Here is a 57,671-nt window from a genome sequence, read left to right as displayed (position 1 = left end):
TTTACGCTGATCTTTTCAAAAAACTTAAAGAATTATATCCTGATTTAAAATTACACGCCTTAGGCCCACCAGAAATTGCACACGTTGCAAAACTAGAAGGATTAAGCCATACAGAGGTTTTAAAAGCATTAAAAGAAGCTGGAATGGATTCTTTACCCGGTGCTGGCGCAGAAATTTTAAATGATCGTGTTCGTCGTTTAATTTCCAAAGGTAAATGTGGCGGGCAAGAATGGCTTGATGTTATGAGAGCTGCCCACCAATTAGATATTACCACATCAGCAACGATGATGTTTGGCCACGTAGAAACCATTGAAGAGCGTTTTGAGCACTTAGTTTGGATTAGGCAAGTACAAAGTGAAAAGCCAGCTGATGCAAACGGATTTTTAGCCTTTATTCCATGGCCTTTTCAGGATGACGGCACTTTATTAAAAAGATTAAGAGGTATAAGCAATAACGTTACGGCCGATGAATATATCCGTATGATTGCTTTAAGCCGTATCATGTTGCCAAACGTAAAAAATATCCAAGCCAGTTGGTTAACGGTTGGAAAAGCAACTGCACAATTATGTTTACACGCAGGTGCCAACGATTTTGGTTCAATTATGATTGAAGAAAATGTAGTTTCTGCCGCAGGTGCACCTCACCGTTTTACAGCTAACGGTATTCAACAATCTATTAAGCAAGCTGGTTTTGAGCCCCAATTACGCGGACAAAAATATAATTATAGAGATTTGCCTGAGCATTTAGAAGAACAGGTAATTACATACTAAAAAAACAAAAAGGGTTCTATTTTAACAGAACCCTTTTTTATTACCTACTTCACTTCACAAAATTTTCTATTTAAAATCTCCGTTTTAAAAAATATAGAAGTTTAATAAACCCAAAATGATAACGATACTTTTGAAGGGCGATTATAAAATGTACAAACGAAAATAGTTTATAAAAAAAGGGAAACAGAACCTAAATTCTGCCTCCCTACCTTAAACAAACATTACTAAATCAATCGTAATTAACTACAATTACTATGTTAATTTCTTGCCAGCAACAATAAATAAGTTTGCGATCTTTTTAACATCAGAACCAGTCAAAAATTCATCGAAAGATTCTGCCGCTTGCGATTGCGTAACCGAAGTGCCGTTAATACCTGTAATTTGGATATTGGCTTGTACTGTATTTTGCTCTCCTGCATAAACCCCATCTGCTGCAGTTACGCCAGTATCATTTCCATTAGCGGTGTAAGCAATCCAAGGTTTTAATCCACTTGCGCCCGTAACGTTAGCAGCTACCATTTGGCGTAAGTGTGAAGCATGACGAGCCTCTACCGAATGAATTTGCAAAGCTGTAGTTAAAACAGGCATACCTTTTAAAATTGGTGCTTGTCCTTTATAAGCTCTAACCCCAGTATCTTCAAAAGCAGTTGCAACCTTTAAAAAAGTTTGGTAATTGGTATCAACATCAGCAAATGTACCACCCGCTTTAAAATCGAAATCTGCATACACATAAGCATCAGCTCCGGTAATATTTAAAGCACCCTTTAACAAATCAACGTGTGCACGCTCATGGTCGCGAATGGTTGTAATAGCCGTTCTTGGTGCACCAGCTGGAATATAAGTGGCATTGGCAAGCGTTAAAGCGTGGTTATAATAGTTCCACTCTAAATATTCTAAAGCCAAGGCGAAATTTAATACATCATTTACGCTACTAGGATTTGTTTGTCCGTATGCTTTTTGAAACATTGAGCCTAAAGCCAATGGTAAAGCAGCAAGCGTTATTTTTTTTCCCATGTTATAAAAATCCTTCATTGCGGATCTTCTTGGGCTTAATCTTTCGTAGATTTCACCATCTACTTTTTCAATTTCTTCAATTATATTTAAGATATTCATGTTTTCTGATTTTAGGAGGGTTATAAATTAATTAGGTTAATTTTGGTTTTCACATACTTACCAGCAATATTTAATACTTTATCAGGTGACAAAGCGCCGTCCAATCCTCCTGCCGGGTTAGATCCCAAAGCTGAAAGATCATTTAAATCAGCAAAACTACCGTTAGAAATTAAATCGCGGATATAGGCGGCATGACGAGCCTCCACCGAAACAATTTTACCCGCTAAAACCAAATATGCATCCGTTTTAATACGAACACCTGCCCCATTGTAAGCTGCAACACCCAAATCTTCAAAAGCTTTGGCAGCACCTAAAACACTTGTTCTATCAGAAAAAGTAATACTCGAAAAATCTACTTCTAAACTTCCAATTGCATTAGGTCCTAAAGCATTTTTAAATAATTCTCTGTGTGCAATCTCATGGAATTGAATATCCTGGAAGTAAGCTTTTTCTGCTGCACTAAATGTTGAAGGTGGGTTTGATGCTACCTGAATGTAAAATGCAGCCTCTAATTGCTCCAATGCATAAGCGTAATTTAAAACACCAACATCATCTTTAAAATCTAATGTGGCTCCCGTACCAGGTGCAATAGTAGTCATCCTATCTTTACGGCAACCAGCGGCAACTAATGCAATACCTGCAGCGCCAGCACCTGCAAACTGAAGAAATGATCTACGACCAAGTCTAGCTTTAAATAAACTTTCGTCTTGAAGTTCATTCTGTGTTTCTAGTTCATTGTTTTTCATAAGTCTTAATTGTTTTTAGCGGTTATGAATTTATAATGAGCAAACACTTTGTATTTCTGTAACTTGCTGCACGATAGTTTCATATACCATATGTTTAGAGTTTTTGATTTCGTTTGGTGATATATACGTGACATTTCTGCCGTCAGTTTTCTATAATTACATTTTTTTTTATAAATCGATTTTAATACATTCACAAACCTTGAATTATGACCGTATTAAAAGCCATTATTGTTGATGATGAGGAGTTTGCCCGATCATCACTTTTTTTCTTACTTCAACAAAATTGCCCTGATGTAGAAATTACTGGCATTGCTCGCTCTGTAGCCGAAGCAAAAGAAATTTTGGCGCATCATCCTATTAACTTAATTTTTTTGGATATTGCAATGCCAGGGGGTAATGGATTTGAATTGATTCCTGATGCGCAAAAACATAATGCTGCCGTTATTTTTACAACCGCATACGATCAATATGCGCTTAAAGCAATAAAAGCCAATGCATTGGATTACCTTTTAAAACCTATTGATATTGATGAGCTTAAGATTGCCGTTGATAAGGTTGCTCAACACTTAAAATTGTATCAGAATAACGATACAGACGAAAGAATTAGTAATCTTGCTTCCAGTTTAAATAGCAAATCAGAAATAAGAAAACTGACTTTACCTCACGGTCAAGGCTTTAAAATGATTGATATTGATGATATTATTTATATTGAAGCCGATAGTAATTATTCTGTTTTTCATTTAAATAATCACGATAAAATCGCGGTTTCAAAAGTGTTACGAGAGTTTGAAGAGTTACTTCCCTCCGATCAATTTGTGCGAATCCATAAATCAAGCATTATAAACTTAAATCACCTAAAAGAATATAATTCTAAAAATGGCTTGCAGGCTTTTTTAAAAAATGGTGATAGTATAAATGTTTCCCGAAGAAGGGCGAGCGATTTCTTTGAAAAAATTAAGCTCTTTACAAAATCCAATAACGATCATTAATCCAATAAAAATGGCTAGTATTTTACCGTTAAATATTAAAGTTAATACGGGATTCAAAATTGCCATACTCTTTTGCTGGATATTAATTTCTATTGTTTTTTATTCTTCAAAAACCTTTGCCCAAACCACTTACTTACCACATTATACTTCTAAAAATGGTTTAGCAAGCAACAATTGCTACTATATTTTACAAGATAAAAAAGGCTTTATATGGATTGCTACCGACGGTGGATTGAGCCGCTTTGACGGTACCAATTTTCAAAATTTTACTATTGAAGATGGCCTGCCTGATACTCAGATTCTTCAAATTAGGGAAGACAGAGAAGGTAGACTTTGGTTTTTAGCTTTAAATGGCCAATTGAGTTACTTTCAGGATGGTAAATTTTATAATAGAGATAACAATAAACTACTAAAAGAACTTAGCTTTAATACAGTTGTTGTTTCCTTTTTAGAAGATAAACTCGGTCGGATATGGCTGGGTACAAACTCCAATTTAATTGCCCTTTGGGACGGTAAATCCATAAAAAAATTTGTTTCACCCCATGCCAACAATCAGTTTACCAATACATTTATACACGAAGATGAAAAGGGAAATATTTTTTCCTACAGTGATTTAAATGTTCAAAAATTTGATGGCAAAAACTTTAATCTGATTAACTCCAGCGTTCAGCCACTTTCCTATATGAGTGCCTGCAATATGCCTGGGCAAACATTGGTTTATTTAGATCAGGGCGGTGTAAAGGAGCTTAAAAACGGAAATGTGCAATCCTTAATTAATGTACCCCAAAACTTGATTAAGAATGTATCCGGCTACTTTTACTACGATAGAATTGCTAAAGAGGTTTGGTTGGCCAATGCCAACGGCGTACTCGCAATGAACCAAAGTGGGAAAACAATTCAGTATTTACAGGATATTTCGGTTAACCAAGCTATAAAGGATAGCAACCAAAATATGTGGTTTGCTACTAATCAGGGCATTTATATGTTGCCTAATGCAAACGCTCGCTTATCTATTATTGATGCAGAATCTGGCCTCAGTAGCAACGTAATTAAAAGTATTACCAAAGATGCTAAAAATAGACTTTGGCTAGGTACCGATGATGCCGTTGTAGATGTTTTAAATATTAGCAATTATAACGTTCAGGAAATTGGATTAACTGATTTCAAAAAGTATCGGGTGGTTAAACAGATCACATACGATCCTAAAAATCAATCTATTTATTTCGCTTCTGATTACGGCATGGGTGTTTTTAAGAACATTTACAATACCTATGATGATGTAAGTTATTTAAAGGAAGTAAACAACTCCATGTTTGTGGTTAAACACTTTAGTTTAAGCGAAAAAGATAATCATTTGGCATTGGCACTATCTTCTGGTGTAGTATTTTTATCTGATAGAATTAAGAAACTTGAATTTAACTCCTTAAAATATAAAGAGAAGGAAGATTTTTTTAAAGATCGCTCCTATCACGCATTTTATGATAGAGAAGGTAATTTATGGTTTTCAAATATTAGCGGATTATCCCAGTTTTCTAACGGAAAGTTAATTAAACATTATGAAAAGAATCTACTGTTAACCAAGCGAATAAATGACATACAGCAGCTGGAGGATGGTAGCCTTATTTTGGCGACAGATGGTTACGGATTAATTTTTTATAAAAACAATAAAATAACACGTTTAATTACCCAAAATGATGGTTTAACTAGTAATGTATGTAAAAAGGTTTTCGTAAAAAACAACGAAATTTGGGTACTTACCAGCAAAGGAGTTAATAAAATAGCAAATTATCCAAACGAACCTACAGTACTTAATTTCGATTATGGAAAGGATTTATTAAGCGATGATATCAACAGTTTATATATTGATGATAGCACGGCTTACTTTGGTACAAACCGAGGTTTAATCTTGTTTAAATACAACAATAGCAGCATTAGCCGCAATTTGCCAAAGGTTTATGTAACTTCTATTATTAAAGATAAAGAGCGATTACCGCTGAATAAAACCAATTTCACTTTTGAAACCGGAAACAATACGATTCTTTTTACTTTCAGCGCCGTTGATTTTACAACGAGTGACATTACTTATCGCTACAGACTTAATGAAAATTCAAATTGGGTGGAGACTAGAATCAGGCGGCTTGATTTTTCTTCATTACAACCCGGCGATTACGTTTTTGAAGTAAGTGCAAAAAGCCAGAACAGCAACTGGGGTCCATCAGCAAAAATCGCCTTCAGCATTAAAAAACACTTTTGGCAAAGCCTTTGGTTTTTATCCCTTTTAATTCTCCTGGTGGGCTATATTTTTTACAAAATTGCCGTTTACATTACACGTAAGCAAAAAGATAAGGAACAAGAGCAATTGCGGTTAAAAAACAAAATTTTAATGCTCGAGCAGCAAGCATTACAAGCCATGATGAATCCGCATTTTGTATTTAATGTGATGAATTCCATTCAGCATTATATCAATACACAGAATACCGCGTCGGCTAACAAGGTTTTAACTGGATTTGCCCGCTTAATTAGAAAGAACCTGGAGATTTGTACAAAAAGCTATATTTCGTTAGAGGAAGAGCTAGAATACTTAAATTTATACCTAAAGTTGGAGAAAAATCGTTTTGGTGATAAATTGCAATACGCTTTTATTATTGATCCAGAAATTGAACTGGAAGAAACTTTTGTTCCCTCCATGCTTTTACAACCATATGTAGAAAATGCAATATGGCATGGTATTATGCCAAAGGAAACCGGAGGTAAAATTCATATTAAAATGCAGCTTGAAAACGAAACACATTTAAATATTGAAATTATTGATGATGGAATTGGAATAGATAACTCCTTAAAAAGTAAAAAAGAATCTCACATTAGTAAAGGAATGCAGCTAACTCAAGAAAGATTAAACCTTTTAGGTCAGATTGGAGCAAAACCTATACACTTAACTGTTAAGCAAAATGCAGTAAATGGTACAACCGTATTCATTTCTATACCGTTAAAATAGATTTTTTACCGTTTACTCAATTATTAATACCACTCACTAAATAGAAGCTTAAAGATTGAAGCTTTAGCCTTAAACTTGTCTTAGAAATAAACGATAGTGTTTATCAAAACGTTCTTATAGAATTGATATAGATATTTAACAACCTAACCTAAAACTATATCTTAATTCAGGTTTCATTTGTGTGTTGAAAGCGGTCTTGTTTTTAAAAAGCGAGACCGCTTTTTTTATGCCCAAAAATTATATTTTTGTATATGCCCCAAACCAACCTCATCAGGCACATCGAAGCCCTTATTTTTTCATCCGTACAAAGTATTAGTGTACAAGAAATTGCCGCTGCCCTTAGCGCCGTATTCGAACAATCTTTTGATGAAAAAATAATTGAAGAAAATTTACAAGTCATCAAAGATCGTTATGCACAGGATGATTATGCTATGGAACTTATCCATCTTAATAACGGTTATCAGTTTTTAACGAAAAAAATCTACCACGAAACAGTAAACCAACTTCAACTCCACCGTTCAAAGAAAAAATTAAGTCAGGCTGCAATGGAAACATTAGCCATAATTGCTTACCGCCAACCCATTACAAAACTAGAAATTGAACAAATAAGAGGTGTAAATTCTGACTACTCCGTTCAAAGATTATTGGAAAAAGAGTTGATTAGCATTAATGGCAAGGCCGAAACTCCTGGTCGCCCGATATTATACAGCACCAGTACTTTATTTATGGATTATTTTGGATTAAACAATTTAACTCAACTACCACAGCTAAAAGATATCTCAAAAGAGGAAAATACAGTTGGAGAAACAATTGAATAAAATATTTTAATTTGTTTGCATACAGATTGTTATTAAAAAAAGTTTTTTTGTATTTTTAAACTATAAAAGCAATTTTTATTTTTGTGTAATGAAAACCCCAAAGAAATCCCCGGCAAAACCAACTACCAAAAAACAGGTAGATGATCAAGATGAATTAGAAGATGATGATGAGGTTCAAACAACGAAAAAGAAACCTCAGGACGATGATGAAGACGATTTTGATCTTCCATTGGACGATCTTGATAACTTCGACAATTTTGATGACGACGACGACGATTATTAATATTTAAAAATATATATTTGAAAAGCATCCGCCAAAAGGCAGGATGCTTTTTATTTTTTAAATCTGCCCATGCAAATTATATCTGTAACTTCCCCTTCTTTAAAAAAAGACTTTCTAAATACTGCCAAAATACTTTATAAAAACGATAAGAACTGGATTTGTCCTTTGGATTCTGAAATTGAAAACGTTTTTAACCCAGATAAAAATCCGTTTTTTAAATACGGCAAATGTACCAGATGGGTTTTAAAGGACGATTCAGGAAACTTAATTGGGCGAATTGCTGCATTTATTAACGAGAAAAAGGCTTTTAACTATGAGCAGCCAACTGGTGGTATTGGTTTTTTTGAATGTATAAATGATTTAAAGGCTTCTACCCTACTTTTTGATACAGCAAAAGCTTGGTTAATAGAAAACGGAATGAAAGCTATGGATGGCCCAATTAACTTTGGAGAGAATGATAGCTTTTGGGGTTTGCTGGTAGAAGGTTTTACACCGCCATCTTTCGGAATGAACTATAATTTTCCTTATTACCGAAATCTATTCGAAAATTATGGCTTTAAAACAGAATATGAACAGCTTACCAATCACATTAATCTAACGATTCCTTTTCCGGAGCGTTTTACAAAAATTGCCAATTGGGTAAGAAAAAAACCAGGTTATACTTTTGAATATTTTAACAAGAAAAATGCTGACAAGTATATTTCCGATCTAATGGAAATATATAATGATGGCTGGCAAGATTTTGAAAATTTCGTTCCTATAAAAAAGGAAACATTGCAAGAAAGCTTTAAAAGCATGGAGCCTATTATGGATGAACATTTAATTCAATTTGCCTATTTTAATGGCGAACCAGCTTCATTTGTGGTCCTTATTCCTGATGCCAATCAAATGATTAAAGGTTTTAATGGTAAGCTCGGTCTTGTAGAAAAGTTAAAATTTGCTTACAGACGCTGGGTTGGCGTAACCAGAATGCGGGCAATTGTTATGGGTACTAAACCAAAATTTCAGAAACATGGTTTAGAATCTGTTTTGTTTATCCAATTAGGAGAATATGTACTGCCTAAAAATCAATATAAAGAGCTTGAATTAAGCTGGGTTGGTGATTTTAATGAGCAAATGATTGCCATCCATAAAGCAACTGGTGCAACATTTGGCAAAAAACATTTAACCATGAGAAAGGTTTTTTAAACCCATTTCGAATAGAAAATCATGACTTATATTTAGGATAACGAAAAATTTAAATCCCTAATTTATCATAGAGATCAATAACCTTTTTTCTGAGTTTATTGATCTCTTCTTCTTTTGCAAGAAGTGCCGCTTTTAAAGCACTAATTTCTTCTGAAAATGAATCTGATTCTTCCTGTTTACCAGAAAGCAATTCTCCAACGGAAACCTTAAATGTTTTAGAAATTTGAAGTAATCTGGAAACATTTAAATCGGTTTGACCGGTTTCGATTTTACAAAAACCTGGTGTAGAAATATTAAGCTGTTTTGCAGCATCAGCCTGGCTTAATCCAAGTGCAATTCTGCTTTGCTTAATATTTTCTCCAATGCTATTCATTTTAAAACTTCAGATTATCTTTTTAATTCTGCAGCTAATTCTGGCAAATCAAAGCCGGCATAATTACCAGAGCTCATCATCAATAAATTAGCATTTTTATAATTTATAGCTAATAAATAAGCCTTAAGTTTTGATGCATCATTAAAGAATTTCAAATTTGGATTTGAGAATGCTTTTTGCACGTCATCTTCGGTAAAAGGCTCCATTCTTTTCTGCTCAAAGCTTTTCAAATCTATAAATACGATCGCCTCATCAGCCATATCCATGCTTCCGGCATACTCTTGTAAAAAATCTTTATTTAAACTACTAAAAGTATGCAACTCAATACAGGCAATCAACTTACGATCTGTAAATTGTGATTTTACAGCTTCTATTGTGGCTTTAAGCTTTGATGGAGAATGTGCGAAATCTTTGTAAACATTAGTAAATTCATCCGCAGAAATTACCTCTAAACGTTTAGCTGCGCCAGTAAATGAAGAAATGGCTTCATTAAATTCAACTCCAGAAATATTAAGCTGAGCACAAACTAATTTAGCCGCATTTAAATTCATAAGATTATGATCGCCAAAAATTTTCAATGAAGTATGGTCTGGAAGTAAATAGGTTATTCCATTTTTAATTTCATGCTCTGGAATGGCGTAACCAATTTTTTCAACTTGCGCTTCTGATTTCGTTACAATTTCATTTAAATCAGCGTCTGCTTGGCAATAAATTAATTTCCCATTTGGCTCAATTGTATTAATAAATTGATCAAACTGACTGGTATAATCTGCATAAGTTGGAAAAACATTGATATGATCCCAGGCAATGCCACTAATTACAGCAACATTAGCTTTATATAAATGAAATTTCGGTCTTCTATCTATCGGCGAAGCTAAATATTCATCGCCCTCAATAATCATTACTGGTGCTTCGTTTGTTACTTTAACCATGGTTTCGAAACCCGCAAGCTGGGCACCTACTAAATAATCAAAATCTCGGCTATAAAAATTCAATACATGTAAAATCATGCTGGTAATAGTCGTTTTACCATGACTACCGCCTATTACTACGCGAAGTTTATCTTTACTTTGCTCATAAATATATTCAGGATAAGAATAAATTTTTAAGCCCAGTTCTTGTGCTTTTAATAACTCAGGATTATCAATTCGGGCATGCATACCCAAAATAATAACATCAATATCTGTTGTAATTCTGCTTTCGTTCCAGCCAAGCTCAGCAGGAAGAATACCGTATTTATCCAATCTGGATTTTGCTGGTTCAAAAATTACATCGTCAGAACCTGTAACCTGAAATCCTTTTTTATGTAAGGCAATAGCTAAATTGTGCATCGCACTACCGGCAATTGCAATAAAATGTACACTCATATAAATTAATTATTGAATGAGAGAAGGTTTGAAGGAGAGAATGGATGTAGCTTCAAAACTCAATCATTCAGTCATTCAAAATTCAATCATTATTTCTTCTCAAACTGAGCGGCTATCCAATCTCCATTTTGTTTATGATCGATGTATTCAATATTAAATTTAGCACATTCATCTTTAATCATTTGTAAATCTGGTTCAAGATAAAATCCGCTAAAGAAAATTTTCCCTTCAGATTTTAGAACTTCTGCATAACGATGAATCTGATCTAAAAGGATATTGCGGTTAATATTTGCAAAAATAACATCGAAAAGTTCATTCGGAATCACCTCTTTACTTCCGCAAAGCGCTGTTAAATTATCAATATGATTTAGTGCTGCATTTTCTAAAGTACTATCATAGCAAACTTCATCATAATCAATAGCAACCAAACTTTTAGCACCTAATTTAGCTGCAAGAATAGCTAGTATCGCCGTTCCGCAGCCCATATCAAGGATAACTCTATTTTTAATATCAGCAGAAAGAATGTACTGCATCATCATGGTTGTGGTTTGATGATGACCTGTACCGAAGGACATTTTAGGATCAATTACAATCTCGTAAGGATACGATGTTTGTGGTTCATGAAAAGTTGCCCTTACATAACACACATCATCAATAATTAATGGACTAAAGTTTTTTTCCCATTCGGCATTCCAGTTTTCATCGGCTACGTTTTCTAATTTATATTCTGTCTTAAAATCTTCCGCATAACCGGATAAAACATCTTTTAACGCAGCTTCTTCAAAATTATCCTTAATTACAAAGGCCGTAAAGCCATTATCGCTGTCTTCGAAAGTATCAAAACCTAAATCAGCAAGATCTGCAATAAGCAAATCTTGCTGATATTCTTCAATATTATCGAAAGTAAATATTGCTTTAATATATTGCATTAGCTGTTAAAAGCTTTAATAATGTCTGTAAAATCACGTGATTTTAATGATGCACCACCAATTAAACCACCATCAATATCTTTTTGCGCAAATAAGCTTGCAGCATTTCCAGGATTACAGCTTCCGCCGTATAAAATAGTGGTATCATCTGCAATATTGAAACCATAGTTGGCTTCAATTTCCGAACGGATAAAAGCGTGAATATCTTGTGCTTGCTCTGGTGAAGCTGTTAAACCAGTTCCAATTGCCCAAACAGGCTCGTAAGCAATTACAATTTTAGAAAAATCTGCATCACTTAAGCTAAAAACACCTTCAACAAGTTGTTTTTTAAGCACTTCGTAGTAACTACCGTTGTTACGTTCATCTAAAGTTTCGCCAATACAAAAAATTGGCGTTAAACCGTGTGCCAAAGCTATTTTCGTTTTCTCTGCAAGCAATTCATTACTTTCTGCAAAATATTGTCTACGCTCTGAGTGACCTAAAATTACATATTCAGCACCAACTGATTTTACCATTTTAGCAGAAATTTCGCCAGTGTAAGCACCACTTTCCTTATCATGAATATTTTGTGCACCAATTTTAACATCGTTACCACCCAATTTCACTAAACTGTTTAAATGTATAAATGGTGAGCAAATAATAGCCAATTGATCGCCTTTGCGTTCATCTTTAACCATATTTACAATTTCACTGAATAACGAAATACCTTCGTTATAATCTAAATTCATTTTCCAGTTACCGGCTACTATTTTTTTTCTCATGATTATGATTTATGGTTACTTATTTAATCTTTAATTACTATTTAAACTAAAAATGACGGTATATTGCTGTCATTTCAAATACTTTATTTAAAATATCTCTTTCTATTTTGTCGAATTGCAAATTACGCCTTTCATAAACTTTCTCTGCCGTTTCGAACATTTTATCGAGGCTATATACATCAAATCCATGCGCCCCGCCCCAGGCAAAATCAGGAATAAAGTTACGAGGAAATCCTGCACCAAAAACATTAGCACTTACTCCGGCAACAGTTCCAGTATTAAACATGGTATTAATGCCACATTTAGCATGATCCGCCATAATTAACCCACAAAATTGTAATCCTGTTTTACGGAAACTTTGTTCCTCGTAATCCCACAGCTTAACTTCTGCATAGTTATTTTTAAGGTTAGAATTATTACTATCAGCGCCAATATTACACCATTGACCTAATACGGCATTACCTAAATAACCTTCATGTCCTTTTGAGGAATATCCCCAGATTACAGCATTATTAATTTCGCCACCCACGCGACTAAAAGGACCGATAGTTGTATTTGGATAGATTTTCCCTCCCATTTTCACAGAAGAACCTTCGCAAAGTGCAAACGAACCTCTAATAATGCTTCCCTCCCAAACCTGACTATTTTTACCTAAATAAATTGGTCCTTGCTTACTATTAAAAATGGAGCATTCTGCTTCAACACCTTCCTCAACAAAAATATCGTCACCCAAAAAGGTATTAGTTTCGCTCAATTTAGCTGAAATACGCCCTTTAGTAAGCAAAGCGAAGTCTTTTTTCAACTCTTCACCATTAAAACTAAAAATATTATCAGGATAAACGATACGAACAAATTTAGATTTATATTCTATCTGTTTTAGGGATTTTGCAAGGTTTAAACTATGCTCCGTTGAAGAATCTGTTTTATATGCCAAAACCAAATCTTTCTGCACTAAAGCTTCTCCACTTTTCAATCCAGTTATAGCTTCCAGTAAGCCTTCATCAGGACAAACAGAACCATTAATAAAAAAATCAGGTGAGGTTGCCGATGGATATTTTGTGGTAAGATAATCTTGGGTAACAAAGCCAAAACTGGCAGTTAAATATTTGCTCCACTTCTCGGCTATGGTTAAAATACCGATTCGTAAATCGGCTACCGGTCTGGTAAAAGTAAGTGGACGTAATGATTCCCAACTGGAATCATCAAACAGATTGATTGTCATAAGCCACAAAAATAAAAAAAGTCCCGATGCTTTTGGCAAAGGGACTTCAAAAAATGCTTTTTGTAGCTAAAATTATTTCTTAGCGTAACGGTTTTTGAATTTATCGATACGTCCTGCAGTATCAACCAATTTCATTTTACCAGTATAAAAAGGGTGAGACATGTGAGAGATCTCTAATTTATAAAGAGGATACTCGTTACCATCTTCCCATTTGATAGTTTCTTTAGTTTCTACACAAGATTTTGTTAAAAAAGCATATTCGTTAGACATATCTTTGAAAACAACTGGTCTGTAGCTTGTTGGGTGCAAATCTTTTTTCATTTGAAATATTATTTTAGTTATTTATGTGAAAGCATCAAGAACATTCTTGCAATTTGCTGGCAACAATGCTTATGACATTTCCTATTAATCTTTCTACCTCTATTTTAGAGGATGCAAATGTATTGAAATATTTTATAAAAATCAAGTATCAACAACTTTTAATAAAAAATATTTACTACACGGGCGCATCGGGCATAGATTATGTTATGGAAAAACGATCCGTTAGGCATCTTTATTAAAACACAAAGAAAATGAAATCATTATTAAATTTAAAATCAATGTACAAATTAGGCTTTTTGATAGTTGGATTTTTAACCATATCAATTGCTGCAAAAGCAGATACCATCCGGTTAACAATAAAAGAGGATTTAGCCAACTGTACCGGCGTTGCTCCACAAACGTGTTATCAAGTAAAGTATAAAAACAGTAAAGACTGGGAGTTTTTTTATAGTCAGATTACAGGCTTTGATTACAAACCAGGCTTTAGATATATTATTGATGTAATTAGAACAAAAAGAAAAAATGTTCCTGCTGATGCTTCTGCGTACACATATAAATTAAAAAGGGTAGTTAGCAAAACGCAAATTTTCATCAAACAGCCTGATATCTGGACTTTTGTAACTAAACATAATTGGAAACTAATTCAAATGAATGGCGTTACGCAAAACAACTCTACAGCATACTTAACCTTTAAAAACGATAAAAATTCAATGAGTGGATCTGGTGGTTGCAATCGAATTTTTGGTGCTTTTGAACTAAACGGAAATCAAATTTCTTTTAAAAACATAGCCAGTACTATGATGGCTTGCCCAGATAACGAGAAAAATAAACTTGAAGGGGAATTTGTAAAACTATTAACGAACAATAACTTTAAATTCGATGTTGCCGATCAAACACTAAACTTTTATAAAGACAATAAGTTAGTATTGATGTTTGGAATGGCTCCATTGGACAAATAAACAATAAAAACCAGCGTAAACTGAGAAACTGCTTACGCTGGTTTACTATATTTTTTCCAAGTTTCTATTTTAGCCAACTGGCGATTAATATACGCGTTAGCAATCACCTCGGCAGAGCTTAAACCTTCGGTATTCTCCAATAGCTCCTTCAATTTGTACTGATCCACATCTGCTTTATATAAAATTTGAATCAGTTTAGGGAAATCATTATCAATCAAATAGGCAAAAGCATCAACCATTGCTTGCTGCAATTGATTTTCTGACAAATTTTGTTCTAAATCAAAGTCTTTACTTATAATTTTGATTAAAGATTGAATATTACTCATTTTTATTAAAATACTTTTATTAGCTCTTATTAGATTATGTCCATTTTATTTCCTGGCAAAGTTCAATTAACACACCGTTTGTATTTTTAGGATGAACGAAACAAACCATTTTATTATCTGCGCCTTTTTTGGGTACTTCGTTGAGCAAAACAAATCCATTAGCTTTTAAACGTTCCATTTCTGCTAAAATATCATCAACGGCAAAGGCAATATGATGAATGCCCTCTCCTTTTTTCTCCAGAAACTTGGCAATAGCACTCTCCTCAGAAGTAGCCTGAAGCAATTCTACTTTGTTTTCACCAGTTTTAAAAAAAGCTGTATTTACATATTCTGATGCCACCATTTCGGTTTTATAGCAAGAAGTATTTAACAATTGTTCGTAAATAGAAACCGCCTTATCAAGGTCTTTTACGGCTATTCCAATATGTTCTATCTTGTTCATCGTTTTAAAAGGTTTGTTGAATGTAAAAATGCAGGTTTTAACTATAACCTCATAGCTATTATTTATAATTGTTAGAAAACTTTTTTTGTATCTTTGTACTACAAATAATAGTAACTGAAATGAAACAGCCGATATATTTAGATAATAATGCTACTACTCCACTTGATCCAAGGGTGCTGGAAGCAATGCTACCTTACTTTACCGAGAAATTTGGAAACGCCGCAAGCCGTAATCACGCTTTTGGCTGGGTGGCAGAAGAGGGAGTGGATTATGCTCGTGAGCAGGTAGCCAAATTAATCGGCTGTACTGAAAAAGAAATTATTTTCACATCTGGTGCTACAGAAGCAGATAACCTTGCAATTAAAGGTGTTTTTGAAATGTATAAAGAAAAAGGTAACCACATTATTACTGCGGTTACTGAGCACAAAGCTGTTTTAGATACTTGTAAGCACCTTGAAAAAAACGGCGCAAGAGTAACCTATTTAGGCGTTAAAGAAGATGGTTTAATAGATTTAGCTGAATTAGAAGCTGCCATGACTCCAGAAACTATTTTGGTTTCTATCATGTATGGCAATAACGAAATTGGTGTAATCCAACCGATTAAAGAAATTTCAGACATTGCACACAAACATGGTGCTTTGTTTATGACTGATGCTACGCAGGCAGTAGGAAAAATTCCTGTTAACGTAAATACTGACGGTATTGATTTAATGGCTTTCTCAGCACACAAAATGTACGGTCCGAAAGGTGTTGGCGTTCTTTACGTTCGTCGTAAAAACCCAAGAGTTAAAGTTACAGCACAAATGGATGGCGGTGGCCACGAGCGTGGAATGCGTTCTGGTACATTAAACGTTCCAGGTATTGTAGGTTTAGGTAAAGCTTGCGAACTTTGTCGTTTAGAAATGGAAAGTGAATCTGCTCGTTTATCAGCCTTGAGAGATAGATTAGAATCTACTTTAAACAAAATGGAAGAAAGTTATGTTAATGGTAATACACAACACCGTTTGCCTCACGTAGCAAATATCTCTTTCAAATATGTTGAAGGTGAAGGTTTAATGATGGCAATGAGTGATTTAGCGGTATCTTCGGGTTCTGCTTGTACATCAGCATCTTTAGAGCCATCTTATGTATTAAAAAGCTTAGGTTTATCAGATGATTTAGCACACTCTTCTATCCGTTATGGATTAGGTCGCTTTACAACTGATGAAGATATCGATCATGCAATTGAAATTACTCAAAAAGCAGTTAATCACTTAAGAGAGCTTTCTCCACTTTGGGAAATGTTTAAAGAAGGAATTGATTTGAGCAAAATTGAGTGGGCTGAACACTAGTCAGTTTGCATTTAACATTAGACAGTTTTGAGTTGCTAACTGATAATTAAAAACTGGCAAGTAGTAATTAATGAACAAATCATCTCCGAAAAGAGATTTAAGAAATAGAAAACATGGCATATTCAGAAAAAGTAATTGATCATTATAATAACCCTCGTAATGTGGGTACTTTAAATAAGGACGAAAAAAATGTAGGTACTGGTTTAGTTGGCGCACCTGAGTGTGGCGACGTAATGCGCTTACAAATTGAAGTTGGTGCAGATAATGTAATCACAGATGCTAAATTTAAAACATTTGGTTGTGGTTCTGCAATTGCATCATCATCTTTAGCTACTGAGTGGTTAAAAGGAAAAACTATTGATGAGGCTTTAGCTATCGACAATATGGACATAGTTGAGGAATTAGCTTTACCTCCAGTTAAAATTCACTGTTCTGTATTAGCAGAAGATGCAATTAAATCAGCAATTAACGACTACCGCGTTAAAAATGGTTTAGATGCATTAGTATTAGAAAAATCACACCACTAATAACAGTAACAAGTATAAAAATTACCGAATTAGATTAACTCTGGCTTGGTAAAATTTAATACTTAATACTAATATATTGATATTATTATGATTACTATAACCGATAAAGCAAAAGATAAAATTGATCACTTAATGCAGGATTCTGAATTAGGTTCTGATTATTTTTTACGTGTTTCCGTAAAGGGAGGAGGCTGTTCAGGTTTATCATACAATTTAGATTTTGATAACGAATCTAAAACAGGCGATCAGTTTTTCGAAGATAGAGGCATTAAAATTGCACTTGACATGAAATCTTTCCTTTATTTGGCTGGAACAGAATTAGATTTCTCTGATGGCTTAAATGGAAAAGGATTTAACTTCATTAATCCAAATGCAAGCCGTAGTTGCGGTTGCGGCGAAAGCTTCTCTGTATAAAATATTTTACAAAATAGAAAAGGTTCCATCTTTATGGAACCTTTTTGCGTTAAATGGGATTTATAAATAAGAAAATTATAAATCTCAAAAATTGTCATTCCAAGCCCGTCGAATAATTACGCTACAGTTATAAATCGTAATAATTTCCAAAAGCTATTCATCCCTAAGTTTTATTCAAAAGATTAATTAAAAGCATTCCCATAAAGATTAATGCGATGAAATCATGACCAAATTAAATTTATGATTTACACTACTTTGCATTATTAAACCAAAAAGCATTATAATTGTTAATTATAACGAACACACTATTACGAGCATGCCATTAATAAACGAGTTTTCAACTGTACCTACCCTTTTACGCAATGTTGTAAAAAACATTCATAAACCGGAAGAAACCTTTTTAATACATAAACAAGGTGCCGATTGGACTGAAATTTCTTTTGAGGATACTTTGAAAAGAGCAGATGCAGTTTCTGCATTTTTTCTTGAAAAGGACATTAAAAAGGGCGATAGATTAGGTTTAATGATCGAAAACTCTCCTGAATATGTTTACTACGATCAAGGAATTCAACAAATTGGCGCCATTAACGTTTCCATATATCCAACATTATCCGAACAGGAAGTTGCTTATATTATAAATGACTCAGGGATTAAATCCATTTTAGTTGGCAATAACTTTTTATATCGTAAAGTGTTAAAAGTTGCGGCAAATTGTAAAGAACTAAAATATATTATTCCTGCATTTAAGGATTACGAAAAAGTTGTTATACCAGAGGATGTAAAAGTTGAGGTAATCAGTTTTTCGGATATTTTAGCTTTAAAACACCAGGTTACAGTAGCGGAGAAAGCAGCAATAGATGAAGCCAGAAACTTAGTTTTACCAAGCGATGTTTCATCTCTAATTTATACTTCGGGCACTACAGGTACGCCAAAAGGCGTAATGCTTACTCATAGTAATTTTGTAGAAAATGTAAAAGTATGCTTGCAGCAAATCCCTGTAATTGACCAAACCGAAACCTTTTTATCTTTCTTACCACTTTCTCATGTATTTGAACGTACTGCAACCTATCATGTATGCTGTGCGCAAGGTTGTAAAATAGCTTTTGCTCAAAGTTTAGAATTATTGGCAAAAAATATGGGCGAAGTCCGTCCTACGGTAATGAGTTGTGTGCCACGTTTGCTAGAACGCATCCACGACAAGGCAATAAAATCTGGAACTGCGGCTGGAGGAACTAAGGCGAAAATATTTACATGGGCTTTAGAAACTGGTAAAAATTACAGAGTATTAAAAGAAGCTGGTAAAAATCCAGGATTGATTCTATCAGCAAAAAAAGGAATTGCGGAAAAATTAGTTTTCAGTAAAATAAAAGAAAAAACCGGTGGGCGCTTAAAGTTTATGATTTCTGGCGGTGCTGCGCTTCCTAAAAACGTTGGTGAGTTTTTTGGTGATTTAGGCATTAAAATATTAGAAGGTTTTGGTTTAACAGAAACTTCGCCGGTAATGTCTGTAACCGAATACCACAGACAAGTTTATGGAACGGTTGGCCGAGTTATTCCCGGAATAGAAGTCGGCATTCAGGATGTAGAAAGTAAAGCCATTATAAATATACAAACGCACGACACCTTTAAGGAAGATTTTGAATGTGCTGAAGGTGAAATTATAGTTCGTGGCCATTGCGTAATGAAGGGTTATTTTAATAAGCCTGCTGAAACTGCTGAAGCGATTGACAAGGATATGTGGTTTCATACCGGTGATATTGGTCGCTTTTATAAAGGCAACCTCCAAATTACAGATCGTTTAAAAAACATGATCGTTAATGCTTATGGTAAAAATGTTTACCCTACTCCTGTCGAAAACATCTATTTAAAAAGCCCTAAAATAGATCAGTTATTTTTAATCGGCGATAAACGCGAATTTATTACTGCCATTATTATCCCAAATAGGGAAACTATGGAAGAAACATTCAATTTAAAACCTTCTTTCTTTGAGGAAGCCGATCCATTTATTCAAAATAAAGAAATTATAGATTGGATTGAACAAGACATTAAAAAGATTTCGAACGAACTGGCTAAATTTGAACGTATCAAAAACTTCAAAATAAAACGCAATCCTTTTAATATTGATGAAGGTGAAATTACTCCGACAATGAAAGTAAAGCGCCGCATAGTCGAAAAGAAATATGCTGAAGCCATTAACAATATGTATGAAGAAGGTATAGAAGCCGAATCATAATAAAAAAGGGTCTTTACTACATTAGTGAAGACCCTTTTTTAATAAAATAAATTTCGACTCGATTATAAGTCTAATCCATTAGCATCAGTAGTTAAAATTTCGCTCATATAATCAAAGAACGGACGCATATTCTTAAATGCCTGATTACATTTATTCAAGAAATCGCTGCCTAATACTTCTTCATCTGTAAATTTCTTAATCAGCAAAAACTGTTTGTAACGAAGTAAATCGATAGCTTCATCATCGGCATCGAAACCTTTTGGAGTTGTTTTTAACTGTTCGCCTTTTAAAGTTTCAAAAGATTCTATAAAAGTTTTATTCTTTAAAATATCTCTTAGTGGTTTAGCATCAAAAGCAATATTTTCTCTTATTAATTTTAAATCCTGTGGAGATGGACCGAAAAAGCCACCGGCAACAAAACTATTTCCAGGCTCGAGATGAAAGTAATAGCCACCTCTTCTCTGTTTGCTGGCACGCTTAAAACTTCCACTCCAATGCGTTTTATAAGGTGTTTTATCGTTTGAAAAACGTGTATCACGATAAATCCTGTACAAGCTTTTCTTTCCTGATAAAGTTTCAATTACATCATGGGTATTCATTAAATCTAACAATGCTTGAGCAAAAGATTCTATAAGCACTTGTTCATTTTGAAATTCAGCCTTATGTTCATTAAACCATTCCCTTTCATTGTTCTTCTTTAACAAATTCAAAAAACTAAAGCTGGAAAGTTGTATTTTATTTATATCAGACATATGCAAACTTATTAATTAGAGGTTATCCTCATTTGAAAACAAATATACCATCTGAAAAAAATTAAACTTCAATTTTAATCAAATACACAGTTAAAATTTTTCTGCTATATCAACCAAAGCATTTAGTAATTCCCTTTCCTTTCTTATCTTTGTAGCCATCAGCATTTAAACAATTATTGCTGTTAATATAATTACATAACGAATTGCAAAATCATTACTTTTGCAAAAAATACCCGAAATGAGTATAGGATTATCAGAACAAGAAATATTACGACGCGAGTCGCTAAAACAACTACGCCAATTAGGCATAGAGCCATACCCAGCAGAATCTTATGAGATTAATGTAAGTGCTGCAGATATTTTAGCAAATTACGAAAAGGATAAAACGGCTTATAAGACAGTTAGTTTAGCTGGTCGTATTATGGGTCGTAACATTATGGGGGCTGCCTCTTTTGCTGAAATCCAGGATTCTACAGGTCGCATTCAAGTTTATTTAAAAAGAGATGAACTTTGCCCTGGAGAAGATAAAACCTTATATAATACTGTATTTAAAAAACTTTTAGATATTGGTGATTTTATCGGTGTTAAAGGTTATGTTTTTACAACCCAAACTGGAGAAATTTCTATTCACGTTACCGAATTTAAGGTATTAGCTAAATCTTTACGCCCTTTACCTATTGTAAAACGTGATGATGAAGGTAATGTATACGATGGTTTTACAAATCCGGAGTTGCGCTACCGTATGCGTTATGTAGATTTAACGGTTAACCCTGATTATAAACAAATTTTCATCAAACGCAGCAAGGTTATTAATAGCATGCGTAATTATTTTGATGAACAAGGATGGATGGAAGTGGAAACTCCAATTCTTCAGCCTATCCACGGTGGTGCTGCCGCAAGGCCTTTTGCAACGCACCATAATACTTTAGATATGCCGCTTTATTTACGTATTGCGAATGAGTTGTATTTAAAAAGATTAATTGTTGCAGGCTTTGATGGCGTTTATGAATTCGGTAAAATGTTCCGTAACGAGGGTATGGACCGTACGCATAACCCAGAATATACTTCAATGGAAATTTACGTAGCCTATAAAGATTATATCTGGATGATGGCTATGGTTGAAGAGTGCTTGGAAAAAGTTGCAATAGCAACCAATGGTTCTGCAGTTGTTAAAGTTGGTGAAAACAATATTAATTTTGAAGGTCCTTACGAGAAATTAACCATGTATGAGTCAATCCAGAAATATACTGGAATTGATGTTTCTGCAATGACTGAGGATGAGTTAACGCAAACGTGCAAAAGTTTAGATATTGAAACCGATTCTACCATGGGGCGTGGTAAATTAGTTGATGAAATATTTAGTGCTAAAGTTGAAGCGAATTTAATTCAGCCAACTTTTATTACAGATTATCCAATAGAAATGACTCCGCTTGCCAAGAAACACCGTTCGGCAGAAGGATTGGTTGAGCGTTTTGAAATATTTGTTAATGGTAAAGAAATTGGAAATGCTTATTCTGAATTGAACGATCCAATTGACCAAAAAGAACGCTTTGAAGATCAATTGAAATTAGCTGATCGTGGTGATGCTGAAGCAATGGCAATGGATGATGATTTTGTTCGTGCTTTAGAATATGGTATGCCTCCTACTTCTGGTTTAGGTTTCGGTATCGATCGTATAGTGATGCTAATGACCAATCAAAGCACTATTCAGGAAGTTTTATTCTTCCCGCAGATGCGCCCTGAGAAAAAGAAAATTGAAATGACAGCTGAAGAAACAGAATTATTTTCACTAATTTCTGAAGGATCGCAAGATCTTTTATCAGATGTAAAAGCAAAACTGGCTGATTGGAGTAACAAAAAATGGGATACTACTTTAAAGGCTTTAACATCAAAAGGGATCTTAAAGGTTACAAAAACTGATGACGGTTTATTTTTATCTCATAAATAATTAAGGTACACTCCTAATTTTGAAATAAAAGGAGTTTCATCTTAACAAAAACATAACACAAACTTAAAAGGCTTGCTAATAAACAATTAGCAAGCCTTTTCTATATTTACAGCAGTAGTTAACAAAATACATCTGCTATGAACTCTAGTTTAGAAATTACAGAAAGCGAATACTGCATTAAATTAAGCAAGGATACTTTTGACCTTTCTTTAGTACATCAGTTAATTAAAAGAATTCAGGCCGAAGCCTTTTTCTTTAAGAAAGCCAATGATGAAGATGACATTATTAGTCGCAGGGCAAAAAGAGAAGAGTTTGAGGGATTTGATTATTTAGGCGATAAATAATCAAATACGCTCATACAATTAATCAATATCCAACATCCCTTCAACAGAATCATCCATTGTTTTACCGGTTATAACTGAAGCTGCAATTTTTAAAAATGCAACAGCAGTACCGTGTTTGGTATCCCAATAGTAGCCTTCAGAAGGAATTACCTTAATTAAGGTGATATTTGGATCATCTTTTCCACCCTGAAACCATGTTTTAATAAAAGGGCTCCACAACTCATCTATCTTCGCTTGGTCTCTGCTAATTTCTGCTATACCATATATATTTACAAAGCCAGAATGCGCTCCAGCCTGAAACAATAAATGCGTAAATGGATCAGCAGCAATTTCATCGTTCTTTGTGCTATCCTTCATACTCATAAACCAAATATTACCATCTTCATCCACTTCCTGGATAGCCATTGGTCTTACGGATAAAGGCACACCAGTTTTAATATTGGTACAAAAGAAACAACTCTCAGCCTTTTCTGCTAAGCTTTTTAACTTTTCAATAGCTTCTTTTCCGCCTAAATCTTTAATATTTTCTTCTTGAGTATTATTTGTACTTCCTTCTTGTGATGTTTCCATAAGTATAAGATTTTATATACACTACACTCAAAAAATAGATTTGGTTTTATTTTTTTGAAAAGCAGCTGCAAATAAAACCTTGTTCTTGTAATGGTTATAGGCAACTTTCAGCTTCAAACGAAAAAGATTATCTTTAATATAACCTTCTTACTATGACGCACGTAAAACCAGAACCATTTAGTACAGAAATATTTATTATAGGAATAAATCCGTATGTTTTTATTCCTGATGCTTATTTAAAGTATCTTTTTAAACAGGCAAAGAAGGAAAATGGTAAAATTCCAGTAGTAATAAAAATAGATGGTCTATCATTTCAACAAACGCTAATAAAATATTCTGGTAAATGGCGTTTATATCTCAATACTCCAATGAGAAAGGCTGTTGGTAAAGATGTTGGCGACACAGCAATCTTTGAATTAGAATTTGATCCAAAACCAAGAGAAATCGAGATGCATCCTCAATTGGTTGAGGCTTTGCGTAAGAATAAAAAAGCTAAAGAAGTTTTTAATCAGCTTGCCCCCTATCTTCGAAAGGAAATTATAAGATACATTAACAATTTAAAAACAGAAGAATCCATAAATCGAAATGTGATTAAGGCTATTCAGTTTCTTTTGGGAAATGAAAGATTTATTGGCAGAGACAGGCCATAAAAAAAGCCATTTCAATTAAGAAATGGCTTCATTAAAATTTGAATATTTTAGCGGTAACGCACTTGTTGTTGCTTATCCATCATGCCCATCTGATCTTTCATTTGTTTGATCTGATCTGCTAATAATTTATTTTTATCTGCTTTTTTAGCTTCTGCAAGATACATTGTTGCTTCTCTCTTATTCCTTTTAGCCATTGCAATACCAGCTAAACTTAACTTTGCTAAGGCAACATTATGATCCATATGCATACCTAACGCAAGTGATTTTTTGAAATATTTTTCACTTTGCATCGGTGCTCTTCTGCTTTCAATTAAGCCTATTAATAAATTATAATATCCGTGTTGAACTTTAATTAACTGAGTTTCGTAATTGGTTATGCGTTTTAAAAACATTTCTGCTTTAGGCATATTGTCTTTACGTAAAAACCATTGTGCTAAAAGCATATTTTCATTAAAGAAATAAGTTACCAGTACAATTATTCCTAATAAGATGGCAACTATACCCCATGGCCAGAAACCAAAAATAAATAAAGCTACTGCGCCACCCAATAATGCAAACCCCGCAATTAATCTGATAATATTTGGCATAAATTTTATTCTAATTATTTTTTTTTTGCAAATATCGTGTTTAAATAGCAGAAATTAGATTTTAAAACAATAATTTCATTAAAAATTTCAAAATCATGAAAACCTTCTTCTCCATTACCCTAATCATACTTGCCATGAATGTTTCTGCTCAAGAAGTAAATAAAAAAATCCACGACCAAGCTCATAATAAAGATATTTTAATTAATAATTGTACTCGTGAAGGAATTACAACTTTTCCTGAATTTAAGGAAATGTACGATCCACTTTACGAAGCTTATGTTCCTGAAGCTAATACCATGATTGAACTTAAGAAGTTAATTAAAAAAGAAAGAATCAAAATTGTTTTAGGCACATGGTGTGGTGATAGTAAAGTTAATGTACCCAATTTCTTTAAAGTTTTGGACGGTCTCCAATTCAAAGAAAAGAACGTTGATATTGTAGCCGTTGATGGTCATAAAAAAGCTGAAAATGGAATTATAGACGGACTCAATATTGTTAGCGTACCTACTTTTATTGTTTACGATAAACATGGAAAAGAAATAGGCAGAATTGTTGAGCATCCTAAAACAACTCTTGAGGGAGATTTGTTAGCAATATTACAAAAGAAGCAATAATCATTAATGATTATTTAATTTGATAGTTTATGAAATTTGGACGCATTAACCGAGTTTTGTAAACTATCATTTACTTTATTATAATTACATTTAAAAATATGTCTGCATCGTTGGAGCCAGGTTGGTTAGCTGTTTTAAATCAGGAGTTTGAAAAAGACTATATGATTAAGCTCAAAGCATTTTTACAAGATGAAAAGCAAAATAATAAAGTTATTTATCCGAAAGGAGCAGACATTTTTAATGCCTTAAATACCACTCCATTTGATGAAGTTAAGGTTGTAATATTGGGACAAGATCCTTACCATGGTGTGGGACAAGCACATGGGTTATCATTTTCTGTACAAAGAGGAATGACTGTTCCACCTTCATTGAAAAACATTTATAAAGAGTTACAAACTGACATAGAAGGCTTTAAAACGCCAAACCATGGCAATTTAACGCATTGGGCAGAGCAAGGTGTATTGCTTTTAAATGCAACATTAACAGTGCGTGCATCCGAAGCTGGATCACATCAAAATCAGGGCTGGGAAATTTTTACGGACGAAATTATTAAGGCACTTTCCCAAAAGAGGGAACATTTGGTTTTCTTACTTTGGGGCAAATATGCACAGCAAAAAGCAGCCTTAATTGATGAAAAAAAACATTACGTTTTAACGGCTGCACACCCTTCACCATTTTCTGCTTATAATGGTTTTTTTGGAAGTAAACACTTCTCTAAAACAAATCAGTTGTTAATTCAAAATAACATAACACCTATAGATTGGCAATTACCGGCTTAATGAAAGTTTACTTTATAAGTGGTCTTGGTGCCGATAAACGGATATTTTCTAAAATTAAGTTGGATGAGCAATTTGAAATTATTCATTTAGACTGGATAGAATATCTAAAAGAGGATGATTTAAACAGTTATGCGGCAAGATTGAGCAGAGAAATAGATTGTGCAAATCCATTTTGTATAGTTGGAGTTTCTTTTGGAGGAATGATTGCAACAGAGATTGCTAAAATTTTAGACCCAAAGGTTACAATCGTTATTTCAAGTGTTATAAAAGAAACTCAATTACCGTGGCTTTATAAGTTTTCAGGAAAATTAGGTCTAATAAATGTTATCCCTCACACGCTTCTAAAAGCTTCAAATAAGCTAACACAAAATTATTATTTCGGCATTAAAACGGAAGAAGAAAAAGACTTATTGAATAAAATTATAGATGATACCAACTCAAAATTTTTAAAATGGGCAATTGGTATTATTCTCCCCTGGAAGAATCAAATAAAACCGAAAAATCTTTATCAAATCCATGGATCAAATGATAGGATATTTCCAATAAAAAAAGTGGAACCCGATTTTGAAATAAAAAACGGAACCCACTTTATGGTTTATCAAAATGCTGAAGAAATCTCAGCATTACTAAATAATTTAATCTATAAAGCCATTAATTAATACTCTAAAGGCACAATTGGTTCTTTCTTAGTTGTTGACATAATCATCATCGTTTGGAAAGTTTTAACCACAGATATTTTACTAATTTTATCCATAATTAAACGTTCGTAGGCTTTAATATCCTTAACATACACCTTTAATAAAAAATCTGCCTGACCCGTAACGTGATGACATTCAGTTATTTCCTTAATTTGATTTACTTCATCCAGAAAAATTTGGATGGTATTATTTTTATGAAAATCAAGCTGAATCTGAATAAAGGTTTTTATACCTAATCCAAGTTTTTCTTCATCTACTAACGCGTGATAACTTTTAATGTAGCCTGCCATTTCAAGCTTGCGTACACGTTCTAATGTTGGAGCGGGTGATAAACCGATTTCCTGAGATAAAAGCAGGTTGGTAATTCTTCCGTTTTCCTGAAGAATTCTTAAGATTTTAAAATCAATTTTATCTAATTCTGATGCCATATAGTTTCAAAGGTATTGAGAATACAAACATAACCAAATTATATTCTAAATTTTAACATAATTTATCTTATATATTTTAATTTTATTTTTTTAGATTTACCTAAAAATAAAATTAGACACATATAAATGCAAAGCTTCACCGAAGAGAATTATTTAAAAGTAATTTATCATTTATCAGAAGGCGCAAATGCGGTTCAAACCAACGCTATTGCAGAGCAAATTCAAACTAAACCCGCATCTGTAACGGATATGATTAAGAAACTAGCAGAAAAAGGCTTAGTTGACTACATTAAATATCAAGGCGTTACTTTAACTGATAAAGGCAAACAAGCAGCCATAAATATAGTACGTAAACACCGTTTGTGGGAAGTTTTTTTGGTTGATAAGCTTAATTTCAAATGGGATGAAGTGCATGATGTTGCCGAAGAACTCGAACACATTAAGTCGGAAAGTTTAATTGAGCGCTTAGATGAATTTTTAGGTTTTCCAAAATCAGATCCTCATGGTGATCCTATTCCAGATAAAGATGGTCGTTTTGCGAAAACACAGTTTGTTAAACTGATTGAATTAAAGATTGGCGAAAGCGGCACTATAACAGGCGTAAGTCAGCATAGTTCAGCATTTTTAAAGCATTTAGAAAAACTAGGCTTAACACTTGGCAAACAAATTAAAATTTCTGATGTTACGGATTTCGATGGTTCTGTAGAAATCATAGTTGAAGAAAAACAAATTAATATTAGCAGAGAAGTGGCGAAACACATATTAACAACAGGAAATGGCAAAATCTGAATCACTAAGTGAAGTCCATCAAAGCGTAGCCACGGATAAGAGAAAAGGATGGCGCAGAATATTGGCATTTATTGGGCCTGCTTATTTAATTAGCGTTGGCTATATGGATCCAGGCAACTGGGCAACCGATTTAGCTGGAGGAAGTAAGTTTGGTTATCAGCTTATTTGGATTTTATTAATGTCCAACCTCATTGCATTATTACTTCAATCTTTAAGCGCCCGTTTGGGCATTGTACGCGGATTGGATTTAGCTCAGGCATCAAAACATGCTTATCCTCGCTGGGCAAACATTCCTTTATTTGGATTAGCACAAACAGCAATTATTGCTTGCGATTTAGCTGAAATTATAGGAATGGCAATTGGTTTACAACTGCTCTTTGGCTTACCCTTAATTTGGGGAATTTCTATTACCATTTTTGATACCATTCTTCTATTATTTCTTTTAAATAAAGGCATGAGGGCTATGGAAGGCTTTATTGTATCAATGGTTTTTATTGTTGGGCTTTCCTTTTTGGCTGAAATGTTTATTGTAGAACCTTCCATAAAAGAGGTAGTTAAAGGTTTTGAACCTTCTCTTTTAAGTGGAGATGCTTTATACATCGCCATTGGAATTATTGGTGCAACGGTAATGCCCCACAATCTTTATTTGCATTCATCTTTGGTGCAAACTAGAAAAATAGAGCGTACAAATAAAGGTATAAAAGAAGCTTTAAAATTTAATTTGATTGATACAACCGTTGCCCTAAACTTAGCTTTTTTTGTTAATGCCGCCATTTTGATTCTTGCTGCAGCTGCATTTTATAAAAATGGATTGCATGAAGTGGCGGAGATTCAGGATGCACATAAATTACTATCAAACATATTCGGAAATATTGCCCCAACTTTATTTGCGATTGCTTTAATTGCAGCAGGGCAAAGCTCTACCGTAACAGGTACCCTTGCTGGGCAAATTGTAATGGAAGGTCATATTAGTTTAAGAATCCAACCTTGGTTAAGGCGTTTAATTACCCGTTTATTGGCAATTATTCCTGCATTTTTTACAATTCTACATTACGGAGATGACGCCCTGGGTGGCTTATTAGTGCTTAGTCAGGTTGTTTTAAGCTTACAATTAGGTTTTGCTATTATTCCTTTAATACACTTTACTTCCGACAGGAAATTAATGAAGGATTTCGCTATTAAAACTTGGGTTAAAGTTTTAGCATGGGCAAGTGCTATCGGAATTATAGCCTTAAATGTTAAACTGGTTATTGAAGAAATTAGTACTTGGACAAAAAACTCTGGTGGTTGGTGGATTTATGTAATTATTTTTCCGGCGGTAATTTTAACGGTTCTTTTCCTTATTTATGTTTTTTTGCATCCCATTTTGGATAAAAGAAACCTGGAAAAACAAATGGTGCCACACGGCAATGCTTTGTCAATTGGTAATATTGAAAAAATTAAATATGAAAGAATTGGTATCGCAATTGATTTTTCTAAAAACGATCGTAATACCATTAGGCATGCCCTAATTCAGGGTGGCAAAGATGCACACTATTACTTAATGCATGTGGTAGAAACTGCTGCTGCACGTTATCATGGAGATAAAGTTATGGATCATGAAACACAAAGCGACGCAGAAAATCTGGAAAAATACAAAAGTAATCTTGCAGATTTAGGCTATGATTCAAGCACTTTTATTGGTTTCGGAAGTACGGCAAAAGCCATTGCAGATATCAGTAACAAAAATGAATTGGAGCTTTTAGTAATGGGTGCACATGGTCATAAAGGCTTAAAAGACTTAATTTTTGGCACTACAGTAGATTCTGTAAGACATAAAGTTACTATTCCAGTGCTTATTATCAGATAGCAACTTACTTTTTAATAGCCTTAATTATGGTTTTAATTCCGCCTTCGCCGCTGTTATATTTTACTAGTTTCCCGGTTGCGGAATAAAGATACATAGCTGGATATTTAGAGGGCAAAAACGCTGGGATAAAGGTTTTATTTTTATCTTGAAGAACCGTAACATTAGGTTTTGTATCTAATCCTGGTGCGTATGTTTTAAAAAACTGGGGAATAATATAAGCTTCATCAAGAGTAATCATGTAAATATTTACATTTTTGAATTGTGCATAGTTATCTTTCAAAAGGTAAGCTTCTCTTTGGCAATGTTCGCAACTACAATCAAAAAGAATAAACAGATTTTGCTTACCCTGTTTCATATCTTTATTAGAGAAGGTTTTACCATCTAATTTAAAAAACGAAAATTGAGGCAATAAAGCTGGTTGTTGTGCATTTGTTTGAATAGCCGCAAATAAAACAAAGACGAAAAGAAGGTTTTTTAATTTCATTATAGTATTGATTACGTTCAAACATATTTAATTAATTCTTTAAAAAACAATAAAAATTGAGGTTTTACAAACAGATGAACAACATTCTTGTTAAATATCTTCAAGATGATTTAATTAAAAATAGTTATAACATTAATTTTTAAGATATTTGCATCCCAGCTATTTTAGCTAGTATTAAATGCCGGTTAACTTTAAACCTGCTAACAGAAAGAGATAAATTTTGAAAAACGATATTAATATAAAAAATAAGAGAGCGTATTTTGATTACAATTTAATTGATAAATATGTAGCTGGAATTGCACTTTTAGGAACTGAAATTAAAGCTATAAGACAGGGAAAGGCAAACATGACAGATGCTTTCTGCATGTTTATTGGCGATATTTTATATGTAAGAAATCTGCATATTTCGGAGTACAGTCATAGCTCATTTTATCATCACGATATTAAAAGAGATCGGGCGCTGTTGCTTCAAAAAAAGGAGCTTAAAAAGTTAAGAGTTAAAGGGGAAGAAAAAGGTTATACAATAGTTCCTTTGCGCATTTTCATAAACGAACGTGGTTTCGCTAAAATGGAAATTGCTTTAGCTCAAGGTAAGAAAGAGTTTGATAAACGTGATAGTATTAAGGATAGGGACAGCAAACGCGAACTGGACCGTGCAATGAAAAGATAAATTAATTAGCAGTTTTCGGTTGGTAAGCAACTAACTGAAAACTGCTATCCATATGCTCACCAAGCTTGATCGCCAACTAAGGGCACAAATCTAAAAGTATCTAAAACTATTTTTTCGTATTCTGTATCGCTTACACGAATTACGGTTACCATTTTTTGGGTATTTTCGTCACCCACGGGGATCACCAATATGCCACCAACTTTAAGTTGTTTCAATAATATTTCGGGAACCAAAGGTGCGCCAGCAGTTACAATAATTTTATCGTACGGCGCTTTCTCGGCAATACCTTTAGAACCATCGCCACAATAAAAACTTGGCTTATATCCCATTCCAGGTAACACTTGAATTGTTCTATTAAAGATATTTTCTTGCCTTTCGATAGTAAAAACTGTTGCGCCCAGCTCCATTAAAATACAAGTTTGATAGCCTGAACCTGTTCCAATTTCTAAAACTTTATCGCCTTTTTTAATGTGCAAAAGTTCACTTTGATAAGCAACAGTATAAGGTTGAGAAATGGTTTGTCCATCTCCTATTGGGAAGGCAATATCTTTATAAGCCTGATTCCAAAAGGTTTCATCAAAAAAGAAATGACGTGGAACTTTACCAATTGCCTTTAGTACATTTTCATCTTCTATTCCTCGAGATTTTAATAACTCTACAAGTTTCTTCCTTGCACCACGCTCACGATAATTATCAACAAATTTATAGGCCATTTGATGCCAAAATTAGCTTTTTTAAATGGGGAAACAAGGCTAAAATCATTCTAATATGATAAGTGACAGTAAATCAAAACTAAAAACATTTTCTTTAATTTAGCCATAAGAATAATAATTATAAGTTTAGTAAATAATTATTTTTACTTTTGATATCTTAAAAAAAACTACCATTTTACATGAAAAGAACTCTATTAAGTTTATTTATTTCACTTATAACGTTAAGCTCCTTTGCACAATCTACAAGTGCCGATTATAACTATTCAGTAGGATTAAGAGTTTTTAGTTTAATGCAATTGCCAAAAATTTTAAACCAAACCAATACACAAGATTACACAAATGCTTACGCAAACGGTCTTTTATTAAAATTTAACGATAATCAAATAAGTTATAGAATTAGTGCAAGCTACTTCCGTAATAACGTTAAATTTGATAATACTTGTGCTACATGTGAAATCGGAAGTGGAAAATCAACAGATTATTCATTCAAAATCGGATTCGAAAAAAACTTTAATTACTCACGAATACAGCCTTATTTTGCTTTTGATTTAGGTTACCGTTCTAACCGCTTTACTGGAACGGTTTCTCCAAAAAACGCAGCAATCAATAGTGTTAATCAAACAGCAGATGCAACCAAAAATGGTTTAGTTTTATCACCAGCAATTGGGTTAAAGGTAAATGTTGTTTCGCAATTGAATGTTTTTGTAGAAAGTAATCTAGATTTCTATTATTCTTACGAGAAGCAAGATATCACTGATCCAAATGGAGCGGCAAGAACAGTAAATACGTATAGAAAGTGGGAATTTTTATTAAATCCAATATCTGCAGGGATTCAGTTTAACCTTAACAGAAAAAATTAATAAGGATCTACGTCAATTTGGATTAGCACGCTTTTAAATTCTTTAGTTGCATTAAACTCTGTTAAGGTTTCTCTTAATGCATTTTTAACCTTTTGAATTGCGGTATGCTTATCGGCCTTAATAATTATTTGCTTAATGTAAAAGTTCCTTACACGACTTACCAATGGCTGTTCGGGACCTAATACACGTTGCCCGAATTTACTTTTAAGCGTATTTGCAAGCGTTGTAGCTGCACGATCCAACACATGCGAATCTTTATGCTTTATGTAAAGGAAAATCATTCTGGAGAAAGGCGGATATAAAAATCGCTCCCTTTCGGCAATTTCATCATTATACATGCCCAAGTAATCATTATTAACTACTTGCTTTATAATTCTATTCTCCGCATCGTAAGTTTGGATGCAAACGCTCCCTTGATCGGCCCTCCTTCCTGCCCTACCAGCAACCTGCGCAAGTAACTGAAAGCTTCTTTCATAAGCTCTAAAGTCAGGATAACCTAGTAAAGTATCAGCATTGATAACACCAATTAGATTAAGATTATCAAAATCTAAACCCTTGGCAACCATTTGAGTACCAATTAAAATATCAGTTTTTTTGTCCTGAAAATCATTCAGAATTTGTTGTAAGCCATTTTTGGTTCTTGTACTATCCATATCCAATCTGGCGATGGTTACCTCTGGATAAAGAATTTTAAGTTCTTCTTCAATTCTCTCCGTTCCAAAACCTTTTTGCTCCACATGTACCGATCCACATGCTGGACAAATATTTACGCTACTTTGGTAATATCCACAATAATGGCAATGTAATTTACCGCTACTTTTATGATAAGTTAAGCTTACATCGCAGTTTACGCATTTTGGGGTATACCCACAGGTTGCACAAATTAAAATGGTTGCATATCCCCTTCTATTCTGAAAAAGAACAATTTGTTCTTTTTTTTCAAGCGCTAAATCAATGTCTTTAATTAATACACTCGTAAAATAAGAAACCATTTTTTTTTCTTTGGTTTCTTTAGAAATGCTAACAATTTGCTGATTTGGAAGTTGAACTCCACCAAAGCGTTCTTTCATTTCTACCAGCCCGTATTTACCATTTAAAGCATTAAAATAACTCTCCAGTGATGGCGTTGCAGAACCTAAAATTACCTTTGCCTGATGCAAATGACCTAGATAAATTGCAGCATCTCTGGCTTGATAGCGTGGTGCGGGATCATATTGCTTATAAGATGGTTCATGCTCTTCATCTACCACAATTAATTTTAAATCCTGAAAAGGCAAAAAAACAGCAGAGCGGGCACCCAAAATCACTTTATAGTTACCGTTTCTAACCTTATTCCAGATTTCTACACGTTCACTATTGTTAAATTTAGAATGGTAAACACCTATTGCATTTCCAAAATAGCGTTTAATCCGTTCAACAATTTGAGTAGTTAAAGCAATTTCTGGTAATAAAAACAGTACCTGTCCATCGTTTTCCTGTATAATTTTCTCAATAAGTTTAATATAAACCTGTGTTTTACCTGATGCCGTAACACCGTGCAAAAGCACAACATCTTTTTCTTGGAAAAATTGATTTATACTTCCCAAAGCCTTTTGCTGACCATCATTTAGAGTGAAATTTACGCTAAACTCTTCATCATGAGCGGCAAGCCTACTAACTGGCCGTTTCATCACAACAAAAACATCTTTATCTGTTAGGGCTTTTAAAGCAGCTGTCCCGCAATTACTTTCATCAAGTAACTGCTGTTTAGAAATTGGTATTCCTGTTTTGTTTAATTTGAGGTAGGTAAGCAATGCATCCAACTGCTTTGGCGCACGTTCTAAAATTTCGAAAAGCTGTTTTAAATTCTCCTCTTCAGCATAGAAATCATTTAATAGAATAAAAGATTTTAGTAATGGTTTATATTTCTGAACAACTTCTTCCGCCACATAAATCAACTCTTTATCAAGCAAATGATTTATAATTGGATAAATTGTTTTTTGACCAAGAAGCTTTGATACGTCATTAACTGTTAGTTTTTGCTGTTTTTTTAAGGTAGAAATAATCAATTCTTCCTTATCGGTTAATGTAGCATCTTCATTATAATCATCACGAAGGATAAGAATGGTTTCGCTAGCCAATTTTAAGCTTGCTGGGAGTGCAGCGGCCATTACATCACCTTCATTGCACATGTAATACTGTGTCATCCAGCTCCAAAATTTAAGCTGATTAGCATTAATTACTGGCGTTGCATCTATAACATCAATAATATATTTGGCTTCGTAAGCTACTGGTGGATTGGTGCTTACTCCACTAATTAATGCAGTATAAATTTTATGTTTACCAAACTGAACTACAACTCGCTTCCCTATTTCTATTTGATGATTTAAATCAAAAGGTACACGATAAGTATAGTTTTTTGCTAAAGATAACGGCAAAATAACTTCTACAAAAAGTGTTTCTCTTTCTGAAAAAAAATCGGTTTCGGATGTGTTCATTATTTATCTTTTATTGCCGCAAAAAATAGCATTATCCAACCTAAAACAAACAATAAGCCTCCTATTGGTGTAACAGGACCTATTAAATTAGTAAAACTTAGATTTAAAATGCTACGGGTGGCAAGCAAATATAAAGAACCGGAAAATAATATAATGCCAAAAGTAAAACAGAAATATGCAATATTTATTAGTTTATTTCTATAACGGGCAAATGTAGAAAGGTATAAAAGTGCAAATGTATGATAGAACTGGTATTCTACACCTTTCTGCCAAATTTCTATTGACGGTGCATCTATTAGATTTTTTAAGCCGTGAGCACCAAAAGCACCTAATAATACAGCAACAGCACCAAAAAAAGAAGCAGTAAGGATAATTCGTTTATTCATAAAACTTTGCTTAAAGCAGCCGCTAAATTAATAAATTGGCGAAGAACTTCTTACTAATCGATGTAATAAATTAAATTTGTTGCATAAACACATGAAAAAAATAATAATATTATTAAGCGCATTATTTCTTGGGGTAGCCTTTATGGCTTATTTATATTTTACAAAATTAAGTACAGATAATAATGCAAAAGATTTAGCATTACAATCGGCTACCAATAATGCCTCTCTAATATTTTCCTTCCAAAATGATAAGGGATTTTATGATATTATTGCCGGGCAAGGGCTTATACAACAGGTTTTAGGAAAAGAAAAAACTAAATTATTAAGTGATTTAAAAGAAGCAATTATAAACAAACCTGCGTTTAACAACTTTATTAAAGATCAACAAATTTACCTAAGTGTTTTACCTGATTCGAATAAAACCTTAAATTTCTTGTTAACGGTTCAAATTCAGACTGAAAAAAAAATCAAGCAATTTTACGATCAACTTAAGGTGAGTGGCGCAATCTCTAAAGGAGGAGAAAAGAATATATTTACGTTGAAGCTAAATGATAGCACCTCAATTTTTATTGGAATAGAAAACAAAGTGATTACAGCCTCTACATCAATAAAGTTGGTAAAAGATGCCGAAACCAGGTTAACTGAAAATCCATTTACGGAATATATAAAAGAGAATAACCGTTTTAACAAAAATGTATTAGCACATATTTATATAAATTTTAATCAGGCACCTTTGCTACTTAAAAACATAATAGCAGGAAATATTAATGGCGAAATTTCTTTGTTTAATAAGCAAAATAGCTTTGCATCACTTAATTATAACTTCAGCAAAGAGAAAATTTTGTTCAATGGCAGTACAGAGTTAAAATCGTCAGATAACTATCTTAAACTTTTTGAAAATACACCGTCACAAAATATCACCATTACCAATTTACTTCCAGATAATACTGCAAACTATACTTTGTATGCTACAGATGATTATAAAAAATGGCTTAAGAAGTTAAACGGTTGGTTAACCGAAAAAAATGAAACTGAGAAAGCATTAAAAATAATTAAGAATATAAAAACGGAATACAGAACAGATTTAAATACGATCTTTCCTGTTTATGCAAAAAATCAATTTATTATTTTTCAACTAAGCACAGCAGAAAAATTAGGTGCGATTTCTTTAACCAATGGAGAAAAAGTAAAACAATTGCTGTTGGATATAAGTGCTGATTATGATGAAAATATTAAACTTTTTAAATCGGCTGATATTTTATATCCATTTTTTGGTGAACCATTTAAAAAATTTGGCAGACCATACTATACCATTATCGATAACAATTTAGTTGTAGCTAATAACGCAAGCACAATTCAATCATTTCTTAGTCACTACAAAAACAATAAATTATTAATGCAAACGCCACAATATGTGGATGCATTAAATCAAATTTCTAATGTTTCTAACATTAGTTATTACATTAACACTAAAAATTCGGCAGATATTTTTAGAAGCAATATTTTATTGCCATTTTACAAACATTTAAGAGCAGATAGCGCATTGAAAAATTTTGACACTTTCTATTACCAAATGAGTGCCGACAAAAATAAATTTATCACTAACATGCTTTTAAACAAATATTTAAAAACTGAAATACCAGATTCAACCAGCAACCGTTAATACAAAATAAGCCGTAACTCTCGCCTACATGAAGAAACTTTTACTAGTGCTAGCCATAATACTTAGTTTTAATAAATTAAGTGCTCAGCAATATTCCTTATTTGGAACGAAAACCATGTTTGATGCTTTTGAAAATCCATCACAAAAGTCATTCACTTTAGATTCTTCAAGAAAATTTTCATCTAATTTCTTCCTACCATATTTTGGTGTAAATGGCGCAAATAAAGGTCCTGCAGAATATGTAATTAGAAAATATGTACAAGAAGGTGTAAATGACACCAGAACGCTGGATATTGGAAGTGGTAAACTCAACAATTTCTACGAAAACAGTAACGTTTACATTGCAACATTTCGAATTTTCAAATCTTATAAGTATCAAAAGGAAATGGGATTTGCCTGGCAAGTCAGATCAGATTCTCACATAGATTATACAAACGAAACTTTGGCAATTTTTGATTCTTATACAAGGTTTCCAACAAATACCCCTCTCAATAATATTTTCAACACAAATGGCTATCAGCAAACTTATCATCAATTTAGTTTTACCTATCGCGAGAACTACAATAAACGCTTGGCTTTTGGATTGAAAGCCAGTTTATTAAGCGGTATTTTATACAACAAGCTTAACATTTATAATTCTAGCCTTTACATTAGCGAAGCACAAAATGCACTAGCAATTGGTTTGAATGGAACCTATTCAAGCAACTTCAGGGATACAAAGGATATTGATAAAAAAACGTTTTTCCCTGATTTTAAAAACCCCGGCTTATCTTTTAGTTTCGGAACAAATTACACGACTAAAAAAGGCTTGTTTTTAATAGCTAACATAAAGGATTTAGGCTTTATCTGGTGGCGGAATAGTTCTCAAAGAACATCAATCAACACAAATAAAATTATTGATGATTTAGCTTTTAATCAATCAAATACAAATCAAGAAATTAAAGACATCTTTTTACTTTCAGAGCAACCTAAAAAGTTTTTAAGTCCAACAAATGCAAAAGCTGATGTATACATTTCTAAAGTATACGGTTTTTACAAACCAGGGTTAGTGATATCTAAAAATTTGTTTTATCAAGGTGGAGATATTGCTTTGATTAATACATTTAGTTACAATAATTTTTCGGCAAGTGTTACGCCACTGTATAACCTAAATAATATTTTCATGGTTGGTTTACAGGGAAAATATCAAACCCCAAATTTCGAACTGTTTTTAGGAACGGATAATTTAACATCGACAGCAAGCCAAGTTAATGGGCTTATAAAAAGTGATGCAAGCATTGGCAGTGGTCCAAATGGTGCATCGTTCTACATGGGTGTAGGGATTAAATTTGGTAATATTGTAAACCATCCGCAGTTTAGCGATACAATGCCAGGCATTAACGACAAAGAAGGTGGAAGTTTCTTTAAAAATCTGTTTTCAATTTTTAAAAGAAAATAGTTAAACTTTCTTTTTCGGTTGAGTTAAAACAAAATCCTTCAGGTAAAAAGGTTCAAAGTAAGCTACATTTTCAAAGTTATTTACTTTAAAGGCGTTAAAAGCTAAAGCAGACATATAACTAGCTGAATTAAAATTAATTGCGTTAAAAGCTGAATTTGGATGTGATAAAGTTTCAGCACATTTTGCAGCACCATCACCCAAAAAAACCATTTGATTTTTATCAAGAATGGATTTAAAACTTGTATCATCAATGATTTTTGCTGAAGTTGGCTCTAAAACCATTAATTCAGCATCAAAAATTGCGGTATAAACTTCCATTCTTCTGGCGTCAATCATTGGACATACTAGACCGTTGTACTCAGGATTTTCGTAAAAAAAACCAGCAGCCATCATTTCCAGAGTTTCTATTGCAATTAATGGAATATCTAAGGCATAACACAATCCTTTAGCGGTAGAAACACCAATACGAAGACCTGTATACGAACCAGGGCCCTTACTTACTGTAACAGCATCTAAATCTTTATAAGTTAAGCCAGCACTCTTAATAACACCGTCAATAAATAAGGTTAAATTACTGGCGTGAAGATTTTGGCCACTTTCTTCTTTTAAAGCAACCGTTTTTCCGTCAATTGATAATGCAACAGAGCAAATTTGAGTAGCTGTTTCAATTTGAAGTATTTTAGCCATGAGGCAAAGATATTAATAAATGAAAAATGGATTATAGAAAATTGCTAAGAACTAAAAAAAATTTAAGGAACTGGATCGTGCCCGTGTTTACCCCAAGGATGACAACGCCCTATTCTTTTAATCGTTAACCAGCCCCCTTTAAAAGGTCCATGTTTTTTGATGGCCTCCATTCCATATTGAGAACATGTTGGTGTAAACCTACAATTTGCACCAAGCATTGGAGAAATGGCATACTGGTAAATTCTGATTAACATTAAAAAAAACCAGCCGAAAATTTTATTTATGATCTTCATTTGGTTGAATCAGAGTTTTAAATCGCTTAAAAGTAGACAGAAGTTTTTTCTCTAAAAAGGCGTAATTATATTTTTCTTTGCCAATAAATTGAATAGAAAATAAAAGCAGGCCTTTATCTTCAGGCAGTTGGCTATAAAAATTTTCTTGCTTATTTAAACGGTAAACTTCTCTAATACGGCGTTTTAGTAGATTACGATCTACCGCCCTTTTATATCTTTTTTTAGGAACATTAATTACCACTTGAGCCTGAACATCAGCCTGATAATCAATAAAAAGATAGGAAATACGAAATGGGTATAATAAAAAAGAAGAACCGTTTTTAAACAACAGATCTAAATGTTTTCTGCTGCATAACCGTTCTTCTTTTCGAAATGTGTACATATTTTTTTGATTGATAATTGCAGATTTTGATCTGCCGATTTCGGTTAGCCCGAAAAAGCAATCAAAAATTATGCTTTGTGCTTGCGCTCGTCAGAAACTGTTAATCTTTTTCTTCCTTTAGCACGACGTGATGCTAATACTCGTCTGCCGTTAGCTGTTGCCATTCTTTCGCGGAAGCCGTGTTTGTTTCTTCTCTTTCTTTGCGAAGGTTGGAATGTTCTTTTCATGACTGTATATTATCTGTTGTAATTTTTAAAATTAAGAGGTGCAAATATAAAATTATTCGTTTATAAATGCAAGTCTCTTTTGTTTTTATTTTTTATTGAATGGCAAATGTAGCAATTATTATTGAACCTCCCAGCCCAACCTTAATCTATGTGAGTAAATTTTGGATATTAACCATCTATTTATCTCTATAAATGCATTACATACCAAGTGCAGCCTTTAATTTAACATAACCAGTTTTGCTCACAGGCAACCAGATATCTGATTTTAAAAGAACTACATAACTATCTTTTTCCTTAAGTTCAATTTTAGTTACTTGTGCAAGGTTAATAATGTAAGAGCGATGGATTCTTATAAATTGAGTAGCGTCGAGCGTTTGCTCAAAGAAAGACATGGTTTTATTCTTATAAAATGAGCCATCAACAGTGCTTAATTTCACGTAATCATCATCGGCTTCTAGATAATTTATATCAGCTACAGGAATAATTTTAATTACGCCATCCTTTTTCACCACTACCCTATTATTTTGAGCAGGGCTTAAAGCTGCTGCATCTAAAACTGCTTCGGTATTTTCTGACTGATTTAAACGCGAAGGTAACTTCTGCATTGCCTGATCAAAACGAGTTTTATCTATAGGTTTTAATAGGTAATCTACGGCATTTACCTCAAAAGCCTTTATTGCAAACTCATCAAATGCGGTAGTAAAAATAACGGCAGGCTTATTTTCAACAAGTTCGAGCATTTCGAAACCGCTAATTTTCGGCATCTGGATATCCAAGAAAATAAGGTCAGGCTTATGCGAACTAATGGCTTTCAGGCCTTCAAAACCATCATTACATTCAGCTATAATTTCTATGTCTTTATAATCAGAAAGATAATGTTTTACAATATCCCTGGCTAGAGGTTCATCATCAATTAGTATAGTTCTGATCATTTTTTTGAGGAATTTTTAAGGTGGTAATATATAAATTATTTGCCTCAGTTTCGGTTTGCAATAAATCGGCGTTAGCAAAAAGCAAATATAATCTTCTTTTTATCGCTGTCAAGCCGAAACCTGTTCCTCCGGCAGCTTTCATTTCAGGATCGAAAGGATTTTGCACCCTAACCTTTAAAATTTGCTGCTGTACGCTAACATCAATTTTTATAGTTATACCTGCCGATGTGTTGTATAAACCAAACTTTATGGCATTTTCTACGATAGGCTGAAGCAATGTTCCTGGTAAACAAAGCTTAAGAGTGTCATCAGCAACATTAACTTCTATATTTAATCGATGGCTAAACCTTACTTTTTCAATATCCAGGTAAAGCTGAATGTATTCCATCTCCTCCTCTACCGAAACCCATAATTCATCATCACGTTTTAACGTCCCTCTTAAAAAAGATGCTAATTTAGTAATCATTACACCTGCTTCTTTTGGATTAACCATTGTTAATGCAAAAACTGAATTTAAACTATTGAATAAAAAATGTGGTTGTAGCTGATGTCTTAGCTTGTTTAATTCTGCTTCTTTGGCAAGGTTTTGAGCAGATAAAAGACGCGATTGAGTTTCCGATTGTTCCTCTAGCCTATACCATAAAATATTAGCTAAGGCACACCATCCCAAGCACATAAACGTAATTAACCCTCTAAACGGAAAAGAGAAATTATAAAAATCCTTGTAATTTTTAAAATCAGCGAAAACATAAAACAAGCTATATTTTGCTATATAAAGTATTACAAATGTTAAAGCCAGCGTAACAATTAAAACATATAAAATCCTTTCGTTTTTAGGCTGATAATATCCTAACATATTGCTAATGCTTATGCAAGCTATGGCCAACAAAAAATTACTTATAAAACTATCGGTAAAGGAAATTAACCACGAAAAATTAATATAATAATGCAATCCTACTGCACATAAAACAATCCATGCAATAGCGATTGCCGAAGATATTTTTTTTATCTGTGGTACAGATAGTGGTCTAGTTGTCAAAGCGGTTTAGTTAGTTTGTGTTAACAATTTATTTCTGTGCTTTATTTTTTTTAGATAATCTTTAACCGACTGGGGTTCTAAAATTATCGAACTTATTTCTACGCCCTCTGCAGGTTCAACAATCTCAACTATACTGCCAACACCTACAAATTTCCAGATTACATTTTCATTGAAAAAGTTTTTGAATGAGCTGTTGTATTCATTTGCCAATATTTGAGCTTTTTTAAAAGCGCATTTAATATCCGTTTCTTTAATCAGCCGTACTTGTTCATTAAATTGAGGCGCATGCTTACCCTCTCCACATATAATTTGGTAAACATAATTTACTGCGAACCATTTCATCATTTAAGGTTTAAAAGCTTTTTATTTCGATGCCACCAAACATGGCTGTACCATCCAATACTAATGTTTTTTGGATCTCTCCATTTGGCATCACATGTGATCTTTTATCTTCTACACTTCCAAAAATTGCAGTTACATTAGATTTAATCGCCCAGTTTTGAGGAACTATCAATTTTATTCCCCCAAAAATTGCGGTTACATCAAGTTTAACGGATTCATTAAAATCTGCTTGTGTTAAATTAATATCTGCACCTCCAAAAACTACAGTAACATCCCCTCCTTTAAAGTTTTTAGAGTAAACAGTTTGGTGGCTTCCTCCAAAAACAGAAATCACATCAATCAAATCATTATTGTTAATTGTTTCGGCATTTTCGAATGATCCCATATCGTTTACTGGTGCAGTAAACTCTTGATTAAAACGATCTCTAAATCTTTTTTTATCTCTATAAGTGTATTTAGGTCTCAAAATTAGATAAGCACCTAAAATTAAGAAACCAATTCCTAAAGCATATTTAGAAAAATCGAAATCCACGCCAACCATATCGTCGATGGTAAAATAGCCGCCTATTAAAACCATAATTAACCAGCCTGCGCCTCTAAAATGACGTCTGATCCCTATAAAAAGACCTATAACCATTAAAAGTGTATGCCAGCTAAATACCCAATGTGGGATACGCAAGCCTACGTTATCGAGCAGGAAAGCAAGTCCGATGAAAATGATGATAACACCACTTAAAGCTCTGCCTGAACGATTATTATTTGAATTTTCCATTTCGTGTACTGATTTAATATTCAAATGTATTTATAAACTATAAATTACTGGAAGGTTAATCCGTAGGTGTTAAACAAATAGCGGTAAAGCACATAATTTCATCGGTGAAATTTATTTTGCTATTTTGACGGCATGAAATTTCTTTTAATAATAATTGCTTTTATAGTTCCTTGTAACCTTTATGCGCAGGATATTAATACACGCTACAAAATATACGATGTAAAAAAGCAACAGGTTATTTCCATAGATAATATTGTATCAGACATGGAAAACGCAGATGTTTTATTTTTTGGAGAGGAGCATAATGATTCGATAGGACATTATTTGGAAGCAGAAATATTCAAAAAGTTAAATGAAAAGTACGCAAAACGCACCTCTTTAACTATGGAAATGTTTCATACCGATGTGCAACCGATTTTGAATGAATATCTAGTAGGATCAATTTCTGAAAAAAACTTTATTAAGGAAAGTAGAGCATGGGGAAATTATAAAGATTATAAACCTTTGATAGAATATGCAAAGCAGTATAATTTGATTGTAATTGGTGGCAATGCCGCAACGCGATACAGTAATGCAGTAACAAAAGGCGGCTTGGAAGCACTAAAAAACTTCCCTAAAACATCAATGCAATATCTACCACCTCTTCCAATTGATACAGCCGTAGGAAGATACAATGATAAATTTGCAGAAACTTTAGGCGGGCATAGCATGGGTCCTATGAAAATTTATCAAACTCAAAACCTTTGGGATGCAACGATGGCATGGTCTATCGCTAAATTTTTAAAGGAAAATAAAGGTTTTAAAGTTTTGCAATTAAATGGGCGTTTTCATAGTGATGAAAAACTTGGAACTGCAGCAAAACTTCAAAAATACGCACCAAAGGCAAGGATATTAAACATCTCTTCATTTTCTGATGCAGGGTTTAATGATCCCAACTGGAATAAATTCTCAAATTTAGGTGATTACATTATCATCACCGATCCGGAAGTAAAAAGAAGTTTTTAATTAAAAGTAACTATAAAGAGGGGATGAACTTCTTTATAGTTACTAGATATAACTAATTAGGCTTTTGCTTTAAGCAAATCTCTAATCTCAGTTAATAATACTTCTTCTTTTGTTGGTACAGGAGCTGCAGCAGGGGCTTCTACTTCTTTCTTCTTAATATTATTTACTGTTTTAATGATGATGAACAAAACTAAAGCAATAATAATAAATGATATTACCTGCGATAAAAAGTTACCATACTTAATTGCCGTACCCGCAATGGTAAGTTTACTCAAATCTTCAAGTCCTGCGGCTTTAAGTGCAGGTCCTAATACAGCTGGTGTGATAATATCTTCAACCAATGAGCTTACGATTTTTCCAAACGCAGCACCAATAATTACACCGACAGCCAAATCAATAACATTGCCCTTTACAGCAAAATCTTTAAATTCTTTTACAAATCCCATATTTTTAGTTTTAATCAATAATTCATTAAAAGTAACAAACATAAAATTGATTACAAATGTTTAGAAAATATTTTAGGCAATCTTATCATAAGCATTTAGGTGATTTCTGAGGAATATCTGAGATCATTTGTTTATTTTTGCGAAATACTTTAATATTAAATATGCTAAAGCAACATCTACAACAAAAATTATTACAGAAGTTATCACCTCAGCAAATACAATTTATTAAGCTGCTGCAAGTGCCAACTGTTGCTTTAGATACCCGGGTTAAAGAAGAACTGGAAGAAAATCCTGCACTCGAAGATCCAAGTTTAATGACTCAGGATGAGCCAAAAGGCGAATATGACGATTTAAATGATGGTCCAGATGATTATGAAAAATCATCTGAAGATACCAGTATGGATGAGTTTAATGTAGATGATTACCTGCAAGACGACAGTACGAACGATTACAGTACTAATTATAATAATGGCGATGATGATGAGGAGAAAAAAGAAACTCCAATTGCCATTGAAAGTACATTTTTCGAAAGTTTACAGGAACAATTAGACCTAATTCCCCTATCCGATCAGGATTTTATAGTAGGTAAGCAAATTATTGGAAGCTTAGATGATGATGGTTATTTACGCCGTCCGTTAAGTTCCATGATTGATGATTTAGCATTTTCTCAAAATGTTATGGTTGAGGAAGAGGATGTATTGGAAATGCTTAGGCTAATTCAAAGCTTTGATCCTCCAGGCATCGGTGCCAGAGATTTAAAGGAGTGTTTACTTATTCAGTTAAAAAGAAAAGATATTCAAAATCCGATAATTATTAAAGCAATAAATATTGTAGAAAATTATCTTGATGAGTTTACACGTAAACATTATGATAAGCTTGAAAAAAGCTTAGGCCTGGATAGCGAGGAATTAAAAGAAGTTGTAAATGAAATTTTGCGTTTAAACCCTAAACCGGGAGATGCTAATCAGGTAACAACCAAGCAAATGCAAATCATTCCTGATTTCCACATCAGTAATAATGATGGCATTTTAATATTGACCTTAAATTCAAAAAATGCACCAGAACTTAAAGTAAGTAGATCTTACCAGGAAATGTTTGAGCATTATGATAAAGCATCTTCTAAGGACAAAAAACTAAAAGAGGCAGTACAATTTGTTAAGCAAAAGTTAGATTCGGCTAAATGGTTTATTGATGCAATTAAGCAAAGACAGCAAACTTTACTTAAAACAATGAATGCAATTATGCACTATCAATATGAATATTTTTTAACTGCAGATGAGCGTAAAATGCGCCCAATGATTTTAAAAGATATTGCAGATAAAATTGATATGGATATTTCTACGGTATCTCGTGTTGCTAATTCAAAATATGTACAAACAGAATTTGGAACGTTTTTATTAAAATCGTTCTTCTCTGAAGCCATTCAAACAGAAAATGGTGAAGAGGTTTCTAATAAAGAGGTTAAAAAAATTCTGGAAGATTGTATTGGCAATGAAGATAAACGTAAACCACTTGCTGATGAGAAATTAACAGAAATTTTAAAGGATAGAGGTTATAATATTGCCAGAAGAACGGTTGCAAAATACCGCGAACAAATGAATATTCCTGTTGCAAGATTAAGAAAAGAACTTTAATTAATCAGTTTCAATTTACAGTTACATAAAATTGTAAATTGAAGCTTATTTTTTATTTCATAAACACAAGCTGATTTTGAATTTGCGCCAGCGGCTGAACTACCACATTTTAATATAAGAAGGAACCTTATAAATGTTGTTCAGCAATAATCCTAAAACAATTTCATGGCTACCATTACTAACCTGATTTAGTTCTGAAGTTGTAAAATCGTAGGAATAAGTTAAGTTAACCATCTTTCCTATATTAAATCCTGCCATAGCAGAAAAGGAATCATCTTTACGATAACTTCCACCTAGCCATACTTTATCTTTAAATGCAAATTTAATATTTAAATCTACTGAAACAGGCGCAGGCTGTGCATACTTAACCATAACAGATGGAATGGCAGCAATATCGTCATCCATAAAAAATTTATAGCCAACTGTACCAAAAACGTGCGGCACTTCCTTTCCTTTATTATAAACATTATCAGCAGAGAAGCTAAGTTTTTGAGGTAAAATTTGTTGTACAGAAAGTCCGGCAAACATCCTTGCTCCATATAGCCACAAACCTATGCTTAAATCTGGTTTTATTTGATTTACTAAGGCTCTTGATAGAGCAGGTTCATTGGAATTATCAAAAGTTAAGGCATTAACATCAAGAGATATGCTCGAAATACCTGCAGCAACACCTGCTGACAAATTGAATTTATCGCTCAATTGTATATGATAGGCATAGGTAACATTCGCATCCAACCGTGATAATGGCCCTGTTTTATCCAATACAGCCGTTACCCCCATACCGTGATGAGATGGAGAAGAAGTATAATTTTGGGTATAGTTTCGATCCATCGGATTTCCTGTTTGCTCAGGAAAAGAAGTTAAGGCATTACTCCATAGCTGATTATCGCCCAACGCCCAATTTGCTGAGGCAAATGAAGTTCTAGGCGCATCATTTATTCCTGCCCATTGCTTACGGTACCCCATTTTAAAATCAATATAATTTTCAATTCCTGATAATGCAGGATTGAGCAAATATTGATTGAAAATGTATTGTGTATATTGAGGCTTCTGTTGCGCAAAACCAGCAAAACAAATGGCAAACATTGCAAATATGAATAGATATTTCTTCAATTTTATCTGATTATTGTAAGAGATCCGCTAATAATTTTTCTTCCATTTTTTGGACTTATAACATAATAATAAACCCCCACAGGAAGTGGCTCATTTTGATAATTGCCATCAAAAGGCACTTTATATCCATTGCTAAAGAAGACTCTGTTTCCATTTCTATTAAAAATTTCAACGGTAGCGTTAGGATAACTATCCAAATATTTTATTACCCAAACATCGTTAATATTATCTCCATTTGGACTAAATGAATTAGGTGGATTTAAAGCTTCTAATACTTTAACAGTTACATAGCTAATAGCCGAGCATCCTCCATCACCAAATACTTCTAGTTTATAATCTGTATCTTTTGTTGGAGCAGCCATTGGATTTAAAATGGCATCATTATTTAATCCAGTAGAGGGTGTCCATTTATAGGTTAAATTTGAGCCTTCTGCCGTTGCTGGTATTTGAATTTCTCCACCAGCCAAAATATAAAGTGCACTTCCTGCATCTGCGCTTGGCGATTTATAAACTTTCACGCTTTTTGTAATGGAAGAAGAGCATTGATTATCCCCTGTAAACGTATAGGTAATATTATGTATCCCCTCGCCCGCTATTTTAGGGTTGTAAGTTCCATCTTCCGACATTCCGTTTCCGTCACTTGTAAAAACTCCACGACCAGGAAAGCCTGATGTTTCGCCTGCTTCAGTAATTATCACTGTGCCTTGGTTATCACAAAGCGAAGTTATATCTGAAAAAGATATTTGCGGGGTCGGTTTCAGCGTAATTTCTTGTAAAAATTCTTTCGTACAAACGTCATTATCACCAGTATACCCCACTACCCTAATTACATATTTTTTAGATTCTGTGCCACCAAATGAATCATATGTTAAGTGTATATCATCCGTATTATTAGGATACATAATTGTTTTTGTAATTGTACTTGGCGCACCAGTTTTGTAATCTTTATAAATATCAATTCTTACAACTTTTCCAATTAAGGCGGTAAAGCCATTCGTAATTATAACATCATTATTACTACATAAATTATCAGCATTATGAATAGTAACCTCAGCCTTATCTACCCTACCATTAACGGTAAAATTTTGAGTACTTACAGATTCGCAACCATTACTATTTGTTATAGTTAAAGTAACTGTATACGGCCCAGGATTAATATACTGGTGTTTCCCGTCCTTTTGTGTAGAGCTATTACTTGAAGATGTATTTGTTGGATCGCCGAAATCCCATTTATAGTTGAAATTGCCATCTCCGCTAGTTGCATCTGTAGAAATATTATTGAAAACTGCCACATCATCAGAAGAGCATACATCTGGCAAAGTGAAATTGGCTTGCGGTAAAGCATAAACCGTAATCAATTTTGGCGTTGATACATTTATACAGCCATTTTCTGAAGTCGTTGTTAATGTAATCTGCTTTTCTCCTAATGTATTGTATTTATAATAAAATGGCATACCATCGGTCTTATCAATCGGCGTAGATCCATCTCCAAAATCCCAATGCCATTTTACAATTTTATTTGGAGTTATTGCACTGCTAATGGTGGATTTATCTGTAATTAAATAATCTATATTGATACAAGCTTTCGCTAAACTTTCAAAAGACGAAACTGGTAAAGGGTTAATAATAACTTCTTGCGTAGTACTGGAGGCACAACTTGTTCCTGCTTTAGCGGTTAATGTTACTGTATATTTACCTTCTTGCGCATATGTATGCTTAGGATTTTGATCTGTTGAAGGTGTTGTACCATCTCCAAAATCCCACAACCAACTTACTATTCCGAAATTAGCAGTATTAGAAATACTTTTATCTACAAAATTAATTTCTGTTTTCGCACAGGTTGTTGCAATTGGATCAAAGCTTGCTTTTGGTAAATCATAAATACTAAATGGATAAAGCATAGTAAAATCGCCACTCTGACAATTAGAGGCATTTGGTGCCAAATGTGCCTGCACAACCAAATTATGTATCCCGGCGGCAGCAAAAGTTAATACATTTGGATAGGTATAAACATAAATATTTTGTCCATTTACTACTTTAATTTCATGTGCAGGATTTGGCTCCGATAAAACTGGGGTACCACCATCTAAACTCCACGAAATCTGATCTGGCTCGTAAGGTAAATTTATTTTAAATTTAGTAGCCGAATTTACACAACCATAAGAACTTTCTTCGTTGCTGGTTTCTTTTACTAATGTAAGATAGTTATTTGACGCTAGATTAGTTCCTGCTGAATAGGCGTAAGATTCTGCATTACCGAAACCATATGCAGTTGCATTAAAGCCATCATCAGCCGTTAGTGTTAAGCTTTTAAATGTTGAGCTTCCACTGGTACCTACAACAGGAATTTGATTATAGGAATATAATGGATTACTAGCCATGATACTCCATGAGCTTGACGGCGGTAAACCATCAACTTTAAATGTCGATGTTTTATTTGTAGCCATTATAACATTAATATAACGCTCTGTTATGTTTTGCAAAGTTGAAGAAAATACGGTTACAGCTTGAATATTAAATTCAATTGGATTTAATATAACCATGTCAGGATCACCAACTAACGTTCCTCCGATGGCAGAGGTACATTTTTGACTAAGCGAAAACTGTGCAACAGAGATTAACTTATCGCCCGTTACAAAAGTAGGCTCAGAAAGTGTTGCACTTTCTTTATATTCTCCTTTATTAAGCGTAAATGTTTCTCCATTAAATTTAACTGTAGTATTATTTTCTTGCGCAATAATTCTTAAAATATAAGTTCTATTTTTAAATGGTACTACTCCATAGTTTTTACCCCAACTTACTGTAGGATAAAGCTGTTGATATAAAGGATCATAAGAAGAACCACCATTGATTCCACAAGGCTCAATACGAATCATGGAATTACCAGAAAAAGCTGCGAACTTTTTACAAGAAGATGTGGCAGGATCAGTATTTACAGATAAACCTGTAAAATCTGTTTGTCCAGACATATATTCATAAGCATCACCGGCTTTATTAAAATGAATTGATTTTGCATTACCATTCTTTTCGTGTATAATCAAATCCATATTATCATCGGCAGCTACAAGTACCAAAAAATTATTTCCAAACGAAGTTCCAAAATCAACTTGAGTATAATTCATGGAATAATAAGTTTGGCCTAAAGTTTCATAAGGTAAAATTAATGAGGCTGCAGATCTATTATTACCATAAATATGTGCATACGCAGAAACTTTGGGTTTACCATCAGTTACTTTTATGTGGATACCTCTATTTACGAGTGGGCTTAAGCTATTTGCCTGGGTAAAATCTATATAAGCATTGGCTCTTGGTACATTAAACTGAACTGCTGTATTTGCTGGAATAAGTTTTGTTTCCGTATAGCTACCACAAGAAACAGTAGCTTCAGAACTAGCTTTAGAAGTTACAAAAATGGCGATTTCAGCTAATGTGCCACTAGGAACATGCGTAGGAAACACCGCCCAAAAATCAGTTCCTTCATTAGAAATATTTTGGCTGAGAACACGAGTTGACAGAAAGAAAAAAATGCAAAAAACTAATAATACAATTTTATTCATTTATTATTAGCAGTTAAAAAACAACACATTACATCAATAATTATCTATGCAATATACTATTAAACATAGTTATCAAAACATTTAGAATTAAAATTTAACATTTTTCCATCACGATTATCGGGTTTCGTGTAATAAAGTGAGGTGTTCGTGTAAAAAAGACTTTAATTATTTTTCAATAACCATATTTTGTAATGTTCCTATAGCTAGGTTTTTTATGCTTTTAAGCATATTAAACAAACACATCTCATTTTAGAAATTACAAAATCATTTGTTTATTGATTTTAAATTATTTTTCTATGAATGCATATAAATGTTTGCTAAATAAGGTTTATCCTGCCAGAATTGGAGAACAAGCTGATTTATTAATTTACTTTAATGCTGAAAAAGCATTCTTTAATCTTCAAAACTCAAATCTCGATTTTGAGGTGTTAAATTTAGAGTTTAGAAATGCCTTTTATTTTTTAAGAAAGCATGTAAACAACTGCGTTAATGATGCTTACAGAATATTGGAATGCCAAATGGATGATTTTGATAAAAAGCAATTAGGTTATTGTATAGAAAAACTTACTAATTCATTTTATGATATAACGGAGCTAGAAAATATTTTAACTTATATTAATACCGTTATTTCTGCTTATAATTTAACTTTTAACGAAAAGAAGTACTTAATTCTAAGTAAATCTGCTTAATAATTAAAATAAATTACTAACCAAATTTACCTCAGTTTTCATATTATTAGCCTGTATAAAAGCAGGCTTTAAAGCAATTAATACAACAAACTAGCTTATAGGAGGTTCATCTTTAGCATTTTTAAATTCCTTAACGCTCTTTCCGATTCCACGCATTAATTCGGGCAATTTCTTACCTCCAAAAATTAAAAGAATAACAACACCAATTAAAATAATTTCTACTGCTGACATATTTAGCTATTTTTCACAATGTACATTAAAAAAATCTATTAGCGTTTTTAAAATTAAAATTCTTTATTTATTTAGGCTAAAAGGGCCTTTAAACTTCTAACCTTTATATTAGGAACTGCCCCATGGCGAATAAATTCTGAGAAACCTTTTAATTGCTTAATTGATTTTATAGCTTCATATCCTTCAAAGTTGCTTCTAATTTTATTTAAAAGAAGTGTATCTGTTTTAAAAAGATCATCTTTAACTAAAAGCCCTCTTTTTAAAAAACTTTTAATTAATTCGGCCATTTTACCATTTGCATACAAGTGAAGTGGCAATTTAAACACATCATTATTTAATTTATCAAAAATTTCATTAATCCAAACTGCTTCTTTTTCAATTGTTATAGCAATTTTTCCATCTTTTAATACAATAGCTTGTAAAAACTCTTTTGCTCTTTGTCTGCTTATAATCCCTCCATAAATTGCGTCACGAAGTGTATAATCTAACCGATCAGCACAGAGTGAAGGTAATTCCTGTTCTAAAATATTGAATTCTCCGTCAAAAATTTGATCTATACGATAGCCATGCTTCAGTAAAACAGCTGGAATATCTGAACTTAAAATGACCTGCTTAAAAATTGTTTCATGATAATCTTCATTCTCATGATTAAAAACATAATCTCCTACGTGAGAAAAGGCAGTATGAGAAACATCATGAAGCAAACCTGCAATTTGCTCCAAGGTTGATCCTCCAAGCATTTTAATCAGCATCATTACACCAGTAGTATGCTCCAGGCGTGAATGACAAATATCGGGGTTAACTAAAAAAATAGCTCCACTTTGGTGTACACCGGCTAAACGTTTTATTGCTTCTGTTTCAAACAAATCAGCAATAACCTGTGGGAATTGCATTTTTCCATATAAAAAATCATTTACCTGTACCATAATGAACCGTTTTAATTAATTCAAAATTACTAAAATTATTAGTAATAAATATTAAAACATCTATATTTAATTACACAAAAAGCTAAAATATTTAGAATCAGCTTATTGATTTATTAACATTATTTTAGTCGATAGGTTTTAATAATTTTTTAATAGGATAAAAAATAAACCAAATTGTACAAAGTATACAGTTTTATATGGCTTAAAGGATTATGAATTTGCTTGCTTATCCTTCTGCATTACGTTTAACTACATCAACCATATGATCGATATCAAATGGTTTTTCAATGTAATCATCTGCTTTACAATCTTTAGCTTGTTGGGGCAATTTATCGGAAGTTGAAGTTAATACAACTGATAAATCTTCGGTTTCAGGATCATTTTTAAGATCCTTAACAACTTTAGATCCTTTAACATCTCCTTTAATATGATCGTCAATTACAACTACATCTGGATCAATCTTATCAATATTTTTGATAGGTTCTGTTGTTAAAGATGAAGTTACATCAAATCCTTCATCTTCCAACACTTGATCCATAATATCTAAGATATCTTCATTATCCTGAACAAGAACAACCTTTTTTTTCATAAAATAAGTTGAATTAAAATTTCTTATAAAGATATGAAAAAGAATAATTGCTCTGTAAATCTTAATTTATTTTACAATTCATTTAAGATTCGATTTTTTTCGTCTGTTAATAATGCCCGTTCGTCGATTAGTTTATAGTGATAGTATAAAAATGAGGGTTAGGTTGCAACGTTTTTGATGAAGCTGCGTCTTATATACAAAAGCTTTAAAAAAAACTTAAAATATTAAATTACAGTTAATTATAAATTAAAATATTATGAAAACCTCATTCAAAACCCTAATCGCTTCATCATTAACAGCTATCGTTTTATCAACAGCGTTAATCTCTACAAATGTTTCTGCAATGGAAACTAAACCTACAAAAATTTCTGCTCCGGCAAATGTAAAAAGAGTTTATGTAAAAGGAAATGTAGAAGTTTTATTGGTACAAAGATCATTTGCAGGAATAAGTTATGCGGATGACAACACAGGAAAAGCAAAAGTTATGCAAGAAGGAGATATTCTTAGAATTAATTCTGAAGGTAAAGGCTTAACTAAACTTGTTGTTTATGTTGATAATATTTATAGAATTGAGGCATCAGGCAATGCAATTGTTAAAACTGATGGCAAATTAACAACTCAATTTCTTCAAATTTTATTAAGTGGAAGTGCCCATGCAGAAATAAATACTAGTACAGAGAGTTTGTATACAGTAATTAAAGATAAATCTGATTTAAGATTAAGTGGTTCTACTGATAGCCACACATTACTTATGGATAAAACTCCAACTATTTCAATGGAAAGATTTGCAGCACTAAAAACAAGTGTAAGCAATGCTGAAACCATTAATGCAATTGATAAAGAAATTGCTTCGAACTAATAAATCAAACTATAATATATACAAAAGCGGTTGGTAAATACTAACCGCTTTTTTTTATGTATAAAGCATTAGAATTTCCAATTTATTATCGAAACTTCAGTTTTTCTTCAGAATATGTAATTATCTTGCGTAAATTTTCTTACACGCAAATGACCAAATTATTTAAAAGCAGGTACTCCATCTTACTGGGGTATTTAGCTTATTTCCTCCTATTTTCCTTTATTATTAGAAGCATTTTATTTATTTGTGCTTGCCAGCATACGGATTTTAAAATATTGGAAATTTTTAAACTTTATTTTACTGGTTTATTTTTTGACTTAGGAACAGGATTACTTTTAGTTTCCTTTTATGCACTTTATTTGCTGCTAATTCCGAATCGGTTTTATCATAAAAAGTGGAATAAAATAGTTACCTACATTTTATTTTTCCTTTTTCTATTAATCACATTATTTTCTTTTTTTGCTGAATTAACATTTTGGCAAGAGTTTGAAAGTCGTTTTAATTTTATTGCAGTTGATTATTTAATTTATACATACGAAGTAATTAACAATATAAATGAATCTTATCCGCTGCCATTATTAATTTCTGGAATGTTATTTTTGGCTGTTGCAGTAACTTTTGTTTTCTATAAATTAAAAATTTTCAAAAATAGTTTCATCAGTCAAACTCCGTCCAAAAGCCGTGTTGTTATATCATCCTTAATTATTATCCCTGCCATACTTTTTGCGGTAATTGTAAAAAATAGCTGGGCCGAAAGTGGAAATAACAGATATACAAATGAACTTAGTAAGGCTGGGATTTATTCTTTCTTTGCTGCATTTAAAAACAATGAACTAAATTATTTAGAATTTTATAGCTTAATTGATAGCACAAAGGCTTACGATTTAGTTAAAAAAGAACTGAAAGATAATGGTACCACATTTGAAAATGGCAATACCATTAAAAGAACAATAGAATTTACCAACACCAAACCTTATAAGCCAAATGTAATTATGATTACGGTGGAGAGTTTAAGTGCTGACTTTTTAGAGCATTTTGGCAATACCCAACATATAACACCCAGATTAGATTCATTTGCAAACAACAGCGTATTTTTTAGCAATATGTATGCTACTGGAACTCGTACAGTAAGAGGAATGGAAGCTTTAACTTTGGCAATTCCGCCAACGCCAGGAAATAGCATTGTGCGAAGAACAGACAATGAAAATCTTTTTACTGTAGGGCATGTATTTAAACAAAATGGCTATACCAACACGTTCTTTTATGGTGGTGATGGATATTTTGATAATATGAATCACTTTTTTGGCAACAATGGATATGATATTGTAGACCGTGGACGTAAATTACTTGATGAAACATATGGCGGTAAAAGAACGCTGATTCAAGATAATGAGGTCACTTTTGAAAATGCCTGGGGTATTTGTGATGAAGATATTTTTAATGTTGTAATTAAGGATGCTGATGAAAAATATAAGCAGAATAAACTGTTTAATAATTTCATTATGACTACCTCTAACCACAGACCTTTTACTTTTCCTGCTAATAAAATTGATTTACCTCCTGGAAGTAGAGAAGGCGCTGTAAAATATACAGATTATGCCATCGGAAACTTTATTGATAAGATTAAAAATAAACCTTGGTTTAGCAATACGGTTATTATTATTGTTGCCGATCATTGTGCAAGTAGCGCTGGCAAAAATGAAATAGATATTTCTAAATATCAAATTCCATGTATGATTTTAAACCTGAAGGATGTTGCAAAAACCAATATCAGCAAAATGACTTCTCAGGTTGATCTTTTTCCAACTTTATGGAGTTTGTTAGGCTGGAATTATACAAGTGAGTTTTTTGGTAAAAATGTGTTGGATGAAAAATATCAACCAAGAGTATTTTTAGGCACTTACCAAAAACTGGTTTATATGAAAGGTGATAGTCTTGTTATTTTAAGTCCGCAACATAAAATAGACACTTATTTTTACAATAAGGCTAAGAACGAGCAGAAACCGGCTAAACTCCCCAAAACAATAACCGATCAAGGAATTGCAAATTATCAGGCAGCTTTTGATATGTTTAAGAGTGGAAAACTGAGGGTTAAATAATTTATTTAAATATTTAACAAAGACATTGAATTCACGGAAATACAAGAATATCAAAAATCATAAAAAAGGTTCCCAATTTAAACTGGGAACCTTTTTCTTTTATACTGAGGCTTGTAAAATTTCTTCAGCTTTAATTAAAACTTCTCTGGCTTTGGTTTTAGTTTTTTTCTCTTCCAAATATTTAACACCAACTCTTAAGGCTTTTAATCCAGAAACCCCCTGAAGTTCGTCCAAATCCAATTGCTCTAAATCATCACTTAAAAAGCCTTGATCCTGCATATATTTAATGTATTCGGTATATTCTTTAGCTTCTTCGGCATTAAAATAAACCATTGCAATTTTATGTGGTTGTGTTAAACGTTCTGTTGTGCCTTTAATCAACACTTTATCTATTCTCTTCTTAACTACCTCATATCTAATATTATAAGCGCCTTCTACATCAAATCTACGTTCATCGTTTCTAAAGCTAATATCAATTGCATTAGAGTGGATAAAAATTAATTGCGTGGTGTGCAAAGGTTTTGGCATCTCTCCTATTAAACTATTTGAAAGACGGGCAATTTCGACCATTGAGGTTAATTGCCATAAGCGAATATTTTTGAGATAAAGTAAATCGAAAGGTTTATCTGGCGCAATTGCCTGTCCAATATAGATATCGTATTCAACACCATCTGTTCTAAATTTAGCGAAATAACAAGGATAAGAAGTTTGCAAATTTTGTTGTGCTCTTTCTAAATATTGACTTACCTCTGTATTAATTAACTGCATAGAATTTTCAAGTTTCCTTCTATTTTCAAATGCAGCTCCAGCTTCGGCACTAATATCCTCAAAGTATCGATCAACTGTTTCTACAGTATTAGGATAATTTGTTTTCATGATGGATAAAAAAGGATAAACTTCGCTTTCCAGGAACTCGTTCAATAGCATTTCTTCATTTGATGATGCAAAATTACTGATGCGCTTAATCCAATCTTTACAATTAAAAAGAAGCTTATCTGTAAGTTCTAAATAAACAAATTTTCTAAGTTCTTTTAGCGTACGGA

At 33.0% G+C, this 57,671-nt stretch carries 61 protein-coding genes (2 of these 61 cut by a window edge); 28 read left to right on the top strand and 33 right to left on the bottom strand.

Features of this window, described 5'->3' with window-relative positions; translation table 11 throughout:
• Positions 1-770, top strand: the 3' portion of a protein-coding gene (locus tag EHC72_RS09085; RefSeq protein ID WP_131537368.1) for a CofH family radical SAM protein. 355 nt of this gene lie to the left of the window's left edge; 770 of the gene's 1,125 nt are visible here — the last part of the coding sequence; the start codon falls outside the window, past its left edge; its stop codon occupies positions 768-770.
• Between the two features lie 252 nt (positions 771-1,022).
• Here EHC72_RS09085 and EHC72_RS09080 read toward each other — a convergent pair whose 3' ends face one another.
• A complete protein-coding gene (locus EHC72_RS09080) occupies positions 1,023-1,883 on the bottom strand; it encodes a ferritin-like domain-containing protein (protein ID WP_131537367.1) in 861 nt (286 codons plus the stop codon).
• Positions 1,884-1,903: 20 nt separating this feature from the next.
• The gene (locus tag EHC72_RS09075; protein ID WP_131537366.1) at positions 1,904-2,629 is read right to left on the bottom strand and encodes a ferritin-like domain-containing protein; all 726 of its coding nucleotides are present in this window, start codon (positions 2,627-2,629) and stop codon (positions 1,904-1,906) included.
• Between the two features lie 206 nt (positions 2,630-2,835).
• Between EHC72_RS09075 and EHC72_RS09070 the strand changes: the two genes are divergently transcribed.
• From EHC72_RS09070 to EHC72_RS09050, 5 genes are all read left to right on the top strand, one after another.
• A complete protein-coding gene (locus EHC72_RS09070) occupies positions 2,836-3,618 on the top strand; it encodes a LytR/AlgR family response regulator transcription factor (RefSeq protein ID WP_131537365.1) in 783 nt (260 codons plus the stop codon).
• Between the two features lie 10 nt (positions 3,619-3,628).
• A complete protein-coding gene (locus tag EHC72_RS09065) occupies positions 3,629-6,613 on the top strand; it encodes a ligand-binding sensor domain-containing protein (RefSeq protein ID WP_131537364.1) in 2,985 nt (994 codons plus the stop codon).
• Positions 6,614-6,864: 251 nt separating this feature from the next.
• On the top strand, positions 6,865-7,431 hold the full coding sequence (scpB, locus tag EHC72_RS09060) for an SMC-Scp complex subunit ScpB (RefSeq protein ID WP_131537363.1): 567 nt from the start codon (positions 6,865-6,867) through the stop codon (positions 7,429-7,431).
• A gap of 88 nt (positions 7,432-7,519) precedes the next feature.
• Entirely contained in the window at positions 7,520-7,714 is a 195-nt protein-coding gene (locus EHC72_RS09055; protein WP_131537362.1) for a hypothetical protein, read from the top strand.
• A gap of 69 nt (positions 7,715-7,783) precedes the next feature.
• Positions 7,784-8,902: a GNAT family N-acetyltransferase gene (locus tag EHC72_RS09050; protein WP_131537361.1), complete on the top strand. Its 1,119-nt coding sequence runs from the start codon at positions 7,784-7,786 to the stop codon at positions 8,900-8,902.
• 49 nt (positions 8,903-8,951) lie between these two features.
• Here the strand turns inward: EHC72_RS09050 and EHC72_RS09045 are convergent, their stop codons facing one another.
• From EHC72_RS09045 to EHC72_RS09020, 6 genes are all read right to left on the bottom strand, one after another.
• The gene (locus EHC72_RS09045) at positions 8,952-9,275 is read right to left on the bottom strand and encodes a helix-turn-helix domain-containing protein (RefSeq protein ID WP_131537360.1); all 324 of its coding nucleotides are present in this window, start codon (positions 9,273-9,275) and stop codon (positions 8,952-8,954) included.
• Between the two features lie 14 nt (positions 9,276-9,289).
• On the bottom strand, positions 9,290-10,642 hold the full coding sequence (locus EHC72_RS09040) for a UDP-N-acetylmuramate--L-alanine ligase (protein WP_131537359.1): 1,353 nt from the start codon (positions 10,640-10,642) through the stop codon (positions 9,290-9,292).
• Positions 10,643-10,731: 89 nt separating this feature from the next.
• Positions 10,732-11,571, bottom strand: a complete 840-nt coding sequence (prmA, locus tag EHC72_RS09035) for a 50S ribosomal protein L11 methyltransferase (protein WP_131537358.1) — start codon at positions 11,569-11,571, stop codon at positions 10,732-10,734.
• Complete coding sequence (tpiA, locus tag EHC72_RS09030) at positions 11,571-12,332, bottom strand: triose-phosphate isomerase (protein ID WP_131537357.1); 762 nt, start codon at positions 12,330-12,332, stop codon at positions 11,571-11,573. The genes prmA and tpiA overlap by 1 nt, the downstream gene beginning before the upstream one ends.
• Before the next feature lie 46 nt (positions 12,333-12,378).
• Positions 12,379-13,554, bottom strand: a complete 1,176-nt coding sequence (locus tag EHC72_RS09025) for a GlmU family protein (protein WP_131537356.1) — start codon at positions 13,552-13,554, stop codon at positions 12,379-12,381.
• 72 nt (positions 13,555-13,626) lie between these two features.
• Positions 13,627-13,875 carry a type B 50S ribosomal protein L31 gene (locus tag EHC72_RS09020; RefSeq protein WP_131537355.1) on the bottom strand — a complete coding sequence of 83 codons (249 nt, stop codon included), beginning with the start codon at positions 13,873-13,875 and terminating at the stop codon, positions 13,627-13,629.
• Positions 13,876-14,126: 251 nt separating this feature from the next.
• Here EHC72_RS09020 and EHC72_RS09015 point away from each other — a divergent pair, with 251 nt between their 5' ends.
• Positions 14,127-14,834 (top strand): DUF4377 domain-containing protein, encoded by a 708-nt coding sequence (locus EHC72_RS09015; protein WP_131537354.1) that lies wholly within the window; start codon positions 14,127-14,129, stop codon positions 14,832-14,834.
• A gap of 32 nt (positions 14,835-14,866) precedes the next feature.
• Here the strand turns inward: EHC72_RS09015 and EHC72_RS09010 are convergent, their stop codons facing one another.
• Together EHC72_RS09010 and mce are read right to left on the bottom strand one after the other, a co-directional pair.
• Positions 14,867-15,160: a hypothetical protein gene (locus EHC72_RS09010; protein WP_131537353.1), complete on the bottom strand. Its 294-nt coding sequence runs from the start codon at positions 15,158-15,160 to the stop codon at positions 14,867-14,869.
• A gap of 34 nt (positions 15,161-15,194) precedes the next feature.
• Positions 15,195-15,602 (bottom strand): methylmalonyl-CoA epimerase, encoded by a 408-nt coding sequence (mce, locus tag EHC72_RS09005; protein WP_131537352.1) that lies wholly within the window; start codon positions 15,600-15,602, stop codon positions 15,195-15,197.
• Positions 15,603-15,721: 119 nt separating this feature from the next.
• Here mce and EHC72_RS09000 point away from each other — a divergent pair, with 119 nt between their 5' ends.
• The 4 genes from EHC72_RS09000 (at position 15,722) to EHC72_RS08985 (ending at position 20,107) form a co-directional block, all read left to right on the top strand.
• Complete coding sequence (locus EHC72_RS09000) at positions 15,722-16,933, top strand: IscS subfamily cysteine desulfurase (protein WP_131537351.1); 1,212 nt, start codon at positions 15,722-15,724, stop codon at positions 16,931-16,933.
• Positions 16,934-17,046: 113 nt separating this feature from the next.
• The gene (gene iscU / locus EHC72_RS08995) at positions 17,047-17,460 is read left to right on the top strand and encodes a Fe-S cluster assembly scaffold IscU (RefSeq protein ID WP_131537350.1); all 414 of its coding nucleotides are present in this window, start codon (positions 17,047-17,049) and stop codon (positions 17,458-17,460) included.
• Positions 17,461-17,547: 87 nt separating this feature from the next.
• The gene (locus EHC72_RS08990) at positions 17,548-17,874 is read left to right on the top strand and encodes a HesB/IscA family protein (protein WP_131537349.1); all 327 of its coding nucleotides are present in this window, start codon (positions 17,548-17,550) and stop codon (positions 17,872-17,874) included.
• A gap of 316 nt (positions 17,875-18,190) precedes the next feature.
• Complete coding sequence (locus EHC72_RS08985; RefSeq protein ID WP_131537348.1) at positions 18,191-20,107, top strand: AMP-dependent synthetase/ligase; 1,917 nt, start codon at positions 18,191-18,193, stop codon at positions 20,105-20,107.
• A 62-nt stretch (positions 20,108-20,169) separates the two neighbouring features.
• Here EHC72_RS08985 and EHC72_RS08980 read toward each other — a convergent pair whose 3' ends face one another.
• Positions 20,170-20,859, bottom strand: a complete 690-nt coding sequence (locus EHC72_RS08980) for a DUF2461 domain-containing protein (protein WP_131537347.1) — start codon at positions 20,857-20,859, stop codon at positions 20,170-20,172.
• Between the two features lie 238 nt (positions 20,860-21,097).
• Here EHC72_RS08980 and lysS point away from each other — a divergent pair, with 238 nt between their 5' ends.
• Together lysS and EHC72_RS08970 are read left to right on the top strand one after the other, a co-directional pair.
• Positions 21,098-22,807 carry a lysine--tRNA ligase gene (gene lysS / locus EHC72_RS08975; RefSeq protein ID WP_131537346.1) on the top strand — a complete coding sequence of 570 codons (1,710 nt, stop codon included), beginning with the start codon at positions 21,098-21,100 and terminating at the stop codon, positions 22,805-22,807.
• A gap of 137 nt (positions 22,808-22,944) precedes the next feature.
• Entirely contained in the window at positions 22,945-23,151 is a 207-nt protein-coding gene (locus EHC72_RS08970) for a hypothetical protein (RefSeq protein ID WP_131537345.1), read from the top strand.
• A gap of 18 nt (positions 23,152-23,169) precedes the next feature.
• Here EHC72_RS08970 and EHC72_RS08965 read toward each other — a convergent pair whose 3' ends face one another.
• Positions 23,170-23,721 (bottom strand): pyridoxamine 5'-phosphate oxidase family protein, encoded by a 552-nt coding sequence (locus tag EHC72_RS08965; RefSeq protein ID WP_131537344.1) that lies wholly within the window; start codon positions 23,719-23,721, stop codon positions 23,170-23,172.
• 152 nt (positions 23,722-23,873) lie between these two features.
• Here EHC72_RS08965 and EHC72_RS08960 point away from each other — a divergent pair, with 152 nt between their 5' ends.
• Positions 23,874-24,371 (top strand): YdeI/OmpD-associated family protein, encoded by a 498-nt coding sequence (locus EHC72_RS08960; protein WP_131537343.1) that lies wholly within the window; start codon positions 23,874-23,876, stop codon positions 24,369-24,371.
• A gap of 47 nt (positions 24,372-24,418) precedes the next feature.
• On the opposite strand, the gene EHC72_RS08955 is transcribed toward EHC72_RS08960, so the two are convergent.
• Positions 24,419-24,958: a DUF2892 domain-containing protein gene (locus EHC72_RS08955; protein ID WP_131537342.1), complete on the bottom strand. Its 540-nt coding sequence runs from the start codon at positions 24,956-24,958 to the stop codon at positions 24,419-24,421.
• Positions 24,959-25,053: 95 nt separating this feature from the next.
• On the opposite strand from EHC72_RS08955, the gene EHC72_RS08950 reads away from it, so the two are divergent.
• From EHC72_RS08950 to EHC72_RS08940, 3 genes are all read left to right on the top strand, one after another.
• Positions 25,054-25,572 carry a thioredoxin family protein gene (locus EHC72_RS08950; protein ID WP_131537341.1) on the top strand — a complete coding sequence of 173 codons (519 nt, stop codon included), beginning with the start codon at positions 25,054-25,056 and terminating at the stop codon, positions 25,570-25,572.
• 98 nt (positions 25,573-25,670) lie between these two features.
• Complete coding sequence (gene ung, locus EHC72_RS08945; RefSeq protein ID WP_131537340.1) at positions 25,671-26,351, top strand: uracil-DNA glycosylase; 681 nt, start codon at positions 25,671-25,673, stop codon at positions 26,349-26,351.
• Complete coding sequence (locus tag EHC72_RS08940; RefSeq protein ID WP_165585797.1) at positions 26,351-27,010, top strand: alpha/beta hydrolase; 660 nt, start codon at positions 26,351-26,353, stop codon at positions 27,008-27,010. Before ung ends, EHC72_RS08940 begins: the two co-directional genes overlap by 1 nt.
• Here EHC72_RS08940 and EHC72_RS08935 read toward each other — a convergent pair.
• A complete protein-coding gene (locus EHC72_RS08935; protein WP_025142637.1) occupies positions 27,007-27,477 on the bottom strand; it encodes an Lrp/AsnC family transcriptional regulator in 471 nt (156 codons plus the stop codon). The genes EHC72_RS08940 and EHC72_RS08935 overlap by 4 nt on opposite strands.
• Positions 27,478-27,603: 126 nt before the next feature.
• Here EHC72_RS08935 and EHC72_RS08930 point away from each other — a divergent pair, with 126 nt between their 5' ends.
• Entirely contained in the window at positions 27,604-28,266 is a 663-nt protein-coding gene (locus EHC72_RS08930) for a metal-dependent transcriptional regulator (protein ID WP_131537338.1), read from the top strand.
• A complete protein-coding gene (locus tag EHC72_RS08925; protein WP_131537337.1) occupies positions 28,253-30,115 on the top strand; it encodes an Nramp family divalent metal transporter in 1,863 nt (620 codons plus the stop codon). Before EHC72_RS08930 ends, EHC72_RS08925 begins: the two co-directional genes overlap by 14 nt.
• Positions 30,116-30,119: 4 nt before the next feature.
• Here EHC72_RS08925 and EHC72_RS08920 read toward each other — a convergent pair whose 3' ends face one another.
• Complete coding sequence (locus EHC72_RS08920; RefSeq protein WP_131537336.1) at positions 30,120-30,599, bottom strand: TlpA family protein disulfide reductase; 480 nt, start codon at positions 30,597-30,599, stop codon at positions 30,120-30,122.
• 220 nt (positions 30,600-30,819) lie between these two features.
• Here EHC72_RS08920 and smpB point away from each other — a divergent pair, with 220 nt between their 5' ends.
• On the top strand, positions 30,820-31,269 hold the full coding sequence (gene smpB / locus EHC72_RS08915) for an SsrA-binding protein (RefSeq protein WP_131537335.1): 450 nt from the start codon (positions 30,820-30,822) through the stop codon (positions 31,267-31,269).
• Between the two features lie 56 nt (positions 31,270-31,325).
• Here the strand turns inward: smpB and EHC72_RS08910 are convergent, their stop codons facing one another.
• Positions 31,326-31,982 (bottom strand): protein-L-isoaspartate(D-aspartate) O-methyltransferase, encoded by a 657-nt coding sequence (locus EHC72_RS08910; RefSeq protein ID WP_131537334.1) that lies wholly within the window; start codon positions 31,980-31,982, stop codon positions 31,326-31,328.
• A gap of 179 nt (positions 31,983-32,161) precedes the next feature.
• Between EHC72_RS08910 and EHC72_RS08905 the strand changes: the two genes are divergently transcribed.
• A complete protein-coding gene (locus EHC72_RS08905) occupies positions 32,162-32,842 on the top strand; it encodes a hypothetical protein (protein WP_131537333.1) in 681 nt (226 codons plus the stop codon).
• Here EHC72_RS08905 and priA read toward each other — a convergent pair.
• Together priA and EHC72_RS08895 are read right to left on the bottom strand one after the other, a co-directional pair.
• Positions 32,839-35,319, bottom strand: coding sequence for a replication restart helicase PriA (priA, locus tag EHC72_RS08900; protein ID WP_131537332.1), 2,481 nt, complete (start codon positions 35,317-35,319; stop codon positions 32,839-32,841). The genes EHC72_RS08905 and priA overlap by 4 nt on opposite strands.
• Complete coding sequence (locus EHC72_RS08895; RefSeq protein ID WP_131537331.1) at positions 35,319-35,705, bottom strand: DUF423 domain-containing protein; 387 nt, start codon at positions 35,703-35,705, stop codon at positions 35,319-35,321. The genes priA and EHC72_RS08895 overlap by 1 nt, the downstream gene beginning before the upstream one ends.
• Before the next feature lie 91 nt (positions 35,706-35,796).
• Between EHC72_RS08895 and EHC72_RS08890 the strand changes: the two genes are divergently transcribed.
• Together EHC72_RS08890 and EHC72_RS08885 are read left to right on the top strand one after the other, a co-directional pair.
• Complete coding sequence (locus tag EHC72_RS08890; protein WP_131537330.1) at positions 35,797-37,368, top strand: hypothetical protein; 1,572 nt, start codon at positions 35,797-35,799, stop codon at positions 37,366-37,368.
• Positions 37,369-37,396: 28 nt separating this feature from the next.
• Positions 37,397-38,806, top strand: coding sequence for a DUF5723 family protein (locus tag EHC72_RS08885; RefSeq protein WP_131537329.1), 1,410 nt, complete (start codon positions 37,397-37,399; stop codon positions 38,804-38,806).
• On the opposite strand, the gene tsaB is transcribed toward EHC72_RS08885, so the two are convergent.
• The 8 genes from tsaB to EHC72_RS08845 all read right to left on the bottom strand — a co-directional run bounded on the left by tsaB (position 38,807) and on the right by EHC72_RS08845 (position 43,480).
• On the bottom strand, positions 38,807-39,493 hold the full coding sequence (gene tsaB / locus EHC72_RS08880; RefSeq protein ID WP_131537328.1) for a tRNA (adenosine(37)-N6)-threonylcarbamoyltransferase complex dimerization subunit type 1 TsaB: 687 nt from the start codon (positions 39,491-39,493) through the stop codon (positions 38,807-38,809).
• Positions 39,494-39,555: 62 nt separating this feature from the next.
• Positions 39,556-39,786: a membrane protein insertion efficiency factor YidD gene (gene yidD / locus EHC72_RS08875; RefSeq protein ID WP_131537327.1), complete on the bottom strand. Its 231-nt coding sequence runs from the start codon at positions 39,784-39,786 to the stop codon at positions 39,556-39,558.
• Positions 39,770-40,114 (bottom strand): ribonuclease P protein component, encoded by a 345-nt coding sequence (locus EHC72_RS08870; RefSeq protein ID WP_394346877.1) that lies wholly within the window; start codon positions 40,112-40,114, stop codon positions 39,770-39,772. The genes yidD and EHC72_RS08870 overlap by 17 nt, the downstream gene beginning before the upstream one ends.
• A gap of 122 nt (positions 40,115-40,236) precedes the next feature.
• Positions 40,237-40,395 (bottom strand): 50S ribosomal protein L34, encoded by a 159-nt coding sequence (gene rpmH / locus EHC72_RS08865; RefSeq protein WP_090883778.1) that lies wholly within the window; start codon positions 40,393-40,395, stop codon positions 40,237-40,239.
• A 197-nt stretch (positions 40,396-40,592) separates the two neighbouring features.
• Positions 40,593-41,327, bottom strand: coding sequence for a LytR/AlgR family response regulator transcription factor (locus EHC72_RS08860; protein ID WP_131537325.1), 735 nt, complete (start codon positions 41,325-41,327; stop codon positions 40,593-40,595).
• Complete coding sequence (locus tag EHC72_RS08855; RefSeq protein WP_246029407.1) at positions 41,305-42,366, bottom strand: sensor histidine kinase; 1,062 nt, start codon at positions 42,364-42,366, stop codon at positions 41,305-41,307. Before EHC72_RS08855 ends, EHC72_RS08860 begins: the two co-directional genes overlap by 23 nt.
• Positions 42,367-42,372: 6 nt before the next feature.
• Positions 42,373-42,708, bottom strand: coding sequence for a DUF4288 domain-containing protein (locus tag EHC72_RS08850; RefSeq protein ID WP_165585796.1), 336 nt, complete (start codon positions 42,706-42,708; stop codon positions 42,373-42,375).
• Between the two features lie 10 nt (positions 42,709-42,718).
• On the bottom strand, positions 42,719-43,480 hold the full coding sequence (locus tag EHC72_RS08845) for a LiaF transmembrane domain-containing protein (RefSeq protein ID WP_131537323.1): 762 nt from the start codon (positions 43,478-43,480) through the stop codon (positions 42,719-42,721).
• Between the two features lie 132 nt (positions 43,481-43,612).
• Between EHC72_RS08845 and EHC72_RS08840 the strand changes: the two genes are divergently transcribed.
• Positions 43,613-44,485 (top strand): ChaN family lipoprotein, encoded by an 873-nt coding sequence (locus tag EHC72_RS08840; RefSeq protein ID WP_131537322.1) that lies wholly within the window; start codon positions 43,613-43,615, stop codon positions 44,483-44,485.
• 56 nt (positions 44,486-44,541) lie between these two features.
• Here the strand turns inward: EHC72_RS08840 and mscL are convergent, their stop codons facing one another.
• Positions 44,542-44,931, bottom strand: coding sequence for a large-conductance mechanosensitive channel protein MscL (gene mscL / locus EHC72_RS08835; protein ID WP_131537321.1), 390 nt, complete (start codon positions 44,929-44,931; stop codon positions 44,542-44,544).
• A gap of 161 nt (positions 44,932-45,092) precedes the next feature.
• Between mscL and rpoN the strand changes: the two genes are divergently transcribed.
• Positions 45,093-46,565, top strand: coding sequence for an RNA polymerase factor sigma-54 (gene rpoN / locus EHC72_RS08830; protein ID WP_131537320.1), 1,473 nt, complete (start codon positions 45,093-45,095; stop codon positions 46,563-46,565).
• A gap of 99 nt (positions 46,566-46,664) precedes the next feature.
• Here the strand turns inward: rpoN and EHC72_RS08825 are convergent, their stop codons facing one another.
• Both EHC72_RS08825 and EHC72_RS23235 read right to left on the bottom strand, forming a co-directional pair.
• Entirely contained in the window at positions 46,665-47,678 is a 1,014-nt protein-coding gene (locus tag EHC72_RS08825; RefSeq protein WP_131537319.1) for a PorP/SprF family type IX secretion system membrane protein, read from the bottom strand.
• Positions 47,679-47,680: 2 nt separating this feature from the next.
• On the bottom strand, positions 47,681-51,235 hold the full coding sequence (locus tag EHC72_RS23235; protein ID WP_131537318.1) for a PKD domain-containing protein: 3,555 nt from the start codon (positions 51,233-51,235) through the stop codon (positions 47,681-47,683).
• 296 nt (positions 51,236-51,531) lie between these two features.
• Between EHC72_RS23235 and EHC72_RS08815 the strand changes: the two genes are divergently transcribed.
• Positions 51,532-51,924 (top strand): hypothetical protein, encoded by a 393-nt coding sequence (locus tag EHC72_RS08815; RefSeq protein WP_131537317.1) that lies wholly within the window; start codon positions 51,532-51,534, stop codon positions 51,922-51,924.
• Positions 51,925-52,014: 90 nt separating this feature from the next.
• Here the strand turns inward: EHC72_RS08815 and EHC72_RS08810 are convergent, their stop codons facing one another.
• From EHC72_RS08810 to EHC72_RS08800, 3 genes are all read right to left on the bottom strand, one after another.
• On the bottom strand, positions 52,015-52,155 hold the full coding sequence (locus tag EHC72_RS08810) for a Sec-independent protein translocase subunit TatA/TatB (RefSeq protein ID WP_131537316.1): 141 nt from the start codon (positions 52,153-52,155) through the stop codon (positions 52,015-52,017).
• A 71-nt stretch (positions 52,156-52,226) separates the two neighbouring features.
• A complete protein-coding gene (locus EHC72_RS08805; protein ID WP_131537315.1) occupies positions 52,227-53,081 on the bottom strand; it encodes an HD domain-containing protein in 855 nt (284 codons plus the stop codon).
• Between the two features lie 226 nt (positions 53,082-53,307).
• Positions 53,308-53,670 (bottom strand): response regulator, encoded by a 363-nt coding sequence (locus EHC72_RS08800; protein WP_131537314.1) that lies wholly within the window; start codon positions 53,668-53,670, stop codon positions 53,308-53,310.
• 256 nt (positions 53,671-53,926) lie between these two features.
• Between EHC72_RS08800 and EHC72_RS08795 the strand changes: the two genes are divergently transcribed.
• Entirely contained in the window at positions 53,927-54,529 is a 603-nt protein-coding gene (locus tag EHC72_RS08795) for a GIN domain-containing protein (protein WP_131537313.1), read from the top strand.
• A 56-nt stretch (positions 54,530-54,585) separates the two neighbouring features.
• A complete protein-coding gene (locus tag EHC72_RS08790) occupies positions 54,586-56,628 on the top strand; it encodes an LTA synthase family protein (protein ID WP_246029406.1) in 2,043 nt (680 codons plus the stop codon).
• A gap of 99 nt (positions 56,629-56,727) precedes the next feature.
• Here the strand turns inward: EHC72_RS08790 and EHC72_RS08785 are convergent, their stop codons facing one another.
• Positions 56,728-57,671, bottom strand: the 3' end of a protein-coding gene (locus EHC72_RS08785) for a GAF domain-containing protein (protein ID WP_131537312.1). The gene runs 1,459 nt beyond the window's last position; only the last 944 of its 2,403 coding nucleotides appear in the window; its start codon lies beyond the right edge, outside the window; the stop codon is at positions 56,728-56,730.

The sequence above is a fragment of the Pedobacter nototheniae genome (genome assembly GCF_004335085.1).
Lineage (GTDB): Bacteria > Bacteroidota > Bacteroidia > Sphingobacteriales > Sphingobacteriaceae > Pedobacter > Pedobacter nototheniae.
This window is presented reverse-complemented; position numbering and strand designations above follow the sequence as displayed.

Coding starts and splice junctions, on each gene's coding strand:
- EHC72_RS08960 (WP_131537343.1), top strand. CDS start 23,874: ATGACGCACGTAAAACCAGAACCATTTAGTACAGAAATATTTATTATA.
- prmA (WP_131537358.1), bottom strand. CDS start 11,571: ATGCAATATATTAAAGCAATATTTACTTTCGATAATATTGAAGAATAT.
- EHC72_RS08965 (WP_131537344.1), bottom strand. CDS start 23,721: ATGGAAACATCACAAGAAGGAAGTACAAATAATACTCAAGAAGAAAAT.
- EHC72_RS08990 (WP_131537349.1), top strand. CDS start 17,548: ATGATTACTATAACCGATAAAGCAAAAGATAAAATTGATCACTTAATG.
- EHC72_RS09055 (WP_131537362.1), top strand. CDS start 7,520: ATGAAAACCCCAAAGAAATCCCCGGCAAAACCAACTACCAAAAAACAG.
- EHC72_RS09040 (WP_131537359.1), bottom strand. CDS start 10,642: ATGAGTGTACATTTTATTGCAATTGCCGGTAGTGCGATGCACAATTTA.
- mce (WP_131537352.1), bottom strand. CDS start 15,602: ATGAACAAGATAGAACATATTGGAATAGCCGTAAAAGACCTTGATAAG.
- EHC72_RS09075 (WP_131537366.1), bottom strand. CDS start 2,629: ATGAAAAACAATGAACTAGAAACACAGAATGAACTTCAAGACGAAAGT.
- EHC72_RS23235 (WP_131537318.1), bottom strand. CDS start 51,235: ATGAATAAAATTGTATTATTAGTTTTTTGCATTTTTTTCTTTCTGTCA.
- EHC72_RS08805 (WP_131537315.1), bottom strand. CDS start 53,081: ATGGTACAGGTAAATGATTTTTTATATGGAAAAATGCAATTCCCACAG.
- ung (WP_131537340.1), top strand. CDS start 25,671: ATGTCTGCATCGTTGGAGCCAGGTTGGTTAGCTGTTTTAAATCAGGAG.
- EHC72_RS08985 (WP_131537348.1), top strand. CDS start 18,191: ATGCCATTAATAAACGAGTTTTCAACTGTACCTACCCTTTTACGCAAT.
- EHC72_RS08850 (WP_165585796.1), bottom strand. CDS start 42,708: ATGAAATGGTTCGCAGTAAATTATGTTTACCAAATTATATGTGGAGAG.
- EHC72_RS08910 (WP_131537334.1), bottom strand. CDS start 31,982: ATGGCCTATAAATTTGTTGATAATTATCGTGAGCGTGGTGCAAGGAAG.
- EHC72_RS09050 (WP_131537361.1), top strand. CDS start 7,784: ATGCAAATTATATCTGTAACTTCCCCTTCTTTAAAAAAAGACTTTCTA.
- EHC72_RS08790 (WP_246029406.1), top strand. CDS start 54,586: ATGTATAAAGCATTAGAATTTCCAATTTATTATCGAAACTTCAGTTTT.
- EHC72_RS08925 (WP_131537337.1), top strand. CDS start 28,253: ATGGCAAAATCTGAATCACTAAGTGAAGTCCATCAAAGCGTAGCCACG.
- EHC72_RS09065 (WP_131537364.1), top strand. CDS start 3,629: ATGGCTAGTATTTTACCGTTAAATATTAAAGTTAATACGGGATTCAAA.
- scpB (WP_131537363.1), top strand. CDS start 6,865: ATGCCCCAAACCAACCTCATCAGGCACATCGAAGCCCTTATTTTTTCA.
- yidD (WP_131537327.1), bottom strand. CDS start 39,786: ATGAAGATCATAAATAAAATTTTCGGCTGGTTTTTTTTAATGTTAATC.
- EHC72_RS09070 (WP_131537365.1), top strand. CDS start 2,836: ATGACCGTATTAAAAGCCATTATTGTTGATGATGAGGAGTTTGCCCGA.
- EHC72_RS08815 (WP_131537317.1), top strand. CDS start 51,532: ATGAATGCATATAAATGTTTGCTAAATAAGGTTTATCCTGCCAGAATT.
- EHC72_RS09045 (WP_131537360.1), bottom strand. CDS start 9,275: ATGAATAGCATTGGAGAAAATATTAAGCAAAGCAGAATTGCACTTGGA.
- rpoN (WP_131537320.1), top strand. CDS start 45,093: ATGCTAAAGCAACATCTACAACAAAAATTATTACAGAAGTTATCACCT.
- EHC72_RS09015 (WP_131537354.1), top strand. CDS start 14,127: ATGAAATCATTATTAAATTTAAAATCAATGTACAAATTAGGCTTTTTG.
- EHC72_RS08905 (WP_131537333.1), top strand. CDS start 32,162: ATGAAAAGAACTCTATTAAGTTTATTTATTTCACTTATAACGTTAAGC.
- EHC72_RS08940 (WP_165585797.1), top strand. CDS start 26,351: ATGAAAGTTTACTTTATAAGTGGTCTTGGTGCCGATAAACGGATATTT.
- EHC72_RS08800 (WP_131537314.1), bottom strand. CDS start 53,670: ATGAAAAAAAAGGTTGTTCTTGTTCAGGATAATGAAGATATCTTAGAT.
- EHC72_RS08935 (WP_025142637.1), bottom strand. CDS start 27,477: ATGGCATCAGAATTAGATAAAATTGATTTTAAAATCTTAAGAATTCTT.
- iscU (WP_131537350.1), top strand. CDS start 17,047: ATGGCATATTCAGAAAAAGTAATTGATCATTATAATAACCCTCGTAAT.
- tpiA (WP_131537357.1), bottom strand. CDS start 12,332: ATGAGAAAAAAAATAGTAGCCGGTAACTGGAAAATGAATTTAGATTAT.
- EHC72_RS08890 (WP_131537330.1), top strand. CDS start 35,797: ATGAAAAAAATAATAATATTATTAAGCGCATTATTTCTTGGGGTAGCC.
- EHC72_RS09020 (WP_131537355.1), bottom strand. CDS start 13,875: ATGAAAAAAGATTTGCACCCAACAAGCTACAGACCAGTTGTTTTCAAA.
- EHC72_RS08845 (WP_131537323.1), bottom strand. CDS start 43,480: ATGGAAAATTCAAATAATAATCGTTCAGGCAGAGCTTTAAGTGGTGTT.
- EHC72_RS09010 (WP_131537353.1), bottom strand. CDS start 15,160: ATGAGTAATATTCAATCTTTAATCAAAATTATAAGTAAAGACTTTGAT.
- EHC72_RS08795 (WP_131537313.1), top strand. CDS start 53,927: ATGAAAACCTCATTCAAAACCCTAATCGCTTCATCATTAACAGCTATC.
- EHC72_RS08885 (WP_131537329.1), top strand. CDS start 37,397: ATGAAGAAACTTTTACTAGTGCTAGCCATAATACTTAGTTTTAATAAA.
- EHC72_RS09080 (WP_131537367.1), bottom strand. CDS start 1,883: ATGAATATCTTAAATATAATTGAAGAAATTGAAAAAGTAGATGGTGAA.
- rpmH (WP_090883778.1), bottom strand. CDS start 40,395: ATGAAAAGAACATTCCAACCTTCGCAAAGAAAGAGAAGAAACAAACAC.
- EHC72_RS09025 (WP_131537356.1), bottom strand. CDS start 13,554: ATGACAATCAATCTGTTTGATGATTCCAGTTGGGAATCATTACGTCCA.
- EHC72_RS08950 (WP_131537341.1), top strand. CDS start 25,054: ATGAAAACCTTCTTCTCCATTACCCTAATCATACTTGCCATGAATGTT.
- lysS (WP_131537346.1), top strand. CDS start 21,098: ATGAGTATAGGATTATCAGAACAAGAAATATTACGACGCGAGTCGCTA.
- EHC72_RS08980 (WP_131537347.1), bottom strand. CDS start 20,859: ATGTCTGATATAAATAAAATACAACTTTCCAGCTTTAGTTTTTTGAAT.
- tsaB (WP_131537328.1), bottom strand. CDS start 39,493: ATGGCTAAAATACTTCAAATTGAAACAGCTACTCAAATTTGCTCTGTT.
- EHC72_RS08840 (WP_131537322.1), top strand. CDS start 43,613: ATGAAATTTCTTTTAATAATAATTGCTTTTATAGTTCCTTGTAACCTT.
- EHC72_RS08860 (WP_131537325.1), bottom strand. CDS start 41,327: ATGATCAGAACTATACTAATTGATGATGAACCTCTAGCCAGGGATATT.
- EHC72_RS09000 (WP_131537351.1), top strand. CDS start 15,722: ATGAAACAGCCGATATATTTAGATAATAATGCTACTACTCCACTTGAT.
- EHC72_RS08920 (WP_131537336.1), bottom strand. CDS start 30,599: ATGAAATTAAAAAACCTTCTTTTCGTCTTTGTTTTATTTGCGGCTATT.
- EHC72_RS08955 (WP_131537342.1), bottom strand. CDS start 24,958: ATGCCAAATATTATCAGATTAATTGCGGGGTTTGCATTATTGGGTGGC.
- priA (WP_131537332.1), bottom strand. CDS start 35,319: ATGAACACATCCGAAACCGATTTTTTTTCAGAAAGAGAAACACTTTTT.
- EHC72_RS08970 (WP_131537345.1), top strand. CDS start 22,945: ATGAACTCTAGTTTAGAAATTACAGAAAGCGAATACTGCATTAAATTA.
- mscL (WP_131537321.1), bottom strand. CDS start 44,931: ATGGGATTTGTAAAAGAATTTAAAGATTTTGCTGTAAAGGGCAATGTT.
- EHC72_RS08810 (WP_131537316.1), bottom strand. CDS start 52,155: ATGTCAGCAGTAGAAATTATTTTAATTGGTGTTGTTATTCTTTTAATT.
- EHC72_RS08895 (WP_131537331.1), bottom strand. CDS start 35,705: ATGAATAAACGAATTATCCTTACTGCTTCTTTTTTTGGTGCTGTTGCT.
- EHC72_RS08930 (WP_131537338.1), top strand. CDS start 27,604: ATGCAAAGCTTCACCGAAGAGAATTATTTAAAAGTAATTTATCATTTA.